Here is a 56,732-nt window from a genome sequence, read left to right on the forward strand (position 1 = left end):
TTTACCAATTCTCCTGACGGGAAAGTAAGGGAGAGCGCATATTCTCGCCGCTAACAATTGCGGGAGAAGCCTATGCGCCTGTTGCTGATCACCACCGTTCTCGGGCTTGCCGCCGGCAACGCGGCGGCGTCGTCGATCGAGTCGGTCGCTTCCGGTACGACCGACAATGCCAGTGTCGCCACGGTCTCTTGCGCCGCATGCCCGCCGCTGCAATCGAAGAAGAAGGTGACCTATGTCGTGCCGACGATCGCGGCGGGCGATGAAACGGTCGAGCTCAAGAAAATCAACGGCGAGATGAAGATGGTGCGCACCGAGGCCTGGCTCGGTGGCTCGCCCGTCGTCTTCGTCAGCAAGCCCTCGCAGGAGTTCATCAAGGCGGCGTCCGTCGAAGGCGATGCCTCCCCGACGGTCATCGTCTCGACGAACGCGAACGACCAGAACCCGGTGGCGGACGACGCGAAGATGATCGCGATCGACCAGACCGCAAAGACCGCTGCGGTCATGCCTGTCGGCGCCTCCATGGGCGGCACGGTTAAAAAGGCGGCAGCAGACGGCTCACAGCAATTTGATCCGTCCACCCTCGAACTTCGGCTAGACTGATCTCCTATCGGGAAAGTTCCCTGCCCCGCTCAGCTGTCCCCTGCATGCAAGGCTGACGGGCGTTTCGCTGCAAGAGCGAGAGATTGCGCCCCTGAGAGAAGCAGGGGCGCAATCTTTTATTCTGGGCTTTTATTCTGGGCTTTCCAATGCTTCGATCCGCGCGACGAGCGCCTCGATCTGCCTGTCCGAATAGACTTCGATACCCTGGCCGGCGAGCAATGCTGCCGTCACCCCCTCCCCGGCGTGGCGCATGCCGGTAAAGCTTCCGTCATAAACGAAGCCGGATCCGCAGGACGGACTGCCATCGATCAGCAGTGCGAAGCGACAGCCCGTTTCCCGCGCCAGCGAAAGCGCGTTTTCGGCAGCCCGCACGAAACCTTCGGTAACGTCGCGACCGTTGATCTCCAGCACCTTTGCATGGCCGGTCAGCACGTCCTTGCCGACGGCGCCGGCGGCGATCTCGGCCGGCGGACGCGGCACCGGCATGCCGGCAGACATTTCCGGACAGATGGTCACGAGACGGCCCTCGGCCCGCCAGCGATCGATCGCCGGATGTATGAGCGGCTTCGACTGGCCATCGTAGCGGACGGCATGGCCCATGAGGCAGGCGCTGACGAGGATCTTTTCGGGCATGTCTTCCTCTACCCCGACGCCCTGCCGATCAGCAAGCGCCTTCATGCCGTGCCGATCTCAAGCATCAGATCCAGCGGTCTTTTTCCGCCGTGCGATCTCCGCCCTCGTGGCCGGTGTTGAGGGTGCCGCGCGGCTCGATCAGCAGCATCTTCACCTCACGCTCCGCATAGGGCTTGTGCTCCACGCCCTTCGGCACGACGTACATCTCTCCCGGCCCGAGCGTCACCGACCCGTCGCGGAAATCGATGCGCAGCGTGCCTTCGAGCACGATGAAGGCTTCATCGGTATCCTTGTGATCGTGCCAGATGAAGTCGCCCTCGATGCGCACGATCTTGAACTGGTAGTCATTGAGTTCGGCAATGACGCGCGGTTGCCACTGATCGCTGAAGAGCGAGAGCTTTTCGGCGAAATTGATCGGCTTGTGGGTCTTCGTCGCGTTGTCCATCGGCTGTCTCCATCGGTTTGATAGAGACAGGATATAGGTCGCCCGGCGGCAGCCGGCTTGAACGTTTGTGCGAAGGCAATGGCTACTGCATGTCTCCTTCAATCGACCTCGATCTAAGGACAAAGACATGCAGCAAATCAAAGTGCTACAGCGACCTTTGCGCGTCTGATAAGACGCGCGGCGCTGTAATGCCGCCGGCGGAACCGGCGGCCGACCGTCTCGTCTTAGCCTGAGATCTTGGAGAAATCCGCAACGGTGCCGGTTGCCGAGCGGATCAGACCGAGCAGCGCCAGGCGGTTCGCGCGGATCGCGGCATCGTCGTCATTGACCAGTACGTCGTTGAAGAACTGGTCGACCGGTTCGCGCAGCCTTGCCAGCGCTTCCATCGCCGAGCGGAAGTCTTCCTTGGCAATCGCGTCGCGCGCTTCGCCCGAACCAACTTCAACGGCCCGGTGCAACGCCTTTTCGGCATCGAGCCGGAAGAGGTCGGCATCGACGGCATCGGCGACGGTCGTTCCCTTCTTCTCTTCGGCCGCCAGGATCTGCGTCGCACGCTTGGTGCCGGCCAAGAGGTTCCGGCCTTCCTCGTCGGTGATGAATGCCGTCAGCGCTTCGACACGGCGGGCGATCATCAGAAGGTCGTCCGAATCCGGCGTCAGGACGGCGTCGATCAGGTCGTAACGGGCGCCGAGATCGCGCAGATAGACCTTGAGGCGGTCGTGGAAGAAGGAAAGCAGATCGGTGGAAACGTCGTCCGCGAGTGCCGGCTTTTGTGCCCGCAGAGCGACGAGTGCGGCCTCGAAGGCCGGCAGCAACGGCAGGCGCGCCTTGCCCTCCAGGATCAGACGGATGACGCCCAGTGCTGCGCGGCGAAGCGCATAGGGATCCTTGGAGCCGGTCGGCTTTTCGTCGATCGCCCAGAAACCGACGAGCGTGTCGAGCTTGTCGGCAAGCGCCACTGTCACCGCCACCGGATCGGTCGGTACCCGGTCGGACGGGCCCTGCGGCTTGTAGTGATCTTCGAGCGCATCGGCGACCGACCGCTCTTCGCCCTGCAGCAGCGCGTATTTGTGGCCCATGATGCCCTGAAGCTCAGGGAACTCACCGACCGCCTCCGTGCGCAGGTCCGCCTTGGCGAGCACCGCGGCGCGGTCGACGAGTTTTGGGTCGGCGCCGGTCACCTTGGCGAGTTCGCCGGCCAGTGCCCGGATACGGGCAACGCGTTCGCCCTGCGTGCCGAGCTTGGCGTGGAAGGTGACGTTCAGCGCATCGAGCTTGGCCATGCGCTGGTCGAGCGGCTTATCGAGATCGAGAGCGAACTTCTTGGCGGAGGCCTCGAGCGTCTCGAGATCCGGCAGGTTGCCCTGGTCGCGGTGCCAGAAATGGGCCGCGTCCGAAAGGCGGGCGCGGACGACCTTGCCGTTGCCGTGCACGATCTCCTTGCCGCCGTCCTTCGCCTCGATGTTCGAAACGAGGATGAATTTGTTGGAGAGCGTGTCTGCGCCCGGAACGCGGGTGACGAAGCACTTCTGGTTGGTCTTGATTGTCAGCCGGATGATTTCCGAGGGGATTTCGAGATAGGCGTCCTCGAAGGTCCCCATCAGCACCTGCGGCCATTCGACGAGACCCGAAACCTCTTCCAACAGACCTTCGTCCTCGACAAGCTCAAGACCGTTGGCGAAGGCGGTGTTGCGCGCGTCGGCGACGATCATCTCCTTGCGGCGCTCGCCATCGAGAACGACCTTCGCCTTTTCGAGCTTTTCGGCGTAGTCGGCGAAGCGGCGAACCGTGATCGCCTCCGGCGCATGGAAGCGGTGGCCATAGGTGACGTTCGAGGCGACGATGCCGTCGACCTCGAACGGGATCACGTGCGTTTCCTCGGTCTCCGAACCGAAGGTGCAGACGATCGACTGCAGCGGGCGGACCCAGCGAAGCGCCCCGGGCTTTGCCGACGCCACGCCGGAGCGCATCGGCTTCGGCCAGGGGAAATTGCGGATGATACCCGGCATCGCCTCGGCGATGATCTCTTCGGCCGGTCGACCCGGCTTGACGATGTGGGCGACGTAAAAATCGCCCTTCTTCGGATCGCTATGGACATGCGCTTCGCTGATCGAAGAGAGACCGGCGCCGCGCAGGAAGCCTTCGATCGCCTTCTCGTTGGCGTCGGTGCGCGGGCCCTTGCGCTCTTCGCGGATATCGGCGGAGCGGGCGTTGAGGCCACGGATGTCGAGCGTCAGCCGACGCGGCGTCCAGTATTCGCGCGCACCCTCATAGGTCAGGCCCGCCTCGACCAGGGCATCGGTCAGCAGCTTCTTGAGGTCGCCGGCCGCCTTGCGCTGCAGGCGGGCAGGAATTTCCTCGGAGCGGAGTTCGATAAGAAGATCGGGCATGGGAGTAACTTTTTCTGTTCCTGACGGTTGCGGCGGACTTAGCAATCTCTGGCAAGAATGTCACCAAGCCCGTCGATGAATTTGGCTGTCCATGCGCGGGTGCACAGGCGGTTTCACCAGCCGCCGCCGCCGCCACCACCTCCACCGCCGCCGGAAAAGCCGCCGCCGGACGAAAAGCCGGATGATGACGACTTGGGTGGAGGCGGCAAGGACGACGTCATCGTCTCCGCCATCGAGCCGGCAAAGCCGCCAATGCGGTCGCCGAAGGTGCTGGAGCCGAAACTGTCGCCCTGATACCAGCTCGGCTGATAGGCGGCAGCCGCGGCCGCCCCTGCCGCGGCCGCGAGCAACCAGCGATCGAAGGTCTCGGTCCAGGGCTTTTCGACGCCGAGCGCCACCGCATAGGGGAGCAGCGTTTCGAAATGTCGGGGCGACATTTCAGGCGCGCCCTGCATGTTCATCCGGTCCTTCTCCGCGAGCGTCATATACTGCCTGAGCCCGTCGATGCCATCCATCATCCGTGTGCCGAGCGGCGTCGGCGCGCCCATCAGGAAGAAGAACAGCACATTGACGAGAACAATGGCGCCGATAACGAACAGCAGGGGCAACTCGTCCGTCTCGGCCGCGGAATAGAAGACGGCGGCGAGGATCGCCGAGAAGATCGTGAAGGCCACGAAGCCGATGAAGGCGACGACCACGATCGACATGATCCGGCTCATCAGGCTCTTCTCGCGGCGCAGCGACTTGCCGAAGGAGACGGCGAGGATCGATACGAAGAAGGCGATAAAAACCGGAACGATCACCAGCGGCAGGCTGTCTTCGCTGAGGTCGCCGAAGAAGAACACGGCCGCGACGGCCAGCACCGACAGGATGACGCCGGCAACCACGTAGCCGGTGTTTTCCAGATAATATTTGCCGCGGTGCTCGCGCTCCATGGCACTGCGGAAATCGGCTCCGGTCGCCTGCACCCGCGTGCCATGGGCGCGATCGATGGTGAGCTTGCCGCCCGCGCCGTTGACCGCCTTCATCACGGCCGCTTCGCCGGTCGGCAGCTTTTCGTCGCCCTTCTCGCCGGTCGCGGCGATCACGATGGCGTTCTTCAGGTCCTCGAGGACCACATGACCCTTGACCGCAAGGTTGAGCGCGGCCGCCGACAGCGCCGTCCAGCCCTCGCCGGAGAAGCCCTTGTTGTCGATATAATTGACGAGCGCCGGCGAGATGCCGTCCGGCGGATCCCAGCGCGGCACCATGACGCCGCGATCCGGGTCGCGCCCGACCCTCAGCCAGGCCTGGCCGTAATACAGCAGCACGACGACGAGCCCGGCACCGGCGATGACCAGCGCGAGGTGATCGCGCAGCCACCAGGCGTTCTCCTGGCTCGAGGAAGGCCTGTCGATGCTACCCTTCGGCATCTTGATCGCGATCGTCAGCCCTTCCCGCGGATCGAGGCGGCGGGTGGTGGCGAAGAAGATCTCGCTGCCATCCCGCCATGCGCGGGCGTCCTTGCCGGTCGCGCCGTAACCGCCGGTGAAGAAATCCAAGGCTTCGGCCCTGACGCCTTCCGGCAGGGTCACCGTCGCGCTTGCCTCGTCGATCGGAAAGTCCCACTCCGTGCCGGTCACGTTCCAGTAGAGTTCGTCATGATCGTCGAAGAAACGGATCTGCCGGCCGGTTTCGTAGGTGAACTGAAACGTGTGCTCGCCCGGCTCCAGAAACACCTCGGCCGAGCCGGTGTAGATGCGGATGCCGCCGCTGATCGATTCCGTGCGGTAGGGCTCCTCGTCGCCGTCGCGCTCGACCGACAGCAGCTTGAAGTCCACCTTGCTGCGCTTGCCCTTCGCATCGGTGAAGGTCAAAGGCAGGTCGCGGTAGATGCCGCGGCGGATCTTGTTGCCCTCGACGGTCGCCGTGATCGTCTCGGTGACGGTCATCGTGCCATCCTTGGCGACATCGATGACGGAACGATAGGCGGAGAAGACCTCCTCCGCCCGACCGATGCCCGCCGTTGCCAGCAAAAACACCAGAAAGGCAAAAGCGGCAGCAAGACGGGCCATGCGGATCAAGCTTTCTTCCGGTTGAAGTTCAAGTCACGCGGTCGATCTGATTGGTTAGAACGGGATGCGGGCGGAATCCGCATACACTTTTCCTCATCCCGCTCCGGCTCAGGGCCGGTCGCCGGTGAATTCGACGCCGAGGGATGCGAGCGCATCCCAATAGGCCGGATAGGTCTTCGCAACGCAGCCTGGATCCTGGATGGTGATGCCGTGGATCTTCAGGCCGGCAAGCGCGAAGCTCATGGCGATGCGGTGATCGGCGAAGGTGTCGATCGAGGCCGGCAAGGTCTGGCCGGCAAGCGCAGGGTCGGAAGAGACGATCAGGTCGTCGCCTTCCTCATGAGCCAGGCCCGGCCGGATTGCGGAGAGCCCCAGCGAAAGCGCTCGCACCCGATCGCACTCCTTGACGCGCAGGTTTGCGAGTCCGACGAAGCGCACCGGCGTGTTGTTGAAGGCGGCGAGCACGGCGATCGTCGGGATCGCGTCCTGCATCTGCGAGCCATCGATGACGGCAGGCAGGTTCGGGAAGCTGGCGATCACCGCATGGGCGCGCGCATCCGGCTGCGAGAAGGCCGTCGCCGGCACGCCGAGATCGATGGCACCACCGGTCAGGACTTCCGCCGCCCAGAGATAGGTGGCAGCCGAAGCGTCCGGCTCGATGACATAGTCGGCCGCCCGATATCCTGTCGGCGCAACCTGCCAGACGGACGGGCTCACCTGCTCGACTTCGGCACCGAAGGCCCGCATGGCGGCAACGGTCAGGTCGATATAGCCGCGCGCGCCGATCTCGTCGCCGGCAAGCTCGATGCTGACCGGCCCCCTGGCGCCAGGTGCTGCCATCAGCAAGGCCGAGACATATTGGCTGGAAAGGCCGGCATCGATGACGACGCGGCCGGCCGGGAACCCGCCCGTGCCCTTGACGATAACCGGCGGGCAGCCGGTTTCGGAGGCGATCTCGACGCCGAGGGTACCAAGCGCCTCGACCAGCGGCTTGATCGGCCGCTTGCGCATGTGCTGGTCGCCGTCAACGACGACGGTGCCGTCGACGAGCGCCGCGGCCGCCGTCAGGAAGCGGGTCGCCGTACCTGCATTGCCGAGGAACAGCGGTACGGCCGGCGGCTTGAGTTTGCCGGTGCTGGTCACAACGAAGGTGGTTTCATCCGGCTCGTCGACCTCGACACCCATCGCCCTCAGCGCATCCGCCATGTAGCGGGTGTCGTCGCTCTTCAAGGCACCGGTCAAGCGGCTCGTGCCTTTCGCAAGGCCTGCGAGCAGCAGCGCACGGTTGGTGATCGACTTCGAGCCCGGGGGGCGCACATGGCCGCGGAGCGGATGGTCGGTCGGCAGGATGGTCAGCTTCTTCATGGTATCGGTCGTCATCGAATGAGGTCTCTTGATGCGAATTGAGCCGCAGCGAGAGCCCGCGGCCGGAATGTTCATGGCGACCGGAGTCGCGGATGGAAGGGGTCAGAACTTGACCTGCGGCACCGCGCGATCGGCCTCGTTGGTGATCTCGAAATAGCCGGCTTTCACGAAGCGGAAAGCGTTGGCGATGAGGTTCGACGGGAAGCTTTCGACCTTGACGTTGAGGTCGCGGGCAGCACCGTTGTAATAGCGGCGCGACATCTGGATCTCGCCTTCGATCGTCTCCAGCGAGCGCTGCAGTTCGGCGAAATTCTCATTGGCCTTCAGGTCCGGATAGGCTTCCGCGAGCGCGAACAGCTTGCCGAGCGCCTGGGACAACGCGCCTTCGGCCTCAGCCCGCCCCTCGATGTCGCCGGCCGGCACCGCCTGCGCCCGGTTGCGCATGGCGATCACCTCTTCGAGCGTCGACTTCTCGTGCGCCGCGTAACCTTTCACCGTTTCGATCAGGTTCGGAATGAGATCGGCACGACGCTTCAACTGCACATCGATGCCCGACCAGGCCTCCTCGGCGATCTGCCGCGCCTTGACGAGACCGTTATAGACGAAAACCAGATACAGGATCACGACGACGGCGATTGCCAGACCGATCATAGGGCACCCTCCAAAGAATTCGCGCAGAGATTAGCATTCGTGTCTCAGCTTCATAGCGCTTTCTGCAGCATTCGGGCCGAGAAACCCACTCCTCCCCGATTGCCATCCGCAAGGTGAACGCACTGTTCACCGCAGCAACGCGCCCTCACGGCAAAACACCTCGGTTCCTGTTCCAACGGTAACGGCGACCAGGCGGGCGATCGGCGATAGTCGCCCTATCGAACAACCCGAAGCCGAAGTGAAGACCATGAAAACGCTCGCAACCTTCATCAACGTGATCGCCTTTACGGCGCTCTTCGTTGCCTATGCGAGCGTTGGTTCCGCCGAACGGCCGACCGGTGTTCGCCGCGCCCTGCAGACCTATTCCGGCCAAGTCTACACTGGCGCCTATCCGACGCTGAAGGCGTTCTGCAAGAACGACATCAACGCCACGCAGATCATCTGACCGCCGATGGATCAGCGATCTGGGCCGCGCGCAAACAGCGCCTCGGCCGGATTGATCAGCGTGTGATTGTCGGCGAGCGGCGCGCCCAGCCTCTCGGCCAAATGACGCGCGATCGTCAGCTTGCCGGTTTCGGGCCAGCCATTGATGTGAACGACGAGCCCGGGCGTTTGCGCGGTCAAGCGGCGTCCCGGTTGAAGTTCGCGCCGCCGGCGTCGGTCAAGAGGAAGGCTTCGCCGCAGGCCTTGGCCAGCGTGCGGACGCGCAGGATGTAGCTCTGGCGCTCCGTGACCGAAATGACGCCACGGGCATCGAGCAGGTTGAACACGTGGCTCGCCTTGATGCACTGGTCATAGGCGGGGAAGACACACTTGTGCAGTTGATTGTTGCTGTGATCGCCCGGCGCGCCGGCAGCCAGCAGCGCCTGGCATTCCGCTTCGGCATCGATGAAGTGCTGATGCAGCATCGCGGTGTTGGCGTACTCGAAATTGTAGCGCGAATATTCCTGCTCTGCCTGCAGGAAGACGTCGCCATAGCTGATCTTCTCTGCGCCCTCGCGGCCGTTGAAGTTCAGGTCGTAGACGTTGTCGACGCCCTGAACATACATGGCGAGACGCTCGAGACCGTAGGTCAATTCGCCGGAAACCGGCGAGCATTCGATGCCGCAGACCTGCTGGAAATAGGTGAACTGCGACACTTCCATGCCGTCGCACCAGCACTCCCAGCCAAGGCCCCAAGCACCGAGCGTCGGGCTTTCCCAGTCGTCCTCGACAAAGCGGATATCGTGCAGCAGCGGGTCGAGGCCGATGGCCTCCAGCGAGCCGAGATAGAGCTCCTGCAGGTTGGACGGGTTCGGCTTCAGAAGCACCTGGTACTGGTAGTAGTGCTGCAGGCGGTTCGGGTTTTCGCCGTAGCGGCCATCGGTCGGGCGGCGCGACGGCTGCACATAGGCGGCGCGCCACGGACGGGGCCCGAGCGCACGCAAGGTCGTTGCCGGATGGAAGGTGCCGGCGCCCACTTCCATGTCGTAGGGCTGCAGCACGGCGCAACCCTTGTCGGCCCAGTAGTTGTGCAAAGTCAGGATCAGGGCCTGAAACGAGCGCTTCGGGTTCATATGATCGGGCAGAGTGGTCATGGATCGCGTCCGGATTTCTTCTAAAAATGAGCCGGACTGGTGCCACGCCTGATGACAGGGGTCAAGCAACTACAACGCCGGCCCGCCAATTAGACGCGCCGGAGCCTCTGCGCCCTGCGATCCCATCTATTCGTCGTCGCGTTTCAGCCTGTACTCACCGGTCTCGGGATCCTGGACCAGCGTGCCTTGCGCGCCGGTCCGCTCCTCGCGGCGGGTCTGTTCACGTTGGCGCGTCAATTTCCGCGCATCGGCCACGAACTTGCGATAGCCGAGCCAGAAAATGAAACCTGCAATCAAGAGCAGGATGAGTTGCGGCATTTTTCCTCCAAGGGCGACGCGCGCGGGCTAGAGCCCGAACCGCGCCCACAATGCCCTTTCCTCGATCGCTTCGGCAAGACTCGCTGCCGCCGACGCTGCCAGGGGCTCGGCGATGGCGCCGGCAACGGCCGCGCCGGTCTGCCGGCGGCCGAAAAAGCTGCGCACCGGCTGGATGAGTTCGAGTCGCGCCTTTTCGCCGTAGCGCTTCTTCACCTCGCCGCGCAGGTCGCCGAGACCGTCGATGAGCCCCAGTTCCAGCCCACGTCGGCCGGTCCAGAAGAGCCCGGTAAAGATATCCGGATCATCAGCGAGCATCTGCCCGCGACGGGCCTTGACCATTTGGATGAAGGTATCATGGATATCGAACTGCAGGTGCTTCAGAAACGCGATGTCGCGTTCCTTTTCCGGCTGGAACGGATCGAGCATCACCTTGTTTTCGCCAGCGGTATAGACACGTCGCTCGACACCGATCTTCTTCAGCAGTTCCGGAAAGCCGAAACCGCCCGAGACGACACCGATCGAGCCGACGATCGAGGTCGGATCGGCGATGATCTCGTCACCGGCGAGCGCGATCATGTATCCGCCGGAGGCGGCAACGTCCTCGACAAAGATCAGGACGCGCTTCTTCTTTTCCTCGGCGAGGTCCCGGATGCGCTGGTAGACAAGGCGCGACTGCACCGGGGAGCCGCCGGGCGAATTGACGGAGATCGCGACAGCGGGGGCGTCCTTCACCGCGAAAGCCTTTTCCAGGAGCGGTGCCGCCGTCGCCAGGTTGAGCACGGGCCGGAACTGCCCGCCGCCGGCCATGATCGCTCCGTGAAGCCGGACGACGGGGACCGTCACGCCTTCGCTGCGAAACCGCCTCGGCAACAACCGTCTCAGGAACGCCTTCATTTCAACTCCTGCCTGCTAGGTCCGATGATTTGGCTCGGATCGGCCCAAAATCATAACCGTGACCGGTTCTCATAAGTTAGAGCGGAATGCGCGCGGAAACCGCATACATTTTCCTCATCGCACTCCGACGACCAAGTATTCTGGCCTGTCCATGCCATGTATGCACTGGCGCGGCAAACGCAATCCGCATACGGTAAATCAGCGGCGGCGATAGGCGGCTCGACCATTGTTGAGATCGTCGACATGATCGGCGAAGCGGTGCCCTTCTTCATGCATGACGAGAGGCGCGCGCAGTACCAGCCGCTTGCGGCTCTGCTTGATCGCCGTCACCAGGATCCGCACGGCGTTTTCGCCGACGCGCGGATGAAGCGCCGTGATCTCGATGCCGCCGAAACGGCGGCCGCAGGCGGCGATGATCTCCGCGATCGATTCCGGCCGGGCGATCAGCGACAACTGTCCGCCCGGCTTCATGATTGCCCCGGCGGTTTTCACCCAGACCTCGAAGAGCCCGTCGCTCATCGCATGCGCCTCCGCCTTGAGACTATCCGGCGTCTTGCGGTCGGAAGCATCATTGAACGGCGGGTTCATGATCACGTGATCGAAGCTGTCATCGGCGAGGCCCGCGGCGACACGCGCCCTGCCGGCAAGCGAGACATCGGCCTCCAGCACAGAGACCCGCGACGCAAAGCGGGCGTTTTCGGTGAGCTTCAGGCTGCGGCGGGCATAGTCCGCCATGATCGGCGAGCGCTCCACCAGGACCACCTCCGCGCCTTCGATCCGCGAGGCGACGGCCATGCCGGCAGCACCTGCACCGGCGCCGAGATCGGCGACGCGGCAGGGACGGTCCGCGGAAACGAGCGACGCCAGCAGCATCGCATCCATGCCGGACCGATGCCCCTGCCCCAGCGGCTGGACGACGTGGAACTTGCCGCGATGAAAGGCATCGACGGTTTCAGCCGCAGCAGACGTCATGATTCTTGCACCTGCAGCGTGACCGGTTTGCATGGCACCCTCACGGCCGCAACTCCGCCTCGAGCCCGGCGTCGATCAGGATCCGCCGCGCGGCTTGCGCGTCTTCATCCGCAACCAGGAAACGGCGGGGCAGCAGGCCGAGCGAGCCTTCCAGAATACTCATCCCCTGATCGGCAATGAGACATGCGATGCCGGCATCCTTCATCAGGCTCTCGGCAAAGGAGAGCACGACGGCATCGTTGGTACGGATCAATTCCTTCATCCGGCGGTTTTTCCTGTCCTATTTCAGCAAGCGGGACAATTCGCCTCTTGCCGCACGTGGCACCCCTTCCTATTGTCGAAAGCGACAATGAAAACAGGAGTCCCGGTGTGGGCGTAGTGATACCGCTGGAAGACAGCAAAAACAAACAGGCGTCCGTTAAGCCGCTCGTCGACCTGACTGCGCCGGACATGGAGCGCGTCAACCAGCTCATCCTGTCGAAGGCCGGCTCCGACGTTCAGATGATTCCCGAGGTCGCCAACCACCTGATTTCTTCCGGCGGCAAGCGGCTACGCCCGATGCTGACGCTCGCCTCCGCTTCGATGTTCGGCTACGAGGGCGACGCCCACGTCAAGCTCGCCACCAGCGTCGAGTTCATGCATACGGCGACGCTCCTGCACGACGACGTCGTCGATGAAAGCGATCTTCGCCGCGGCAGGTCCACCGCACGCACGATCTGGGGCAACCAGGCGAGCGTTCTCGTCGGCGACTTCCTGCTCGGCCAGGCGTTCCGCATGATGGTCGATGTCGGCTCGCTCGACGCGCTCGACGTGCTGTCGACCGCAGCCTCCGTCATCGCCGAAGGCGAAGTCCTCCAGCTTTCCGTTGCCAAGAACATGGAAACGACCGAGGACGACTATCTGCAGGTCATCCGCGCAAAAACCGCGGCACTCTTTGCCGCTGCCGCCGAAGTCGGGCCGATCGTCGCCCAGACCAGCAAATCCGATCGTAACGCGCTCAAGTCCTATGGCATGAACCTCGGCCTCGCTTTCCAACTCGTCGACGACGTGCTCGACTACGGCGGCTCGTCGAGCGACCTCGGCAAGAATGTCGGCGACGATTTCCGCGAAGGAAAGATCACGCTTCCGGTGATCCTGTCCTACCGTCGCGGAACGGCGGAAGACCGCGCCTTCTGGCGCGAGGCGATCGAAGGCGGCGACAGCAGCGATGCCAATCTCGACAAGGCGCTCGGCCTGATCAAGCGCTATGGCGGCTTGAGCGATACGATCGCGCGCGCCCAGCACTATGGCACGATCGCCCGCGATGCTTTGGCACCGCTGCCGGCCTCACCCTGGAAATCAGCTCTCACGGAAGTGATCGACTTCTGCATCGATCGGGTAAGCTGACGGGACCTCGGCCGTACCGGGACGAACGACAGGAATTTCTTGCCGCATTGCGCCAAAAAAGCCATTCTATTCCTCAAGAGTTGTGCTGGGCTATATGTGGCTGACTCCGACAACAACCCTTAGTGGTGCGCAAGGCCGAGCAATCGGCACGAAAGGTTTGACATGCGGCAAATGACGATCCTCCGCCTCCTCAGCGGCGCAGCACTGCTGGCTCTCGCCGCAGTCAGCGGCAGCCACCAGGCCTTCGCGGAAGACAAGGCTGCCGCCGTCGAGGAAAGCGAGCCCTTTGACATCAAATCGGTGAACACCTTCGCGGGCGCTTTCCTCGCTGCCCGTACGGCCGATACGGATCGCGATTTCGCATCCGCCACCGAGCTCTACAAGATCGCGCTGCAGTTCGAACCCAATAACAACGACGTCAAGCAGCGTCTGATGATCACCTTGCTGATGGCCGGCCAGTTCGACGAAGGCGCGAAGATTGCCGACCAGCTCAAGTCCGACCCGGCCGTCGAGCGCATCACCACCGTGATCCGCGCAATCGAAGCGATCCGCAAGCGCGAGTATCGCAATGCGCAGAAGCTCCTGAACTACCAAGGCCCCAACGACCTCGACCGGCTGATGAACGGCCTGCTTTCCGCCTGGGCGAAATTCGGCCAGGGCAAGCCGAAGGAAGCGCTGGCACAGATCAACGGGCTCGAAGGTCCCGACTGGTTCCGCGTGTTCAAGAACTATCACGCGGGGGCGATCGCGGTTGCCGCGGGCGACAAGCAGACAGCCCGGACCAGGCTCAACGATGCCATTCTGGACCGCGAAGGCGGGAGTGCGGCGCCTGACACGTTCATGCGGGCGGTCGAAGCGCTCGCTCGTTTCGAGGCGCGCGAAGGCAACAAGCAGAAGGCGCTCGACACCGTCGCCGTCGGCGAAAACATGGTCAACAACTATACGCCGCTGCAGGCGCTGAGGGCCGATATCGAGAACGGGGTTCCGCAGGAACAGCAGGTCAAGAACGCCAGCCAGGGTACTGCAGCGGTGCTCTTCTCCATTGGTGCTGCGCTCAATCGCGAGGGCGCCGAGGACATCGTTTCGCTCTACCTGCAGACCGCCCGCCGGCTCGACCCCGACAGTGCCGACATTCTGGTGATGCTCGGCGGTATTGCCGAGAACCTGAAGAAGCCGAACGAGGCGATCGAGCTCTACAAGGCAATACCGGAGACTTCTCCAATGCGGCGGGTCTCGGAACTGCAGCTCGGCTTGAGCCTCGCCAGCATCGGCAAGGTCGACGAGGCGAAGAAGCACCTGAAAGCGCTGATCGACGTCGATCCGAAGAACATCCGCAACTATCTCGCCTATGGCAGCGTGCTCTCCGATGCCAAGGACTACAAGGAGATGGGCGAGCTTTACGACAAGGCCGTCGAACAGATCGGGCCCGTACCGAAGCGCAGCGACTGGACCGTATTCTTCCAACGCGGCATCGCCTACGAGCGCCAGAAGCTCTGGGACAAGGCCGAGCCGAACTTCCGCAAGGCGCTGGAACTCAACCCGGACCAGCCGCAGGTGCTGAACTATCTCGGCTATTCCTGGGTCGACATGAACATCAACCTCGATGAAGGCCTCGAGATGATCCGCAAGGCGGTCGAACTGAAGCCCGACGACGGCTACATCGTCGATTCGCTCGGCTGGGCCTATTTCCGCATGAATCGCTTCGACGACGCGGTGGTGGAACTGGAGAAGGCGGCTGAACTGATGGCCGGCGACCCGACGATTAACGACCACCTTGGTGATGCCTACTGGCGTGTCGGCCGCAAGCTCGAAGCGGTGTTCCAATGGACGCAGACGCTGGAATTGAAGCCCGAGGAAGCCGAGATCCCGAAGATCAAGGCGAAGATCGAAAATGGCCTGCCGCCGCTGAAGGAAGAGGTTCCGGCCTCGGCCGACGCGAAGGAAACCGCGCCGAAGAAGGCGATCCCGGAAGCGCCGGCGCCGGACAAGAAGTCCTGATCGATCCATGACCGAGGACGGCATTGCGGGCTTCACGCTGACGCGCGCGGCGCCCGCAAAGATCAATCTGGCGCTTCACGTCGTCGGCCAGCGGGCCGACGGCCACCATCTTCTCGAAAGTCTCGTCACCTTTGCCGATCGCGGCGACCGGATCGGGTTTGCATCGGCAGACGCCGATCTTTTCACCGTGTCGGGGCCCTTTGCGGCCGAACTGCCGATGGATGCCAGCGCTGAGGGCGGAAATCTGGTTCTAAAAGCGCGAGACCTCCTGCGTGAAGAGCTGCGGTCCCGCAACCCCGCCGCTGCCGGCCCTGTCCATCTGCATCTCGAAAAGAACCTTCCCCTCGCTTCCGGCATCGGCGGCGGCTCCGCCGACGCGGCGGCAACGCTTCTTGGGCTGCTCGAGCTTTGGGGCGCGACGATCGAACCCTCCCGCCTCGATGCGATGGCATTGACGCTCGGCGCCGACGTACCGATGTGCCTCGCCGCCAAACCTCTCGTGGCGAAGGGCATCGGCGAGGACATCACGCCGCTTGCCGACCTTCCATCCCTGCCCCTCGTGCTGGTCAATCCGCTCGTCGGCGTCTCGACGCCTGTCGTCTTCCGGACGCTCGCGAACAAGACCAATCCGCCGCTCGTGCTGCCTCTGGACTTGAAGACGATGGACGACTGGCTGTCGGCCATGGCAACGATGCGCAACGACCTGCAGCCGCCGGCGCAACAATTGCAGCCCGTGATCAGCGACGTCTGCCAGGCGCTCACGGAAGCCGGAGCGATCCTGGTGCGGATGTCAGGCTCGGGCGCCACCTGCTTTGGCATTTTCGACGACGGTGAACGCGCGGCTGCGACAGCGCGCACTCTTTCGGCGGCGCAGCCCGGCTGGTACGTTCTCGCCTGCAACACGACAGGGAGAGACAGGTAGAATGGCCGGCATCGACGAAAAACGTCCCTTCATTCCCGTCGGAATCGCCATCCTTACGGTGTCCGACACACGCACACTCGCCGATGACAAATCAGGCGACACGCTGGAATCGCGCGTGCGAGACGCAGGCCACCGCCTGGAAGCACGCGCGATCGTGCCAGACGATCAGGCGAGGATCTACGAGCAAGTGAAGGCCTGGACGCTCGAGCCAGCGATCGACGTGGTGATCACGACGGGCGGCACGGGATTTACCGGCCGGGACGTGACGCCGGAGGCGCTGGAGCCACTCTTCGAAAAACGCATGGACGGCTTCTCCGAGATCTTCCATCGGATCTCCTACGAGAAGATCGGCACCTCGACCATCCAGTCGCGCGCGACCGGCGGCGTCGCCAATGCCACCTTCATCTTCGTTCTGCCGGGATCGCCGGGCGCCTGCCGCGACGCGTGGGACGGCATCTTGAAGCAACAGCTCGACTACCGGCACATGCCCTGCAACTTCGTCGAGATCATGCCGCGGCTCGACGAACACCTGAAACGCGGCTGAGCCGGAGCCGCTGCGGCCCCTCGCTCTTCGAGCCTGTTACCTTTGTAACAGACAGCCATTTTTCCCGTCATTAGCGTCCGATGTCAGCCCAGCGAGATCGGCCGCCGCACCTTTCTTCGGGCTGCAAGGACACCTCCCCGCCGCTATTCCCGGGCGGGGAGGACAAGGGGATACGACGTGCAGCCAGAATGCTGCCCGGCAAGAAATTTATCAGACACGGTCATTTGAGAGCCACCTTGAGGTGCCGTCCCGCGGGGACTGGCACCTTTCTCATGCGGCAATCAGCGAGGCCCCGGCGCCCGCCTGCTTTCGACGGCAACCCAGGCCGGAACGAGTTCCGTCGAGAGTTTGCGAACGGTCCGGACATTCGTCATGTCACCAAGGCATCGGTTGCCCTCGGCCACCGTCAGCGCATCGTGTTTGCTCATCAGGAAACCCGCTTCCAGCGGTTTCTTCCGCCGGACCAATCGTCGGAGGAACGGCCTGCGGTGCATTCTGGAATCGGAGAAGCGCGCAGGTGTCCTGTTGAGCGCGACATATTCGGCAAGCTCGTCGACCCACCGACCGATCGGGCGGGCACCGGGTTCCAGCAGCATCAGCCATTCGCCGCGTGCCGAACGCACGATTTCGCGGAGATTCCAGTCGACGCAAAAGCGGCAGCCGGCCGCTTCCGCCACACGCGATGAGCCGTCCTTGGAGCCGTGATCGAGGATGATCACATCACTGACCAGGCCCTCCACGGCGCCGGCGACGAGCACCGACAGCGTCTGAACCAGCTCGGCTTCGTTGTCTCGCGTTTCCATGATGATCGTCAGCATAGCTCGTCCTACCGCATCACCGCCACAATTGCTACATGCCCGGCCGGCGTTGGTCGCGAACCGGGAAGCGCGGATCCCCGACCAAACCGCCGCTGTTTTTTGTTCTTGAATTGTTCTCGTATTCACGATAGGAAAATAATCAGAACAAAACGGGATCAGATATCTGATTCCGGGGAGATTCCAATGAACGAGCTGTCTCAGATCAGGCAGGGCGCGCTTGCGCCCGCCAATACGGCGGACGTCGCCGAAGCGATGATGAGCGCAACGGGCCTGCGGATCGACATCGACCGCCGCCGCGGACGCGGCGCCGGGCTCAACATGTCAGGCCGCTTCGAGCCGCAGGCGCGGGAAAGCTTCGACGATGGCTGGGAAAGCCTGGAGGATCTGCCGCCCTTCAAGACCGAGGTCCAGGTCGAGAAGCCACGAACGGTGATCACCCGGAACGAATCCCCCGATATTTCCTTCGATCGTTCGATCAATCCCTACCGCGGCTGCGAGCACGGCTGCATCTATTGCTTCGCCCGGCCGACGCACGCCTTCATGGGTCTGTCGGCGGGCCTGGATTTCGAGGCGAAGCTCTTTGCCAAGCCGGACGCGGCGCGGCTGCTGGAGCGCGAATTGGCGCGGCCGGACTACAAGGTCAGGCCAATCGCCATCGGCACCAACACGGACCCCTATCAGCCGATCGAAAAGGAATGGCGCATCATGCGCCAGATCCTCGAAGTGCTGAGGGACGCCAACCATCCGGTCATGATCGTCACCAAGTCGGCGATGGTCACTCGCGACATCGACATTCTCGCGGCGATGGCCGAGAAGGGGCTGGTGCGCGTCGGTATTTCGGTCACGACGCTCGACCGAAAGCTGGCGCGAACGATGGAGCCGCGCGCTGCGACGCCGGCCAAGCGGCTGGAGGCGATTCGCGCCATGGCCGAGGCCGGTATCCCAGCCGGCGTTCTCGTCTCCCCGATCATCCCGGCACTCAACGACCATGAGATCGAAAGGATTCTCGAAGCGGCGAGGACGGCCGGGGCGACGGAGGCGAGCTATGTGCTCCTGCGGCTGCCGCTGGAGGTGAGCCCGCTGTTTCGCGACTGGTTGCTGCGCAACTATCCGGATCGCTACCGGCACGTCATGTCGCTCGTCCGCTCCATGCGTGGCGGCAAGGACTATGACGCCGAATTCGGCAAGCGCATGAAAGGCGCCGGTCCCTATGCCTGGCAGATCGGCCGCCGCTTCGATCTCGCCACCAAGCGCCTCGGCTTCAACCCGACGCGCCGGCAGTTGCGTGACGATCTGTTCGTGCCGCCGCTCGGAACGGGGGTGCAGCTCTCGCTTCTTTGAAGTTTTCCGGAATGGCCAGCGCGATGGCTATTCCGGCTTTGTGACCAACGATGCGCGCCGAGGATGCCGGGAAATGGGAGAGCTATCGCCCCCTTCAGGCAATCCGGTCTGAACGTTGGAAGGTCACAAAGCAGTTCCGATGCCCTGCCCCCGCCTGGGGCATCGGTTATCCCCCGTCCGCCGCCGCACTCGGACCTGGGGGCTTGAAGAGAATCGGTCGATCATGCGAATTAGACTCATGTCTCGCAGGTCGTCCGATTCTCCCCTTTTTCCCGATATCATCGAAGCGCCCGATTTCAGTTTTGAACTCTCGGCAAAGAGCGACGGTTTCTGGCCGGTCGCCGGCGCCGATGAGGCCGGCCGCGGTCCGCTCGCAGGGCCCGTCGTGGCAGCCGCAGTCATCCTGAATCCGGACGCCATTCCCGAAGGCCTCGATGACAGCAAGAAGCTTAGCGCGCAGGCGCGCGAGAAACTGTTCGACGAAATCCTCGCGACGTCGCACGTGTCGATCGCCTCAGCCTCCGCCGGCACGATCGATGCCACGGATATCCGCAAGGCAAGCCTGGAGGCGATGCGGCGCGCCGTGGCGGGCCTTCCCTCCCCCGCGCGCTTCGTGCTCGTCGACGGCTGCGACGTGCCGCCTGGGCTTCCTTGCCACGCCAAGGCTGTCGTGAAGGGCGACGCGCGATCGCTGTCGATCGCCGCCGCTTCGATCGTCGCCAAGGTCACACGCGATCGCATGATGGCCCGCGCTGATCTCGCCCACCCAGGTTATGGCTTCGCGCTCCATGCCGGCTATGCGACCGTGACCCACCGTCGCGCGATCGAGACCCATGGCCCCTGCGCCCTGCACCGTATGAGCTTCCGTCCGCTGCGGCAGGACTGAAAGCCGCGGAGCGCTTCCCGGGAGTGCCGGCGCCGGCCCGCCAGCTTGCAAGAAGGTCGAAGCGCCAGCACGTGCCCTGTGAGCCCAGACAAAGGTGCACTTCAAACAGATGTTTTTTCCGGGGCTCGCTGGTGCCGCGCCGGATGGCTCGCTGCGAACAGGAGGCCTGTGCGCCATATGGCCCCACTGGCCAGAGCCTGCAGCCGATCCCCGGCGCATGGCGCAAACAGAAAGCCCCGCACGGGGCGGGGCTCTCTTCAATCGGGAATGGGCCGAGGCTTAGTTCAGGCGTGCCTTGACTTCGCCGAGCGCCTTCTTGAACAGGTCGTTCTGTGCACCGGCGTCGGCCTTGGCGGCAACGACCTTCTCGGCAGCGGCGATTGCCAGATCGACGGCAGCGGAGCGGACGGCGTTGATCGCGTCGCTTTCGGCCTGCTTGATCTTCTGCTCCGAGAGAGCCGTGCGGCGGGCAACGTATTCCTCGGTCTTCTGCTTGGCTTCCGCCGTCAGCATTTCGGCCTCGCGCTGAGCGGCAGCGACGATACCGGCGGCTTCCGCCTCGGCATCCTTGCGCTTGCGCTGGTACTCGGCGACAAGGCTCTGTGCTTCTTCGCGCAGACGCTTCGCCTCGGTCAGTTCGTTGCCGATCTTTTCGGCGCGGGCGTCGAGCGCCTTGCCGACCATGCCCGGAACCTTGAGATAGGCGATCAGAGCGAAGAACAGGATCAGGCCAACGAAGGCATAGAAAGTTGCATCAAGATGCATAGCTCAGTGCTCCTCAGTTGCCAGCCGATGCCTTGACGGCAGCGGTGATCTCGGCCTTGGTGACGGTTCCACCGATCAGCTGCTTGACGACAGCGGTCGCGGTTTCCTCAGCGATGGCGCCGACGTCTGCCAGGGCCTTTGCCTTGATGTCGGCGATGCGGTCTTCCGCAGCCGAGATCTTCTTGGCGAGATCGGCTTCGACGGCCGTGCGGTCTGCCGTTGCCTTGGCCTTTGCGGATTCGCGGGCGTCGTCAGCGATCTTGTGACCCTTGGACTTGGCCGCCGCCAGGTCCTGCTCGTAGGAGGCGATGGCCGCGTCGGCTTCGCCCTTGAGGCGGGACGCTTCATCGAGATCCTGAGCGATCCGATCGTGACGGGTTTCGAGAATTCCGCCGATGCGCGGAATGATGACCTTCGACATCAGGAGATAGAAGAGGCCGAACGTGATCGCGAGCCAGAGCAGCTGCGATGCGAAATGAGTCGAATCGAAGGGCGGGAACACGCCGGAGCCAGCCTCGCCTTCGTGGGCCACACCCGTTTCGGTGTGCACCTCACCGGCCGCAGCGGCATCGTGTGCTTCGGCGCCTTCAGTGGTGGTTGACTGCTGGGCATAGGCCGCGGTCACAAACATGCTCACCTCCAGGTGCACTCAAGAATATGCGCGGCCGCGGCCTTTTCACGGGCCGCGGCCGAAACTCCAGCCGGTATTAGACGGCGAAGAGGAGGAGCAGGGCTACGAGCAGCGAGAAGATGCCCAGAGCTTCCGTAACGGCGAAGCCGAATACGAGGCGGCCGAACTGGCCGTCAGCAGCCGACGGGTTACGCAGCGCGCCGGACAGGTAGCTGCCGAAGATGTTGCCGAGGCCGAGAGCCGTGCCGGCCATGCCGAGGCAAGCGAGACCTGCGCCGATGAACTTTGCTGCTTCCGCTTCCATGTTTGAACTCCTTCGAATGGTGTTGCGGCTTAGGATTGCGCTTCCGGCGGAGGGCCGGCCGGAAGCAAGCGACTGTTATTCCTTAGTGGCTTCCGGGATGGACAGCGTCGTTGAGGTACATGCAGGTCAGTACCGCGAAGACATAGGCCTGGAGGAAGCAGACGAGGAATTCAAGACCGGTAATGGCGACGGTCATGATGAGCGGCAGGATGGCACCACCGATGCCGAGAGCGCCGAGTGCGCTCAGCGAGGTGACGAAGCCTGCGAAGACCTTCAGCGTGATGTGGCCGGCCAGCATGTTGGCGAAGAGACGGACCGAGAGGCTGATGGGGCGGGAAAGGAACGAGATGATTTCGATCGCGACGACGAGCGGCAAGAGCACGCCGGGGACGCCATGCGGCACGAAGAGCTTCAGGAAGCCGAGACCGTGCTTGTAGAAGCCATAGAGAATGACGGTGCCGATCACGAAGACGGCGAGCGCGAAGGTGACGATGATCTGGCTGGTGACCGTGAAGAAGTAGGGCATCATGCCGAGCAGGTTCGCCGTCAGGATGAACATGAACAGCGAGAACACCATCGGGAAGAACTTCATGCCGCCGCTGCCGGCGCCTTCGCGCAGCATCGAGGCGATGAATTCATAGGACATTTCGGAGACCGACTGCATGCGGGTCGGGATCAGACCGCGCTGCGACGTCGTCAGATAAAGGAAGCCAGCGGCAGCACCCACGGTCGCAACCATGAACAGCGACGCATTGGTGAAGGAAAAGTCAATTCCGCCAATCTCGATCGGGACAATCTTGTTGACCAGGAACTGGTGGGTCGGATCGTTTGACACCGCGCTTCTCTTTCGTTCTGCCCGCCCGAGAGCGGAAACCGTTTTCTTCGGGACAACGCCTCAGTGGGCGTCTCCGTCCTTCTTGTCATTCCCAGAGCCATCTCTTCCGGCTTCCGGTGTCGCCACCATACCGGCCGAGCGCAGCACATTCAGCACGCCGGCGCAGAAGCCAAGAAGCAGGAAGACGATCATGCCCCACGGCCCTGTACCCGCAAAGTGGTCCAAAAGATAGCCCAGAAACGCCCCGACAACGATACCGGCGATGAATTCGCTCGAGAGCTTCATCGCCGCCGCATAGCCCTTGCGGCTGTCGGCAGCACGGGCCTCTGCTGCATCAGGCGCATGAGGCTTCTTTGCCTCAATCTTCTCGCCGAGCTGCTTCAGCCGCGCTTCCAGACTTTCTTCAGGTTTCTCCGCCACGTGGCCACTCCCTTGCCGTCCTAATCGGGTCTCAGACCGCGATTTCGGTCATACAATAGGCCATCATTCAAGCCACGTTTCGGCCCCATTTGAAGTCGCGCGCAACATAGTTTTAGGCACCCGCATAGTCAAGGCATGCGGGCTGCTTGGGCGTGGACAATATTATTACGATAATTCAAATGGTTAGAGGCAAAAAGCTTGATCCGCGACAAGGTTGCCGCAGGATTCCTGCGCTCTGCCGGCCGGATTCTCCACTCTATGGCCAGACAGAAAAAGACGGCGGAATCGAGTCCGGCGCCGGTCAGCTCCAGCCGCCACCATAGGTCCGGTAGAAGACGTGCATGCCGATCTTGCCGACCCGCTTCATCGTCTTTGCCCACGGCGGATTGACGTAGGTCGCATGGTAATGGGTGGCCGACCCCACTTCCGGCAGCCAGATCTTGCCGGCCGTGACAGCCATCGCGACTTCCTTGGCCATCTTCCAGTGCGAGCGGGAATAGATCAGGTCGCGGATCATGTCGCAGGCGAAGGAAAACTGGCAGCGATTGCGCCAGGCCTTGTTCTGATAGACGACGCCGCAGATGGTCTTCGGGTAGGTCGGATTGCGGACACGGTTGAGAATCACCTGCGCGACGGCTGCCTGACCCTTGAGCGACTCGCTGCGCGCTTCGAAATAGATGCCTTCGGCAAGGCAGGTCTGCTCTTCCTTGCTGAAGACCGTCGGCGGCAGCACGGTTGCTGCCCAGGCATGATCGTCGGGTGAGATTTCGGGAATGAAGCGACCCGCGTTCTTGTCTTCGCGCAGGATCGAGTCGAAGGGCGATTCACGCGCATAGTCCGGCTCAGGCCGGACGTAGGCAGTCGCAAGAATGTCGGGCTTGTCGTTGGTCACGAGCTTGGCCAGCATGGGCGAAACGCCGGGATCCGCCTTTGGTGGCTTCTTCCTATAGAAGGCCGTGGCGATCTCGATCTCCTTGCCCTTGATGCGTGACTTGGCGAAGACCATCTTCTCGCCCTCCTCGAAGCGCGGCTCCGTCAGGGAACTCGTGCGCTGCAGGATGGAGCCGGCGGTGAAATCCTTCGGCGGCGTCACCGGCGTGACCGCGACGATGCGTCCCTTCTTGTCGCGACGATTGATGCGTTCCTCGTCGGGCGTGCCGGAGTGTTTGGTCTCGGAAGTGAGTGCGACGCGGCTGCCATCGGGCATGTCGATGCCGGCGCCGCCATCGAGCGCGCCCGTCGTGATCGGATCGGCGAAGACCATCTCGACTTCGTGGATCGAACCCGCCGGCGACGGCGTCATGTACATGCGCCAGCGTTCGCCGCCGCGATTGATGCCGGACAGGAAGGTCGCGAGGTCCGCATAGGCGGCGACGGAGGGGAAGCCGAGATAGAGCGTGAGGCCGATGATTGCAGGCGCCATCCACGTGGACACGTTCAGGCGAGACTTTTGACGCAGGTTCCGACTCTTACGCACCAACCGACTCCACGCGACGCTTGACTGACGGCACGGCTCCGCCCGCGCCGGCGAGAAGCCAGCGTCGGAGATTCCGCGCGGGAAGCTAAGACAATGAGGCGGCCGGACACCCCGCCGGAGCCGCTTCGTTCGAGCCTTGAAAATGAAGCATTAACCTTGATGTTTGGTTAATGCCGCTACGCCGAAGGACATGTGCTCAGAAAGCGAGTGGAGCCGCCCCGGGCGGGAACGGCTCCGCTTTATCGCTCTGCGCAGGCAAAGCCCCCCTGCCTGGTTCACCCGGGAGGGGCAAAAGGATCAGATGATGACGTGCGAGCCGAGTTCGACGACGCGGTTGGTCGGCAGGCGGAAATAATCGGACGGGTCGATTGCCGCGTTGGCAAGCGCGATGAACAACCGGTCCTGCCAATGCGGCATGCCGGATTCGGCATCGGGCACGAGCTTGCGGCGACCGAGATAGAAGGAGGTCGACATGATGTCGAACTTCAGACCCGATTTGCGGAAAAGACCAAGCGCCTGCGAGACGTTCTGCGTTTCCATGAAGCCGAAGCGCATCTCGAGCAGCGTGAAGCGGTCCGAAAGCGGCTGCATGCTCACCCGCTCGGATTTCGGAACTTTCGGCGTGTTGGCGGTTCGGATCGTCAGAATGAAGTTCTGATTGTGCAGCACGTGATTGTGCTTGATGTTGTGGAGCAGCGCGGCCGGGGTCGATTCCGGATCGCTCGTCAAGAACACGGCCGTTCCGGGGACGGCCACCGGCGCATGCTCGCTCTTGCGCTCGATCGACTTGATGAAGCTCGCCAATGGAATGTCGATATGGCGCGTCTTGGCGTGCAGGATTTCGGTTCCGCGCCGCCAAGTCCACATGATGATGATGAAGGTGGCGGCGATCATGATCGGCACGTAGCCGCCGTCGTGGACCTTTAGCATGTTGGCGCCGAGGAAGATGAACTCCAGCGCAAACAGCGGCAGCAGCACGGCAGCCGCCCAGACCGCCGACCAGTTCCAGCGCGTGCGCAGGAACTCGAAGGAAAGCACCGTCGTCACCACCATCGCACCGGTGACCGAAATGCCGTAGGCGGTGGCGAGCGATTCCGACGAACCGAAGACGAAGACGAGCGCCATGACGCCGAACATCAGCAGCGTGTTGACGTTCGGAAGATAGATCTGGCCCGTATGCGTCTCCGACGTGTGGAAGATCGCCATGCGCGGCAGGAAACCCAGGTGGATCGCCTGACGGGTCAGCGAAAAGGCGCCGGTTATCACCGCCTGGCTGGCGATAATGGTGGCCGCGGTCGCAAGAATCACCGCCGGCAGCAGCGCCCATTTCGGGAACATCAGGAAGAACGGGTCGGACATGCCTTCGGGGTTCTTGAGTACGAAGGCACCCTGGCCAAGGTAGTTGAGGGTCAGCGCCGGGAAGACGATGACGAACCACGCCCACTGGATCGGGCGGCGACCGAAATGCCCGAGGTCGGCGTAGAGCGCCTCGGCACCCGTCACCGTCAGGAACACGGCGCCCAGAACGATGATGCCGACATAGCCCTCGGTGAGCATGAAGCTCACGGCATAGTAGGGATTGAACGCCTTGAAGATCGACATGTCATCGGCGATGTGGAGCAGTCCGACAGCACCCATGGCCAGGAACCAGACGAGGGTGATCGGCCCGAAGAAGTTGGAGACCGCCGCAGTCCCCTTGGACTGCACGGCGAAGAGCAGCAGCAGGATGACCACCGCAATCGGAACCACGTATTCCGATAGCGCCGGCGTCACCAGCTTCAGACCTTCGACGGCCGAAAGAACCGACAGGGCCGGCGTGATCATCGCATCGCCGATGAAGAGCGCTGCGCCGGCAATTCCCATGAAGAAAAGGATCGACGCGTGGCCGCTGGCGGACTTCATCAGAAGGGCGAGCAGCGACAGCGTGCCGCCCTCGCCCTGGTTGTCGGCGCGCAGCAGGAACAGCACGTATTTGATCGTGACGATGATCGTCAGCGTCCAGATCATCAGCGAGATCAGGCCGATGATCTCCACGTCGGTCACGCCGTCGTGGGAAACCGGGCGCAGCGCTTCGCGAAAGGCATAGAGCGGGCTGGTGCCGATATCGCCATAGACGACACCGATCGAGCCAAGCCCGAGGATCAGCAAGCGACGCAGATCCTTCGGCTCGTGGGAGGGGGCATGCGGTTGGGTCATGCAAACCTACTGGCCATCAAAGCCAGCCTTTCCAGCGGAAAAAGAAGAAGGGGATCACAGCCGATACTACCATTGCTGCAAGCGCCCAGGGATAGCCGAGCTGCCACTCCAGTTCGGGCATGACACGGAAGTTCATGCCGTAGACCGAGGCGACCAGGGTCGGCGGCAAGAGGACGACCGATGCGATCGAGAAAATCTTGATGATGGCGTTCTGCTCGACGTTGATCAGGCCCAGCGACGCATCGAGCAGGAAGGTGATATTGCCGGAAATGAAACTTGCGTGTTCGGAAAGCGACTGGATATCGCGTGAGATCGACCGGCAGAGTTCGCGCGTGTCCTTGTCTTCCTGCACGACGGGAACGGTGTAGACGAAGGTCAGCAAGCGCGAGAGCGAGGCAAGGCTGTCGCGAGTCTTGGCGACAAGGCGATGATGGCCGGCGACATCGCGCAAGCGCGCTTCGAGATAATGCGGCGGCCGGCGCTTGCCTGCCGCCTTGTCGCTGAAGACGTCGATCGACAGGTCGTCGATCTTCGTGACCGCCTGCTCGAGAATCTCGGCGGTCCGGTCGGCGATCGTTTCCAGAAGCCGGGTCAAGACGACCGCACCGTCGCGGCAACCACCCGGGAAGCGATGCATCGATGTCTTGAAGAGGGTGAAGGACCGGGGCTCGGCGTAGCGGATGGTCACAAGCCGGCCACCGGACAGGATGAAGCCGACATCCGTCAGGCCAGGCACCTCCGTTTCCGAACGGAACACCAGCGACGCCGTCATGAACACGGCATCGTCTTCGACATAGAGGCGGCTCGAAGGTTCGATATCCTTCAGATCGTCGCGCGTCGGAATGGAAATGCCGAGAAGCTTCTCCATCATCAGGTCTTCTGCCTTGCTGGGCTCGAACAGATCTAGCCAGATGATATCGGGACGCAATTTCTCGGGGGGTTCTGCCGACGTCAGGACGACGGTAGTCCCATCGGCGCAATAGCCGGTGATCATGCGACCGTCCTCGTGATGCGAACCTGACAGCGCCGCCCGTCAGCCAACATGCTCAAACGTCGCCGTAGCACAGTGAGCGGCGTCAAATTTTCATCCTTGAATCCATTCCGATTTGAGGATTCATGCAGTGTGCCGAACCGCGAAAGCGAAAGGTCGTGCGCCACAAAATACCCACAATAGAGATCCATCGGATGGAGCGTTCCGCCAGTCAGGACAAAGTCTTCAACTCAGTCATCGCGCGAGGCCAAAATCTCCGGCGAGAGGGCGACAAGTTGGGCACCTTCGCAAGTGCGGCAAGGCATATGGCGCAACGCAAACGCAAAATCAATGCCCTCTTGCAATCCGGCACACGGGGCGTGTGCCGCCATATCGGCTCCACCCTACCGCATGTTTGCTTAAATCAAAATCGAATCAAGGGCAAAACGATTCGGCGCCCGGCGTGACGTCATGGCTGACATGCAAAGTCGCAGTGGCACCTTGAATTGCGGCCCGCGCCGGGCCCGAGAGAACCGCGGTCGGGAAGGACCGGCCGACCTCGCCGCAATCCGTCACTCGAAGACGATGGTCGGCGCTGCGCGGCTCTTGTCCTGCTGCGTGGCGGATATCTGGTCCCAGACCTTGGTCGCGATATCGCGATAGATGCGAGCGACTTCGCCGGTCGGGTCGGACGCGACGAGCGGCGTCCCGGCATCCGATGTTTCGCGAATTCCCATGGTCAGCGGCACTTCGCCAAGGAATGGGACGCCGATGCGCTCGGCTTCCTTGCGGGCACCGCCATGGCCGAAGATATCGTAGCGTTTGCCGGTGTCGGGCGCGATGAAATAGCTCATGTTCTCGACGATGCCGAGAACCGGAACCTCCACCTTGCGGAACATGGTAAGGCCCTTGCGGGCATCGACCAGCGCCAGGTCCTGCGGCGTCGAGACGATGACGGCGCCGGCGAGCGGCACCTGCTGCGCCATGGTGAGCTGGGCGTCCCCGGTGCCAGGCGGCATGTCGACGACCAGCACATCCAGATCGCCCCAGGCGACTTCGCGCAGCATCTGCAGCAGGGCCGACTGGATCATCGGCCCGCGCCAGATCATCGCCACTTCCTCGTCGACGAGGAAGCCCATCGACATGACCTTGAGGCCATAGTTCTCCATCGGACGGATGAGGCGTCCTTCGATCTGCTGCGGCCTTCCGGAAATCTTCAGGAGGCGCGGCATCGAGGGGCCATAGATGTCGGCGTCGAGCAGGCCAACCTTGAGGCCGTTCGCCTTCAGCGCCAGCGCCAGATTGACCGAGGTCGTCGACTTGCCGACGCCGCCCTTGCCGGAGGCAACCGCAATGATGGCGCCGACACCCGGGATGCCGGCCTTGGCCGGCGGGCCACCGGCGGGACGTTGCGCATGGGAATGGCCGGCATGAGGCGCTGCCGAGGGCTGCGGACGCTGCACCGGCGCACCGGCAGGCGCCGCCTTGCGGTCGGCGGTCAACGCCACCATTGCCGCCGTGATCCCCGGGATGTCGCGCACGACGCGTTCGGCTGCGGCCCGCATCGGCTCCAATTCCTTGGCGCGGTCGGCCGGCACGGTGATCGAGAAATAGGCCTTGCCATCGGAGATGAAGACATCAGACACGAGCCCGAGATCGACGATGTTGCCTTCCATGTCCGGGCCACGCACCGTGCGCAGCTTCTCAAGCACCACTTCTTTCGTGACTTCCGGCATCGCGCCCTCTCATTCTTTTGTTATCCCTTAGATAGTCGAGGCGGGGCGCTTCGCCAATGCGACATAACGGAAAAAGGAAGGGCCACCACCCGCCCCGGTGTCCGTACATCCGGGATCACCTTGAGGCGGGCAGTGGCCCTTTCGGTCGCGACCTTCGTGGGCGCTGTCTTCTTTTTAGTCCCCTCTGGACACGCCAATAGAAAAGCAGGATGCGTGCCAGATTCACATCAGACGAAAACAGCGATAAATTTCAAATAGATGAGCGAATTTCCGACGAAGGAGGCGGCCAGGGCATCTGCTCAGTTTCTGAGCAACCGGCTGCAGATCGTCCACGGATGAAGCAGGTCGGCGGCGATCGCAGAAGGCTTAGGGCGCATCGCGCTCTTTCCGATGCGCTCCTTGCACTTCAAGCTCTTGATGTTTTTCGCGCCGCTATCGCAAATCCGCTGCGCACTTCTGCGCAACAGGCTGCGGAATTTCAGCGGCTACGATGGACGATCCCCTTCGTGAACGCGGGACAGGGAGCGCACGAGAAAAGGAGCGGCCTTCGGCACCGGCAGGGTTAGCTGATATAGCCCTTCTTCATCGCCTTCACGACCGCCTGCGTGCGGTTCACGGCGTCGAGCTTCTTCGTCACGTGATTGAGATAGTGATTGACCGTGTGTTCGGAGAGCCCGAGGATGCCGGCGATCTCAGAGCTGGTCTTTCCGGCGGCGGTCCAACTCAGGCACTGGATCTCGCGCTCCGACAGCGCCGCGCCGCTGCTCTTCCACACAGAGCCGATCTCGGCGAGGCGATTGTAGACATGGATCGCAATCATCTGCAGTTCCATGGTCACCGTCATCGGCAATTCGACCAGCGGCCCCATCAGGATGACCGCGCCGCGGCCGCCCTCGGCGTCATGAACCGGGAAATAGCTCGCCTGGAAGATGCCGTTCTCGCGCAGCATCGTGATGTATTCGGACGCGGTTTCCGGTTTTCCGCTCTCGCCTTCCCAGGCTTCGAGCGTCACCTGGAACGGCGTCGTCGTCTCGCGCAGGCGACGCACGCCGGTGCTGAAGCGCAGCATCGACAGGCTGTCATATTTGTTCAGCAGTTCCGCCGGCATGTTGGAGATGACGGTGCTCGCGGCCAGGCGCTCCACATCGATCGAAGGAATCGAGCAGATCAGAAAGGTCTTGAAGCCGAAGACCTGCGTAATCCGCCGCATATAGCGGATGATATCGAACTGGGTCTCAAGCGTTGCGATCTCGGACGCGAAATCGCCGCCCCGGGGCAGATCTGCGTCAGTCATCCCGGCCGTCATCGTATCCTGCATTCGCGCGTTCCATGGCATTCATCAATTATCAAATAGACCGAGCGGCCCGCCAATGCCAACAGATGATCGAGAATCGCTGCCTCCCCGGCCCAAAAGTCTGTGTATTTCCTTCGCGAAGCGCAGACGGGCCGTCCGCTTCAGGGGCGGCCGGCACCGATCATCAATTGATGAGACCGGCGCGCATGGCCTTCGCGACGGTCTGGACGCGGTTGACCGAGTCCAGCTTGCGCGTCGCGCGGTTGAGGTAGTGGTTGACGGTATACTCGGACAGCGCCAGGATTTTCGCCATCTCGCTGGTGGTCTTGCCGGCGGCCGCCCAACGCAGGCACTCCACCTCGCGGCGCGAGAGGCTGCCCGCCCCGCGGCGATCGCGCTCACGAATTTCGATGTACTTGCTGTAGAGCACGCCGGCCCACAGATTGAGCTCCTGCAACTCGTCGTTCGAGACGACGGGGCGATCGCCGCCGAAGGCGATCGCCGCGCGATGACCGTTCGCGTCATGCACCGGCAGATAGAGGCCGCGCGGCATGTTCGCCTGCTCGAAAACGCAAATGGCGGCATCGCCCTTGCCATCTGAGCGGCGACGCGCCAGTTGATGCGCGTCATAGGTGAAGGGAATGGTGCTGCGGCGCAGGCGCTGGATCACCGGACTGCCATTGATCAGGCCGGCGCTGTCATAGCCCTGCAGAAACGCCGTCGGATAATTGGTCATAAGTGCGTTGGCCGACAGGCTGCTGGAGCCCGTGTCCGGGACCGCAAGCACCAGAAAGCCCCGGAAACCGTAAGCATCCGCGACCTGGGCGATCACTCGCCGAAAGTCCTCTTCGCAACAGATCGGCCCCCGGATGCTCCGCCCATCAGGAAGCGTCAACGACGACAAATTCGCGCTGAAATCGATCATCTTCCGCCCTTCTCCGCATCCGGCGGCCAGAAAGGGGCCGCTGACGCCGCATGAAGATTATGTCAAAAATTCTACAAGTACCAAAACCACACCAGACTAAGACCATCCACGAACCCGAGTCTGATATATTAAAGTTATCGAGCTTGACGCGTCGCGTCCAGTCGATGTTTCTAATTTACCGTAAAGTGAATTCAAGGTCCACTGCGCCCGGGTCCGAGCCGGATCGCAGCCTCTTCGGCGATCGCCCGAGCCGCTTCACGCACAGGTGTTGCCCAGGCCACCAGTTGCTCCATGCTGACCCGGTAGGCCGGCCCCGTCACCGAAATTCCGGCGGCGAGTTCACTACCGGGAATAGCGATGGGTGCAGCCACGCAACGAATCTCCGCTTCATGCTCTTCGCGATCGAAGGCATGCCCGTCGCGCCGGATTTCTTCGACTTCCGCGAGCAGTGTCGCCGCCGAACGATGCGTGTGCGAGGTGAAGGGGTGAAACTCGGTCCTCGCCAGCAAATGCTCCAGTTCCGGCTGCCCCAGCAAGGACAACGCCGCCTTGCCGATGCCGGTACAATAGGCCGGTGAGGCCTTGCCGATCTGCGAGCTCATGCGCACCGTCTGCCGGCTCTCGACCTTGTCGACATAGACGATCTCCGTTTCGCGCAGGATGCCGAGATGCACGGTCTCGCCGGTCAATTCGTGCAGGCGCTGCAGATGCGGTTCGGCGACGTCGCGAAAGCGGTTGGCAGACCAGGAACGATAGGCAAGCGTCAGCAGCCGAAGGCCGGGCTCGTAGGACAGATCGCGGCGCTGAATCAGCAGCCCTTCTTCGACGAGGTGGCTGAGCAGCCGATGCAATGTGCCACGCGGCTGGCCGGACCGGGCAAGAATATCGGTAAAGCGCTGCGGGCCGTCTGCGGTAACCACTGCTTCCAGCACCGCGATCGCCTTGCCGAGCGTGCCCGTGCCGGCCTCCCCACGCCCCTCAGGCGCTGCCATCGTCTCGTTTGTCATCGTCATTCGCTTGTCTCACGTGGCTGCCGCCGTCGCGCGCCTGATCTTGACAAGATAGACGCTTCGACACGATAATTCCATATACTAAAATCAAGTTCCGAATAATGGAACTACTATAATCGACCTTCACGGGGGAATGCGGGACATGCCGGCACCCAAGGTACAGTTTCACGACTTGCATGACCGCTGCGTGCTGGTAACCGGCGGCGGCTCGGGTATCGGCGCCGCCCTGGTCGAGGGTTTCGTGCGCCAGGGTGCGCAGGTCGCCTTCGTCGATATCGACGAGCGGGCAGGCGCCGATCTCTGCGAACGGCTCGACGATCAAACCGGCTACAAGCCGCATTTCATTCCCGGTGACCTGCGCGATATCGAAGCGGTGCGCCATACGGCGGAAGCGGCGGCAGAATCGCTCGGTGCAATCCATGTGCTCGTCAACAATGCGGCGCGCGATGATCGCCAGGCATTGGAAGCCGTAACCGAAGAGAGCTGGGACGAAAGCCAGGCGGTCAACCTCAGGCACTTCTTCTTCATGAGCCAGGCGGTGGCGCCGCACATGCGGCAAGCCGGCGGCGGCTCGATCGTCAATTTCTCGTCGATCGCGTTTCTGCTCAACATGGGCGAAATTCCAGCCTATGCGACGGCGAAGGCCGGCATCGTCGGCCTGACCAAATCGCTCGCCGGCAGGCTCGGGCCCGACAATATCCGCGTCAACGCAATCCTGCCCGGCATGATCGTCACCGAACGGCAGAAGCGGCTGTGGCTCAGCGACGTGGCAATCGCCAAGATGCAGGAAAGGCAGTGCCTGAAGCGCAGCCTGACCGCCGACGATCTCGTCGGGCCCTGCCTTTACCTCGCGTCGGACTGCTCCTCGGGCATGACCGCACAAACAATGATCATCGATGGAGGCGCACTTTGATGACGGCAGCCTATTATGCCGCAGTCGACTGGGGAACCACGAGTTTCCGGCTGTGGATCATCGGCGAGGACGGCTCTGTGCTTGCCGAACGCCGCAGCGGCGAAGGCATGACGACCGCCAACAAGAGCGGTTTCCACGCCGTCCTGGAACGGCACCTTGCTGCAGTCGACGCGCCCGGCCACCTGCCCGCGATCATCTGCGGCATGGCCGGCGCCAAACAGGGCTGGGTCGAGGCCGGCTATCTCGATACCCCGGCGGCCCTTGCCGACATCGCCGCCCATGCGGTGGCGGTGCCGGATCTCGATCGGGACATCCGCATCCTGCCGGGTCTCGCGCAACGCGACAGGCGGCACCCGGACATCATGCGCGGCGAGGAAACGCAATTGCTCGGCGCCGCCAGCGAACTCGGCCGCGGCCGGCACCTCGTCTGCATGCCGGGGACGCACAGCAAATGGGTTCGCCTCGAAGACGGCGCAGTTAGCGGCTTTTCCACCTTCATGACCGGCGAATTGTTCGACGTCATCTCGAAACATTCGATCCTCAGCCACTCGATCGCCGACGCGCATGCCTTTTCTGGCGATCATCCCGCTTTTGCGGCGGCAGTCGCGGAGGCCCGCACCAATCCGGCGCTTGCGACCAGCCTGATCTTCGGCGCGCGTGCCGGGCAATTGCTGCACGGCGCCAGTGCGACCGACGCCAAGGCGTTGCTGTCGGGCACGCTGATCGGCCTCGAGATCGCCGGCGCGCTGGCCTCAGCCGAGACGATCGACGGCATCTGCCTCGTCGCCTCCGGTTCACTCGGTACACTTTATCAAGCCGCGCTCGAAAGCCTCGACCGCCCGCTCAGGGTCGTCGATGCCGACACGGCGGTCCGCGCCGGCCTCTCGACCGCCGCCCAGGTGATCTGGCCCCTCTGAACGAAAGACAAGCTCATGAACCGCATTCCCTTTCCGCCGATGAAATATCCGCTGATCGCGATCCTGCGTGGCCTCAAGCCCGAGGAAACCGACGGCGTCGTCGGCGCGCTGATCGAAACCGGCTTCACCGCCATCGAGATCCCGCTGAACTCCCCCGATCCGTTCCGCTCGATCGAAACTGCGGTGAAAATGGCGCCGGAGAATTGCCTGATCGGCGCCGGCACGGTGCTGACGACGGCGCAGGTGGAGCAGCTTGCCGATGTCGGCGGGCGGCTGATGGTGAGCCCGAACGTCGAGCCGGCGGTCATTTCCCTTGCGGCAGAAAAGGGCATGGTGACCATGCCCGGCGTACTCACCCCGACCGAAGCGCTTTCGGCGGCGGCAGCCGGCGCGACCGGCCTCAAGTTCTTCCCGGCAAGCGTGCTCGGGCCATCGGGCATTACCGCGATCCGCGCGATCCTGCCGCCCGACCTCGAGATTGCCGCCGTCGGTGGCGTTTCCGACGCGAATTTCGGGGACTACGCCAAGGCCGGCATCCGCAGCTTCGGCCTCGGCTCCAGCCTTTACAAGCCGGGCATGAGCGCCGCCGACGTCCGCGAACGCGCCGTCGCAACCATCAAGGCCTATGACACCGTTTACGGAGCACGCTGATGAGCGATACCATTCCTTTTTCCGGTAGCATCCTTTGCGAGGCGACTTCGATCCTCGGCGAAGGCCCAACCTACGACCCGGCCACCGGAACCGCCTGGTGGTTCAACATCAAGGGCCAGGAACTGCACGAACTGCATCTCGAAACCGGCCGCAAGGCCGTGCACAACCTGCCATTCCTCGGCAGCGTGCTCGCCGTCATCGATCCGTCGCGGCAACTGATCGCCTCCGACCAGGGGCTGTTCCTCAGGGACACGCAGACGGGTGCCTTCAGCCTCGTGACCGCGCTCGAAGACAAGCCCGGCAATCGCTCGAACGACGGCCGCGTCCATGCCTCCGGTTCGCTGTGGATCGGCACCATGGGACGCAGCGCCGAGAAGGGCGCAGGCGCGATCTATCACGTGGCCGGTACGACGGTGACGAAGCTCTACGACCGGATCACCATTCCGAACAGCATCTGCTTTTCACCCGATGGAACCGTCGCCTATTTCGTCGACACCGACGTCAACCACCTGATGCGCGTCGATATCGACGCGGAGACCGGACTGCCGAAGGGGGAACCCAGCCTGCTTGTCGACAGCAGCGGCGAAGCCGGTGGCATTGACGGCTCCGTGTGCGATGCCGATGGCCTGATATGGAACGCCCGCTGGGGCAGCGGCACGGTCGACGTCTACCGGCCCGACGGTGCGCGGTTCGCGCGTTATGCGGTGCCGACGGCGCAGCCGAGCTGCACGGCCTTTATCGGGTCGAGGGCCGATCGCATGCTGGTGACATCCGCCTGGCAGGACATGGACGACGCTACGCGCGCCATCGACCCCCATGCCGGCAAGACCTTCGATCTCGGCATCAGCGTCAAGGGTCGGTTTGAACCGTCCTTCCGGTTCTGAACGGAACCTCTTGGCGAAGCGCCAATAAAAAGTCATACAATTCAGCCACGCGTTTCATCGCATGGTGAGGAGGGAGCTCGCATGAGCGACAAGAAGAAAGAACTGCGCAGCCGCCACTGGTACGGCGGCACCCACAAGGATGGCTTCATCCATCGTTCCTGGATGAAGAACCAGGGATTTCCGGACCATGTTTTCGACGGCCGCCCGATCATCGGCATCTGCAATACCTGGTCGGAACTGACGCCCTGCAACAGCCACCTGCGCATTTTGGCAGAGGGTGTGAAACGCGGCGTCTGGGAGGCCGGCGGCTTTCCGGTCGAGTTCCCGGTGTCCTCGCTCGGCGAGACGCAGATGCGGCCGACCGCGATGCTCTTCCGCAACCTGCTCGCCATGGACGTCGAAGAAGCGATCCGCGCCTACGGCATCGACGGCGTGGTGCTGCTCGGCGGCTGCGACAAGACCACGCCCGGCCAGCTGATGGGGGCAGCCTCCGTCGACCTGCCGACGATCGTCGTCTCCTCTGGTCCGATGCTGAACGGCAAGTGGAAGGGCAAGGACATCGGCTCCGGCACGGATGTGTGGAAATTCTCCGAGGCCGTACGCGCCGGTGAAATGAGCATGCAGGAATTCATGGCGGCCGAAAGCGGCATGTCGCGCTCGCCGGGCGTCTGCATGACCATGGGCACGGCCACCACCATGGCCTCGGTCGTCGAGGCGATGGGCCTGTCGTTGCCGACCAATGCGGCGCTGCCCGCCGTCGACGCCCGCCGCATGGCGCTGTCGCACATGACCGGCAAGCGCATCGTCGAGATGGTGCATGAGGATTTGCGCCTGTCGAAGGTGCTGACCAAGAAGAATTTCGAGAACGGCATCATTGCCAACGCCGCTGTCGGTGGATCGACCAATGCCGTCGTTCACATGCTGGCGATTGCCGGCCGTGCCGGCGTCGATCTCTGTCTCGAGGACTTCGACCGCGTCGGAAGCCAGGTGCCGTGCATCGTCAATTGTATGCCGTCGGGCAAGTATCTGATCGAGGATCTCGCCTATGCGGGCGGCCTGCCGGCAGTCATGAACCGCATCCAGCATCTGCTGCATGCCGATGCGCCGACGGTCTTCGGCGTTCCGATCAGCAAGTATTGGGAAGACGCCGAGGTCTATAACGACGACGTCATCCGTCCGCTCGACAATCCGCTCAGGGCCGCTGCCGGCATCCGCGTGCTCAAGGGTAACCTCGCGCCGAACGGTGCCGTCATCAAGCCATCGGCTGCGAGCGAGCATCTGCTCGTGCACGAGGGCCCTGCCTATGTCTTCGAGACCATTGAGGACCTGAAGGCAAAGATCGACGATCCGGATCTGCCGGTGACCGAGGACACTATCCTCGTGCTCAAGGGCTGCGGACCGAAAGGCTATCCGGGAATGGCCGAAGTCGGCAACATGCCGATCCCGCGGCGACTGGTGGAAAAAGGCGTGCGCGACATGGTGCGCGTTTCGGACGCTCGCATGTCCGGCACCGCCTTCGGCACCGTCGTCCTGCACGTCAGTCCGGAATCGAACGCGGGCGGGCCGCTCGCCATCGTCAAGACCGGCGACCGTATCCGCCTCGACGCAATGAAGGGCGAGCTCAACCTGATGATCAGCGACGAGGAGTTTGCGACGCGCATGGCCGCCTGGCAGGCGCCGCCGCAGAAGTGGACGCGCGGCTATTACAAGCTTTACCAGGACACGGTGCTGCAGGCTGACAAGGGCGCGGACCTGGATTTCCTCGTCGGTGGCAGCGGCAGCGAGGTCCTGCGCGAAAGCCACTGACCGAAATGCGTCAAAAGGACCATTGTTCAGATACCCCGCCGCTCCGGCGGGGTATTGTTATCCGGCAACCGGATGGGAGTTTCCTTGTATTCCGTCGGGTCCAGAGTCGAACGAGCTGCGAAGCCTGCAGGATAAACAGCTCCGGAAGGGCAACAATCAGAACGGCGCCAGCCGTCAGCACGACGAACGCGCCAAGGCCCGCCTTCAATGACCAGGACAGACAGGAGGGAGACCGAAAGAAAGCGCCGCGGCAGCAACATGGTGACTTTCGCCCAGAATCCCCAGCACGAAGCAGCTGCGCTCCCTATCCTGTCGTCCCCGAAGTATCCGCAAGAACAATCAAGAATCAACGAACGAACAGAAGATCATCATAAACTTCTAAAATACATTTATGCTGAGTATAGGATCCCCTTCCCTGCAAAAACATCCGGTATTCCCCCATCAAGCTCCAAGGGATATGGAAGATTGATCGCAAGTTCTGCCTTACCCGGTGGGACTTGGACTGTTTTTCCGGAACCGTTTGGGCACTTAGGCGTTGAAGTCGTATCACCGGTGCGGTGGAACTGGCGGCAGCGGCCAGGCCCGTGCCTTGATCGGAAACGTCAAGGAAAGGCAGTTTGACATGACTAAGAAACTCGTAACAACCGTCGCGGCTGGCGCGCTCTTCGCGGGTCTTGCTGTCGCCCCGGTAGCTTACACCCAGGATACGACACAGCCTCAACCCGACCAGACGCAGACCATGAAGCCCAAACAGCCGGCACCGACTACGGAAGCTCCGGCTAACGAGGCTCAGACGACGATGCCTCCGGCATCAGGTGAAAAACCTGCCGACGTCGCGAAGTCCGATACCACCTACCTGACGGAGCAGGCGAGCGACCAGATCGCAGCCAGCACCTATATCGGTCAGAGCGTTTACAACGCCGCTGACGAAAGCATCGGCGAGATCAACGACCTGATCATCAAGAAGGATGGTGGCGTTGAGGCAGCCGTCATCGGTGTCGGCGGCTTCCTGGGGCTCGGTGAAAAGGACGTAGCGGTTCCCTTCGATCGCATTGCGATTGCGGAACAGCCGAATACGGACGCCCTGAAGCTGACGACAACGGAAACCGCAGATACGTTGAAGGCGGCCCCGGAGTTCAAGAGCAAGGCGCAGAAGATCGCCGAGCAGAACGCCAACCAGCCGCTTGACACCTCGACGACCTCTTCGACGGGCACGACACCGGCTCAGCCGCAGCAGTAAAGAGTATCAGGCTGTTCGATGCGCCTATAGTAGAGGGGGCGGCGGTTAGCGCCGCCGCTCTGTCTGCAGTCAGACGAGCACCCCAGAGCGAAGGGCGTCATAGATGCCCGCGTGAATATTGCGACTGGAAACGGCGTCGCCGATCCGGAACATGTCGAAGCCGGCTTGCGGATTTCGCAGCGGGATCGGGTTCTCGCCGCGAAGCAACGCCTTGTAGTCGACCGCGCCCAGATTGCGCGAGAGCGGCTTCAGCTCGCGATAAAGTTCATCCATCGGCATTGTGCCGTGCTCGACCACGACCTGGGCCACGTGCCTTTCGACGGCTGCCCTCCCCGAGAAATCCGACCCAAGCGTCGCAATCAACCCGTTGCCATCGCGCCGGACGGACTTCAGCCGCGTGTTGATCGTCACCCGGACATTGTGCTCGGCGAAAGCCGCCGCATAGGGGACATGGTTCATGCCGCCGATCTCCGGCGCGAACATGCGTTCGGGCGAAACGATTTCGAGCTCGACACCGGCGCGCGCGATAAGTTCAGCGGCGGTCATGCCACTATGGGCGCCGTTGTCGTCATAAAGCAAAACCGGCCCTTCCGGCTTCACCACACCGGCAATGATATCCCAGCTCGACACGACGAGATCGTCGCCCGCGTCCAGCACGGGATTTTGCGCAATGCCGCCGGTCGCAACCACAACGAGATCAGGGCCACGCTGCTCTATATCGTCCACCCCGGCAAAGACGTTGTAGTGGATCGGAACGCCGAGCCGCTCCAATTCGGCCAGCCGCCAGTCGACGATGCCGATCAGTTCGCGGCGCCGCGGATTGCGCTGCGCCAGCAGTATCTGCCCGCCGGCTTCTCCCGTCGCCTCCAGCACCTCGACCTGATGGCCACGCTCGGCAAGCACCCGGGCGGCTTCAAGCCCGGCCGGACCGGCACCGACAACGACCGCCTTGCGCTTCGGTCCGTCGCTCTTCCTGATGACGTGCGGTACGATCGCCTCGCGACCCGTCGCGGCATTGTGGATGCAGAGCGCCCCGCCGCCCTCATAGATGCGATCGAGACAGTAGGTTGCACCGACGCAGGGACGGATCTCCGCCTCCCTGCCCTCTTCAATCTTCCTGACGATATGCGGATCCGCGATATGCGCACGGGTCATGCCGACCATGTCGAGTTTGCCTTCGGCGATCGCGTGGCGGGCGGTCGCGACGTCGGCGATCCGGGCAGCATGGAAAACCGGAAACTTCGTCGCGGCGCGAACTTCGCCGGCGAAATCGAGATGCGGCGAAGCGGCCATGCCCTGGATCGGGATGACCTTGGTCAGCGGCGCATCATGATCGATATGGCCGCGGATGATGTTGAGGAAATCAACCTTGCCGGAAGCCGCGAGCCGCCGGGCGATCTCCACGCCCTCCTCCTTCGAAAGCCCCTTCTCCCAATCCTCGTCCGCAACCATGCGGATGCCGACGATGAAATCCGCCCCGACAGAAGCGCGAATGGCGTCGAGCACCATGTCGGTGAAGCGCAGGCGGTTGTCGAGCGAACCGCCGAACTCATCCTCGCGGTGGTTCGTGGCTGGCGACCAGAAGCCGTCGATCAGGTGGCCATAGGCCTCGAGCTCGATGCCGTCGAGACCGGCGGCCTGCATGCGAGCGGCGGCGGTCGCATAGTCGCCGACGATGCGCTCGATATCCCAGTCCTCGATTTCCTTGGGAAAGGAACGATGCGCCGCCTCGCGTACCGGCGATGCGGAAAGCACCGGCAGCCAGTCACCCTTGTTCCAGCCGGTGCGGCGTCCAAGATGGGTGAGCTGGATCATCACGGCGCAATCATGCTCATGACATTCGTCGGCGATCTTCTTCAGCCACGGCACGATCTCATCCGAATAGGCATGGAGATTGCCGAAGGCCGGCGGGGAATCCTCCGAGACGATCGCCGAGCCCGCGGTCATCGTCAGCGCCAAGCCGCCCTTGGCCTTTTCCAGGTGATAAAGCCGGTAGCGGTCCTTTGGCATGCCATCTTCGGAATAGGCCGGCTCATGGGCCGTCGACATGATCCGGTTCTTGAGCGTCAGATGCTTGAGGCGATAGGGCTGCAGCAGCGGGTCTTTCGACGATATCATTTCCTGTTCCTTGAAGGGCGTCCGAGCATGCCGGCTGCATCAATACCAGGCATCCGCCATGCTCTGCTTGCGGCGCGTGACATAGTCGTTCAGCGCCTCGTCGAGCGCCACGTCCAGCGGCGGCGCTTCGTATTCGGCGAGCGTCTTCTTCCAGGCGCGGTTCGCGCGCGTCGCCATGTCCGTCTCGCCTTGCTCGACCCATTTCTCGAACGGTTCGTTGTCGGAGAGCGCCGAATCCCAGAAGGCGGTCTGGTAGTTGCGCATGGTGTGGTCGCAGCCGAGGAAGTGACTGCCGGGACCGACCTGCAGGAAGGCGTCCATGGCCAGCGTGTTATCGTCGACGACCACGCCTGCGAGATAGGAATGCAGCGCGCCGCAGAAGTCCGTGTCCATGACGAACTTCTCGTAGGACATCGCCAGCAGGCCATCGACGAAGCCAGCCGAATGCAGGATGAAGTTCGCGCCGCAATGCACCGCCGACAGCATCGACATCGCGCCTTCCTGCATCGCCTGCGCGTCGGGCAGCTTGGAGTTAGAGAAGTTGCCGGCGCATCGCAGCGGCAGGCCCAGCCGGCGTGCGAGCTGACCAACGACCATGCTGCCGATCGCCGGCTCTGGCGTGCCAAAGGTCGGCGAACCCGAGCGCAGCGACATCGATGACAGGAAATTGCCGAAAATGACGGGCGCGCCCTTGCGTTCGAGCTGGGTCAGCGCGCAGCCGGCGAGCGTCTCGGCATAGGACTGGGCGATGGCGCCGGCATTGGTGACGGGCCCCATGGCGCCGCCGAGAATAAAGGGCACGATGACCGCAGCCTGGTTTGCGCGCGCATAGGCGCGCAGCGACTTCGTCATCGTCCCATCCCAGACCAGCGGCGAATTGACGTTGACATTGCCGAGGATGACGCAGTTCCGGTCGACGAAATCACGGCCGAAGAGAATGCGCGCCATTTCGATCGAATCCTCGGCCCGCTCTTCCGCAGTGATCGAGCCCATGAAGGCGCGGTCGGAATATTTGATGTGGCTGTAGACCATGTCGAGATGGCGCTTGTTGACCGGCACATCGACCGGCTCGCAGATCGTGCCGCCGGAGTGGTGCAGCCAGGGGCTCGACTGCGCCAGCTTGATCAGGTTGCGGAAGTCCTCGATCGTGCCGTAGCGCCGGCCCTTGTCGAGATCCATGACGAAAGGCGACCCATAGGCCGGCGAGAAGACGACGTTGTTGCCGCCGATCTCGACATTGCGGGCGGGATTGCGGGCGTGCTGGATGAACTGCCTCGGTGCGGAGGCGACGATCTCCTTGAGCATGCCCGGCTCGAAGGTGACCCGCACGCCATCAACCGTTGCACCAGCCCGCTTCCAATGGACGAGTGCTTCAGGATCGTCGCGGAACTCGATGCCGACCTCGGCGAGGATGCGATCGGCGATCGCCTCGATCCTGACGAGGCTCTCTTCGCCAAGGATATCGTAGGTCGGAATATTCCGGACGATATAGGGAACGCCGAGGCTCCGGCCTGCGCCTTCGCGTCGTTGCGGCCTTGAACCCCGGTTCCGTCTCGGTGCCGCCTCGCCTGCTGCCGGTGCCGTATCCATTTTGCATCCTCCCATCACTTGATGTGATGCTATTGGCGAAAAATTCCATTGTAACGCTGGAAAAATTCGAGCCATGCGATAAGCATGATTTATGGAAAATTTGCGCCGCCTGCTTCCCTCCGCCGCCAGTCTCATCGTTTTCGAGGCGGCCGGCCGTCATCAGAACTTCACTCGTGCCGCAAACGAACTCGGCATGACCCAGGCCGCGGTGTCCTATGCCATTCGCGGCCTCGAGGAACAGTTGGGCGTGCCGCTCTTCCATCGTGTGCATCGGGCCGTAGAATTGACCGAAGCCGGCGAGAAGTTTCACGCTGATGTGTCCGTCGGCCTCTCGCGCATCCAGAAGTCGGCCGAGGATATCCGCGCCAAGGGCCGCGAAACCAACGTGACGCTTGCCGCTTCTACCGCCTTTGCCTCGATGTGGATGCTGCCGCGCCTCAACCGCATGCGCGAGGACCTGCCGGAGATCGACCTCAGAATCCAGACCAGCGTGCGCGATCTCGATCTCGAGGAAGAGCCGATCCCGCTCGGCATCCGCGGTGGCGACCCCGGCCACTGGCCGCGCTATCATGTCGCCCAGCTCGCCGAAGAGGTGGTCAACGCCGTCGCAACGCCCGCCTATATCGAAGAGCATGGGCTGCCGAAGACGGCAGCCGACCTGCAGCGGCACAACCTCATTCATCTCGAGGAGCCGGTGCGGCGCGCCTGCGACTGGACCGAATGGTTCGCGAGCGCCGGCCTCACCTATCCCAAGCAGGCACGCCGCCTGACGATCAACGACTATGTTCTGGTCATTCAGGCCGTGCTCGCCGGCGAAGGTGTGGCGCTCGGCTGGGAACACCTGATCAACCCGCAGATCCGTTCCGGCGCGCTGATGCCGGTCGCCGGACACGTGCTCAAGACCGGCCTCGCCTTCTATGTCGTCTGGCCGCGGTCGCGTGAGCTCAACGCTCAAGCGAAACGGGTCCGCGACTGGTTATTGGAAGAAGGGCGGCGGGACCGCGCGGCATCGGGAGCCGGTGAATAAATAGAGCGGTTCAGGCCTGGGCCGAAACGTCGCGATAACGATCGGAAAGGTACCGCATCGTCGCCACGGCATCGGCCGGTTTTCCATAAAAATAGCCCTGCCCGAGACCGCAACCGAGCGCCTTCAGCTTCAGTGCCTCGGAAAAGTCCTCGATGCCTTCGGCGACGACCTCCAGCTCCAGGCCCTCACACATCGCGACGATCGCCTTGATGATGTGCTCCGAGGCGCGGTCGGCGGAAATGCGCGAGACGAAGGCGCGATCGATCTTGACCTTGTCGAAGGAAAAATCGCGCAAGCGGCCCAGGCTCGATTGCCCGGTGCCGAAGTCGTCGAGCGAGACGCGCACGCCGGTGGCACGCAGTTCCGCAACGATCTTCTGGGCGATGTCGGCATCGGCCATGACAGCCGTCTCCGTGATCTCCAATTCAAGTCGCCGCGGGTCGAGGCCGATCTGATGGATGATCGAAAGCAATCGGTGACTGGTCGCCGGGTCCATGAGTTGCGCTGAGGAGAGATTGAAGGAAAGGAAGAGCTCCTTCGGCCAGGAGAGGGCCGCATGCGCCGCCTTGCGCAACAGCACTTCCGCCAGCGATTCGATAAAGCCGCGCTCCTCGGCCAACGGCACGAACACCGCCGGCGAAACATAGCCGAGGTCGGCATCGCACCAGCGCGCCAGCGCTTCGAACCCGACGACCGCGTCGTTGCGCAGATCGACGATCGGCTGGAAATGCACGTCGACCTCATTGGCGATGATGGCATTGCGCAGCGCCTGCTCGAGCTGCGTCGCGCGTTTCATCTCCTGGGCGATTTCCTGCGAATAGACGGTGATCTGGCCGCGGCCGCGACGCTTCGAACGATAGAGCGCAGTATCGGCGCTCTTCAACAGATCCTCGAACACTTCCCCGGCAAAGGGATAGACCGCAAAGCCGAAGGACGCGGAGAGACGCACGTGGCGGTCGCCGAGATCGAAGGGCGCCGACAGCACCTCCTTCAACATCTGCCCGACCTTCTCCGCCCCCTTGCGCTCGAAGACGAGCGGCAGGACGAAGGCGAATTCGTCGCTTTCCGAACGGGTGATCGTCGCCCCCTCGGGCGCGCAGGCTTTCAGCCGATAGGCCACCTGGCAGAGGATCTCGTCACCGGCCGCCGGTCCGAACAGATCGTTGATCGGCTTGAAGCCATCGATGTTGGCAAGACCAATGGTGAAGGGCGCGGGATCGCTGGCGCGCTCCCTGGCGAGATCAAGCACGGTCTGGCGCAGGCACCGGGCATTGCCGAGCCCCGTCAGCAGATCGACGTTGCCCGTCACGGCGGGCGTCTCGATACCGATGCGGTGATAGGGTGTCTCGACGGCCGTCATAACCGCGTCTCCGCAGCCCGATCGGCGGACTGCACCCGACCCTTCGCGATCCGCGAAACCTCATGCCACGGCGCGAACCGGCCATGTCGCTCCGACACGGTCCGGACATGTGCAACGGGATGGGCGCAATGCATTCGGGCGAGGCTCTACACTTTAACGGCAATTCCGCGTAGACGATCGCAATCGGCGGTTAACAATCCGATATCGCCCTGCTCCCAGATCTGCCATTAGCCTCCCCAATTCTAGCGAATTGACACGTCTTTCTTTCAACCTGCCGTTCGCATCGCCTTTGCCGGCATGAATTTTCTAAGCACCGCCTCGATCATGTCCGGGCTCACCGGCTTCATGATGTGGTCGTCCATGCCCGATACCTTGCATTGCTGCAGGTCGATATCCAGCGCCTGCGCAGTGACCCCGATGATCGGCGTTTTCTGCCCCCTGGTACTTTCAGCCGACCTTATCGCGACCGTGGCGTCGAAGCCGTTCATGACCGGCATCGAGACATCCATCAGCACCAGAGCGGGCTGCAGTTCGTGCCAGAGTTCGACGGCTTCGCGGCCGTTGGTGGCGATCCGATGCGAGACGCCGAGGCCCTCCAGGATCTGCGTGAATACGAACTGGTTGATCTGGTTGTCTTCGGCAACGAGCACGTCGACTTGCGGTGCCGGCGGGGGCGCGGCGATCCCCTCGCCCTCAAACGACAGCGACCAATCCGGCTGCGGCGTCGGAGAAACCGCCGTCCGCTCGGAGCAGACGCGGAAGATTTCCGCCAGCACCGCGGCACCGTCCTGCTCAGCCGAAAGCGGGAGGATCGGGCAGTGACGCCAGGCCGCAGCGATTTGCGGTTTCTCGGAAAATGCCAGGTCGAGCAGCAGGACATCGAGCTTGATGCCGGCGTCCTCGACCGCGCGGGCGAAGGCGCTGAGCTCATCGGCATCGCGAACGGCGCAAGCGTCGAGCCCCGAGCCGCGCAGGCGCGCGACGAGCCGGTCTTCCATTGCCCGATCGGCCGTGGCGACCAGGACACGAAGGCCGCGGGCGGGCAAGGTCTCGATCATCGACCCTGCTTCCACAAGCTGCTGGACGTTCAGCGCCCGGAAGGGATCATAGAAATTCTGTGCCGCTGCGAAGATGCTGTAGTCGCGGATCTGCAGGCCGACCTCGGCGCGGGGCTCATCGCTGCTCTGATGCAGGACGGCGATATCGGTCACGTCGTTCATGCAGGTGACGACGAAGTGGCGGCCGGGCATGCCGACACGGTACTTGCGCGTCAACACCCAGAGATCACTGCCATCGGCGCGCACGATGTGCTCGGCCTGCGAGTACGGCTTGCCGGTTTCGAGCACCATGCGGTCCGACTGTTCGAAACGTTCGGCAAGCTCGCTTTCGACCAGATCCCAGGCGGAACGGCCGAGGATGGCATCCTGCTGCAGATCATGGATCAGGCAGAAGGCTTTGTTGACGGCGATATAGTTGAGATTGCGGTCCTTGACGCAGATCGGATTGGGCTGGGCGTCGAGGATCTGTTCGGTCAGCTCGACGCGCTCCAAATCCGTCTGGAGCTGTTCGTCGCGCTTCTTCTGATCGGAGACGTCGCTGATCGACAGGATGCCGATGCCGCTCGACAGGCGGCGCTTGCGCATCGACACCCAGCGCGTCCGGCCGGCGCGCTCGACGCTCTCGTAGCGTTCGCGCCAGTGCAGCGCCATATGCTCGGCGATCCAGTCCTCGCGATTGGTGCGCCGACGGCTGCTTTCCGGAACGGTTCCGGGTCGGACGCCGGTATCGTAGACGGCACCGAGAAAATCTCGAAGGCGCGTGCCGGGCATCAGGATTTCCGCCGGCACCGGGAAATATTGCAGCATCGTGCGGCTGGCAAAGAGAATGGTGTCGTCCCGGCTGCAGACAAGCACGGCGATGCCGAGCGCGTCGCAACTCGACTCCAGAATGATCCGGTTGATGTCCGCGCCGTTCGACGCCCCATCGCTCATTGCGCTGTCCTCACTCGCCCACCGCACGCTTCAATCGCCTTCGATCTGAGGAAACATGCAGCCATTCACAGTGCTACAGCGACCTCGGCGCCCCCAAGGGGCGCGCGGCGCTGTAGCGGCGGTTTCATTTCGGGACATGCTGGGTGGCCTTGGCAGGCGTCTCTTCGCGCGGAGGGAGTACGGCGTCCAGCTACGCCGCAATGCTCGAAAGACAAAACCCGTGATCATTCAGGTTGTTGTGGAAAATCGCAGCAGAGTGTTAAGGGGCGATTAAACCCTCACTCATTTTTCCGGGGCGACGACCGCGTGCGTTCGGGGCCGGGGACGAGGTGCCATTCCCCCTTCCGTTTCCCGAGCGAATCCGGGAAAATGGGACATGGTCATCAAGCAGCTTTCAGAAACTCTCATCAACCAGATCGCCGCCGGCGAAGTGATCGAACGCCCAGCCAGCGCCGCCAAGGAGCTGATCGAGAACGCGCTCGACGCGGGCGCGACGCGCATCGAAATCGCGACTGCCGGCGGCGGCAAGACGCTGTTGCGCGTGACCGACAATGGCTCGGGCATGACGCCGAACGACCTCGAACTTGCGGTCCGCCGGCACTGCACGTCGAAGCTCGACGACAGCCTGTTCGACATCCGCACGCTCGGCTTTCGCGGCGAGGCCCTGCCTTCGATCGGCTCGGTCGCCCGCCTGTCGATCACGACGCGCACGGCCGGCGCCAGCGAAGGCGCGGTCATTGCCGTCACCGGCGGCAAGACCGACCCGGTTCGCCCTTCGCCGGCCAATACCGGCACGGTCGTGGAGGTCCGCGACCTCTTCTTCGCGACGCCGGCGCGACTGAAGTTCATGAAGTCCGAGAAGGCGGAAGCGGCCGCGATCTCCGAGATCGTACGCCGCATGGCGATCGCCTTCCCGGCGGTCCGCTTCGTGCTCTCGGGCAGCGACCGCTCGACGCTCGAATTCCCGGCGACCGGCGACGATCGCCTGGCGCGCATGGCCCAGGTGCTCGGCAAGGATTTCCGCGACAACGCAATCGAAATCGACGCCGAGCGCGAAGATGTCGGGCTCACCGGTTTTGCCGGCGTGCCGACCTACAATCGCGGCAACTCGCTGCAGCAATATGTCTTCGTCAATGGCCGCCCGGTGCAGGACAAGCTGCTGCTGTCGGCGATCCGCGCTGCCTATTCCGAGACGATCCCGAGCGGCCGCTACCCGGTTGCCGTGCTGTCGATCACGCTCGATCCGGCGCTGGTCGACGTCAACGTGCATCCGGCCAAATCCGATGTGCGCTTCCGCGACCCCGGCCTCATCCGCGGACTGATCATCGGCGCGATCCGCGAGGCACTGACGCGCGAAGGCGACCGCGCGGCAACCACCGGGGCGCGCGGCATGATGCAGGCTTTCCGCGCCGGGACCTATCGCCCGCAACCCTGGACCCCCGAGACGTCCCCGTTTCGGCCGGCACAATTCGATGCCATGCTGCGTGGCGTCGGCGAGGTACCGCAGGCGAGCTTCGCCGCCTTTGCGGCGCCATCGGCACGCACGGCCGTCCCAGCCGAGCATGAGGCGCCGGTATCGCAACAGGATGCACCGACACCGACGCCGCAATCCTTCCCGCTCGGCGCGGTACGGGCGCAGCTCCACGAAAACTACATCGTCGCCCAGACGAATGACGGTCTCGTCATCGTCGACCAGCATGCCGCCCATGAGCGGCTGGTGTTCGAGGCGATGCGAACCGCGCTGCATTCGCGGCCCGTCGCGGCACAGGCCCTGCTGATCCCGGAAATCATCGATCTGGCCGAAGACGATTGCGACCGGCTGATGGCCCATGCGGCGGAGTTTGCCCGCCTCGGCCTCGCCATCGAGCGCTTCGGCCCCGGGGCAATCGCCGTGCGCGAGACGCCGGCGATGCTCGGCGAAATGGACGCCGTCGGCCTGGTACGCCAGCTTGCCGACGAGCTTGCCGAATGGGACACTGCCAACGGGCTTACAAGCCGGCTCGAATATCTTGCGGCGACGATGGCCTGCCATGGATCGGTCCGCTCCGGCCGACGCATGCGTACCGAGGAAATGAACGCCTTGCTGCGGCAGATGGAGGCGACGCCCGGCTCCGGTCAATGCAACCATGGGCGGCCGACCTACATCGAGCTCAAGCTTTCCGATATTGAACGGCTGTTCGGCCGAAGCTGATCGCGCACGGCCGCGAAATGCGGCTGGCATTTTGCCTGATGGCGAGCTAGACCAGAGAACAGACCACAAGGACGTTACAGGCAACGAACATGATGAACCGGTTTGAAGGAAGCACGTCGCGCGAGGCGAAGATCCGTTATCTCGACGGCGACTTTCAGATCGTCCTCGCTGGCTCGCATGTGATCTGCGCGATGACCGGCAGAACCATTCCCGTCGACGAGTTGCGCTACTGGAGCGTCGCCCGGCAGGAAGCCTATGTCGATGCGGAAGCCTCCGTCGAGGCGGAAAAACGCGCCGGCGCATTGCCGAACCAGCGCCGCTAAGGCGACGTCGTCAGGTCTCTTCCCCGGATACGAATAGCCGTTACTTGACTGCGCCTTCGCGCAGCTTGCGGGCGCGCGCGGCGGAAAGCGCCGTCTCGATGATTTTTGACGGCGCCATGGGATCATCGAAACGCACGTCGATCTCGATCACCCGGCTGGCCGCGGCCAGCTCGGCGGCGCGGCCATGGCCGGGCTCGAGCCGAACCATGTCCTTGGCGGTGGTGACCAGCGTGCAGCCCAAAGCCGCCGCCCGATCGAGCAGATCGGCAATCTCGTCGTCGGAAAAATGATGGTGATCCGGAAAGCTGCGGGTTTCCTCGACGACGGCCCCGGTCTCACGCACCGTGCGATAGAATTTCTCCGGATCGGCGATACCGGCCCAGGCGAGGACCTTGACGCCCTTCAGCGACCCGTCGTCGAGCCTCACCACATCGGCCTCGTAGATCTGCTTGCCGGCGCGGGCTGCACGGCGGATCAGGGCATCGGCCTCCGTGCCGTCGCCGATTTTCAGGAGTGCCGTCGCATGGCGCAACTGGATGGGAAGCGGCGCCCGCACGGGGCCGGCCGGCACCAGATAGCCGTTGCCGATGCCGCGGCGCGAGTCGATCACCAGAAGCGCGAAGTCGAAAGCGAGACGCGCGCTCTGAAAACCGTCGTCCATGATGATGATGTCGGCACCTTCCTTCACCAGGCGGCGAGCCCCATCGACACGGCGGCGGCAGACGACGGTCAACGCCTCGCGCGCCAGAAGCAAGGGTTCATCGCCAACGTCGCGGGCGCGGTGATGCTCAATATCGACGATCGTGGTCACGTCGAGAGAGCCGCCGTAGCCGCGGCTCAAGAAGCCGGGCTTCAACCCTTTCTGACGGATGACGCGGGCAAGGGCGATCGCCGTCGGCGTCTTGCCGGCGCCGCCGACAGTGAAGTTGCCGATGCAGATGATCGGCACGGGAACCGATGCACGGCGCGCGCGGTCCATGCGCATGCCGGCAATCCGCCCGTAGAGCCATGAAAACGGCCACAAGGCGCGGGCACGCCAATCCGCCTTGGTCCACCAGAATGGCGGCGCTTCCGATACCATCTTCTTTCCGTGGCCCCCAGCCGGTGTCGTCCATCCGCTTTGGGAGGACGCATGTCTTCTTGCCGTCGCAAGCCGACGGATTGCCCCAAAAAACGTCAGAATGTGAAAAAACGCAAGCTATGGATGGGATGCAGCCGGCTTCAGCCGGCCCGCCTCATGCGTTTGCTGGCATTTCGGCTAGAGCACGGCCTCAAGCTCGGTGATGTCGGCGAGGCAATGGTCCGAGGCTGCGGCGAGCGATTGGCGTGAACCGGTTCCGGTCAGCACCGCGACCGTCATGCCGACGCCGGCACTGCGGCCCATGTGCATGTCGTGATTGTTGTCGCCGACGACAACGACCTGATGCGGCTCAAGGCCCGTTGCGGCGCAAAAACCGAGCACCATGCCGGGCTCCGGCTTGACGCCGTAGCCGCTGTCATAACCCGCCACATAATGCAGGTATCCATCAAAGCCGAAGCGCCTTGCGGTCTCGCGGATCGATTTTTCGTTGTCGCTGGAGGCGACTCCAAGACGATAGCCCTTGGCATGCAGACCGGCGAAGAAGGTGCCAAGATCAGTGACGGGGACGGCATATTCCGCCGAGCGCGCGAACAGGCTGTCGAACAGGGTTGTGAGATCCTCCACCGTGAAAGGCGCGCCCGCGCCCACGAAACCGGTCGCGATCTCGACCGTGTTGCCGGCCGCAAGCAGGCTGTCGGGCAGCACATGGCCGGTATCGGCATCCATGCCGCCCGCTTTCAGCAACGTGCGAGCCAGCGCCTCGTCACCCTTTGCCGCAATCCGCGCCAGCTCATAGTTCACCGGCACCCAGCTCTTGGCGTAGTCGAGCAGGGTTCCATCCTTGTCGAACAGGATACCGGCGATGGCTTTGGATGCGGTCATGATGAGAGGTCGCCTCCTGCTTGTGTCAGCTTTCGGTCGGGGGATTGAGCCGCGCCTTGACGATGAGCGGATTGATGTAGGGCTCTAGCCCCTTCATCGTCGCCGACAGGGCACCACGCATCTCTTGCACGGTTTCGAGGCCGGCATCGATCATCGAGCGACGCATGTCGTCGTTGGCGAGCAGATAGTTGACGCCCTTCGCCAGCATCTCGACGTCGCGCACGATCTTGGCGCTGCCGTTCTTCGCCAGCGTCTGATAGGTCTCGCGAAAATTCTGGACGTTGCCGCCGGACAGGATCGCACAGCCGAGCATCGCCGGCTCCAGCGGGTTCTGGCCGCCTTCGGCAAAGAGCGAGCGGCCGACAAAGGCGACTTCGGTCAGGCGAAGGTAGAGGCCCATTTCGCCGATGGTGTCACCGAGGAAGATGTCGACATCCGGCGTCAGCGGATCGCGCCGCGTGCGGCGGGCGACCTTCAGGCCCTTGGCCGTCAGCGCCGCCTCGATCGCATCGCTACGCTCGGGATGGCGCGGCACGACGATCGTCAGGAGGCCGGTCCGTTCCTTCAGCGCGCGATGCACGACGCCGGCAGCGTTCTCCTCGCCGTCGAAGGTCGAGATCGCGGCCCAGGTCTTGCGCGTGCCAATCTGCTGCTCGTATTCGCGGAGCGCCTGCGGATCATGCGGCGGGGCATCGGTGTCGACTTTCAGGTTGCCGGAGACCATGACCGGCAGGGCGCCGAGCGTGCGGAAGCGCTCCGCATCGACGTCGGATTGGGCGATCACCAGCGCCAGGTTTTCAAACAGCGCGTCAGCCAGCCCCGGCCGCCGCTTCCACCGGGTGAAGGTGCGATCGGACAGGCGACCGTTCACCAGAACCTGCGGAATGTGGCGCCGGCCCAGCTCCAGGATGGTCATCGGCCAGATTTCGGACTCGGCGATGATTGCGAGATCCGGCTCCCAATAGTTCAGGAAACGGCTGACCGCCGGCTTGAAATCGAGCGGCACATATTGGTGGATGACGCTCGTTCCCAGGCGCTGGGCGACGACACGTGCCGAGGTCATCGTTCCCGTCGTCAGTACGACGTTGATGCCGCGCCGACGGATTTCCTTGATCAGCGGGATGACCGCATTGGTCTCGCCGACGCTGGCGGCGTGAAACCAGACGAGCGGGCCCTGCGGTCGTGGTGCGCTGGCATGGCCGTAGCGCTCGCGACGGCGCGCCGGGTCCTCCTTGCCCTTCGCCGCGCGAATGGCAAGGTAGGACCAAACGAGGGGATAGATCGCCGAGCCGATCCAGCGGTAGCTGGAGAGCGCCAGGCGCGCGCGAAAGCTGCTCATGACGAGACACCTTCCTCAGCCGTCTCGGCCGGGAGAAACTCAGGGGCGACTGGCATGCAGGTTTGCGCCGCGCATCCCCACCTCATCGGCATCAGCCGTTTTCCGGGTCGAGCAGACGATGCATGTGGACGATGAAATAACGCATGTGAGCGTTGTCGACGGTCATCTGCGCCTTGGATTTCCAGGCGGCAAGCGCGCTTTCATAGTCCGGATAGATGCCGACGATATCGAGCTTGTCCAGGTCACGGAAGTGGACGTCCGTCAGCGTGGTGAGTTCACCGCCAAAGACGAGGTGCAGACGTTGTTTCTTCTCGGATTCGTGAGCCATCGGAATTCCATTTTTTCTTTTTGGGTGTGGGCGTTGATTTGAGGCATTCGGCCCCAAAGGTCAATGGGGCTCCATCGATCGCGATGCGGCGATCAGGCCCGGCAAGAGCGGCTTTGCCGCCGCGCAAAGCACCCCGTGAACGACGGTGGAGCGGTTGTAGGACAAGGGCTGGTCGTCGAGATCGACGAGCGCGCCGCCGGCCCGGGCAAGGATGAGATCGGCCGCAGCCAGATCCCAATCATGGGAATTCTTCTTCACCAGCGTACCGTCGATCCGACCGTCGGCAACCATGGCCAGCCGATAGGCAAGCGACGGCACATGCGGCACGCGCGCGACGGTCTTGCGGTAGAGGGGCGGAAGCTTGCCGACCGTGTCTTCGGCCGCCGCCAGATGCAGCATTTCCCCGGACTTTGCCTCACGCACCGAGATCGCGGCACCGTTCTTCAGCGCGCTACCGCCGGCGACAGCCTCGAAGAGTTCGTCAAGCGCCGGGGCATAGAGGACGCCGGCGACGGGCTGTCCCCGATGGACGACGGCGACACTGACGCACCAAAGCTCCTTGCCGGCGATGAAGGCACGCGTGCCGTCGATCGGATCGACGACGAAGACCGTTTCGCGGATCAGGCGGCTGGCGTCATCGTCGGTCTCTTCCGACAGCCAGCCATAGCCGGGTCTCGCCGCAAGCAGCCGCGTCTTCAGTACGTCGTTGGCCGCGAGATCCGCTTCGCTGACCGGCGAGCGGCCTTCATTCTTCCACCGGACATCGGGAGCTTTGCCAAAATAACCGAGTGCCGTTTCGCCGGCGACGACCGCGGCGGCGCGGATCAACTCGAGTTCCGGCTTCCAGTCCGCGCCCGATGGTGCTGTGTCAGACATTCAAAACCCCGTCAGCCCGCCTCTCCATACCATGAGGCGGGATCGGCGCGGAGCACCCGCACCGTTTTTTTCCTTCGGCTTCCAGATCAGTTCAGTGAACCAATGTGCTGATCCAGCCATTTGAAATGACGCAATCGCACGGCGCTCTAGAGACCCGCAAGCGTCATGCCCTCGATGGCAAGCGTCGGCGCCGCAACACCGAATTTGCGATCGATGTCGTCTGCGGGCGTCAACGCCATGAACATGTCCTTGAGATTGGACGCGATCGTGACCTCGGAGACGGCATACGAGAGTTCGCCGTTCTCGATCCAGAAGCCGGAGGCGCCGCGGCTGTATTCGCCGGTCACCATGTTCACGCCCTGGCCGATCAGTTCGGTGACGTAGAAGCCGGTGCCGACATCGCGGATCAGATCCTCACGCGAGATCGAACCCGGCTCGAGCGCCAGGTTGGTCGAGGCCGGATTGACCGTCGGGCCGCCGCGCACACCGCGGCCGTTGGTCTTGAGGCCGAGTTCGGCGGCGGCCGATGTCGACAGGAACCAGTGCTTCAGCACGCCATCTTCGACCATCGCGAGCTTCGAGCCGCTGACGCCCTCGCCGTCGAAGGGGCGCGAGGAGGCGCCGCGCACGATCAGCGGATCGTCGGTGACGGAAAGGCCCGCCTTCATGATCTGCTTGCCCATCCGGTCACGCAGGAAGCTCGTCTTGCGGGCGACCGATGCGCCGTTGATGGCGCCTGCCAGATGGCCGACGAAGCCCCGCGCCATGCGCGGATCGAAGACGACGGTGACATTCTTGGCCGTCGGCACTTGGCGCGGATTGAGGCGTGCCACCGCGCGCTCGCCGGCAAGGCGGCCAATCTCCTCGGCCGGCCGCAGATCGCCAACATAGAGGCGGCTGTCGAAATCGTAGTCGCGCTCCATCTTCGTGCCTTCGCCGGCAATCGCACTGACGGAGCAACCGAAACGCGTCGCCATGTAGGAACCGGAGAAACCATGCGAGGTGACGAGCACCAGACCGCCCATGCCGGCCGAGGCGCCGGCGCCGCTGGAATTGGTGACGCCCGAGACCGAAAGTGCCGCCTCTTCGGCGGCCAATGCCGCCTCCGTCAATGATTCCGTGGAAACCGCGGTCGGGTCGAAGAGATCGAGGTCCGGATAGGACTTTGCCAATTGGTCCGCATCGGCGAGCGAGGCGAAAGGATCCTCCGGCGAGGCCTTGGCCATGGCGACGGCGCGCTCGGCGAGCAGCTTCAGATCGAAGCCCGGATTGGCCGAGACGCTGGCGACGCGCCGCCCGACGAAAACGCGAAGGGAGAAATCATCGCTTTCGGAGGCTTCGGTCGCTTCGACCTTGCCGAGGCGTACGGAGACGGAGCGGGAGCGCCCGCGTACCACCACCGCATCCGCCGCATCCGCGCCGGCCTTGCGGGCGAGGTCCACGAGTTCCGAGGCGCGTTTTTCGAGGTCGGCAGAATCGATCGTGTCTGACATGATGTAGCCTTTCATTCCTGCCCCATTTATTGTGCAGTGACGCAGGCATCAAGGGCATCGGCCCGATTCCCGCCCATACACCGCAAATGACCGCTCTCGAAAGCTCCCCCGTCGGGGGCCGGGTGCTCCAATAGTGAAAGCCGCAGGCATGGCAACGACACCGATCATCTACTCTCAAGCGCTGATGCTGCTTGGCGGCGCAGTGTTGGCCGCACCAATCTTCAAGCGGCTCGGCCTCGGCACCATCCTCGGCTATCTCTGCGCCGGCGTGCTCATCGGTCCGGTCGCCCAGAGCATCACCGAGGGCGAGCAGATCCTGCATGTCTCGGAACTCGGCGTCGTGTTCCTGTTGTTCATCATCGGCCTCGAACTGAAACCGTCGCGCCTCTGGCAGATGCGGCGCGATATCTTCGGCCTCGGCACGGCGCAGGTGGTGCTGACCGGCATCGTGCTCTCGTCCATCATCTATGCCTTCGGGCTCCTCGGCCAGGGCGGCAGCATCATTGCCGGCTTCGGCCTGGCCCTGTCGTCGACCGCCTTTGCGATGCAGATCCTCGACGAAGGCAACGACCGCAACACGCGCTACGGTCAGCGATCATTCTCCATTCTTCTGCTGCAGGATCTGGCGATCGTGCCGCTGCTGGCGCTGATCCCGCTTCTGGCGGCGCAGGCGCCCGAGGATACGACGCCGCCGCTCGAGGATTTCGCAATCGCCACAACCGCGATCATCGTTCTCTTCGCTGCCGGCCGCTACCTCGTGAATCCCCTGTTCCAGATCATCGGCCGCACGGGCGCCCGCGACGTCATGATCGCGGCCGCCCTGCTCGTCGTCATGGGCGCGGCGACCATGATGCAGCTCGCCGGACTTTCGATGGCCATGGGAGCCTTCCTCGCGGGCGTGCTCTTGGCGGAATCCTCCTATCGCCATGAACTCGAAGCGGATATCGAACCGTTTCGCGGTATCCTGCAGGCACTCTTTTTCATGGCGGTCGGCCTGTCGCTGGAACTCGGCGTCATCGTCGAGCGCTACCAGTTGATCATCGCTGCGGTGCCGCTCTTGATGGCGTTGAAGAGCCTCGTGCTCTACTGGCTCTGCCGGCTCACCGGAGCGCACCACAACGACGCGGTGCGCATCAGCCTGCTCCTGCCGCAGGGCGGCGAATTCGGCTTCGTGCTGTTCACGGCAGCAGCCAGCGCCGGTGTCTTCTCCGATGGCGACGCCTCGCTGCTCGTCGCGATCGTGACGCTGTCGATGGCGCTGACGCCGCTGGCTTCGATGCTGGCGCCGAAGCTGATGCGCGAGCAGGACGAACTGGACGAGGAGATCGACGAAGACTTCGAGGGCGCCGGCGCCGACGTGTTGAT

At 63.2% G+C, this 56,732-nt stretch carries 53 protein-coding genes (1 of these 53 cut by a window edge); 18 read left to right on the top strand and 35 right to left on the bottom strand.

What is annotated here, in order from left to right; translation table 11 throughout:
- Positions 1–72: 72 nt before the first annotated feature.
- The gene (locus AC0C6X_RS01110) at positions 73–600 is read left to right on the top strand and encodes a plant virulence effector HPE1-like domain-containing protein (protein WP_472951437.1); all 528 of its coding nucleotides are present in this window, start codon (positions 73–75) and stop codon (positions 598–600) included.
- Between the two features lie 129 nt (positions 601–729).
- Here the strand turns inward: AC0C6X_RS01110 and AC0C6X_RS01115 are convergent, their stop codons facing one another.
- The 6 genes from AC0C6X_RS01115 to AC0C6X_RS01140 all read right to left on the bottom strand — a co-directional run bounded on the left by AC0C6X_RS01115 (position 730) and on the right by AC0C6X_RS01140 (position 8,138).
- On the bottom strand, positions 730–1,233 hold the full coding sequence (locus AC0C6X_RS01115) for a 2-thiouracil desulfurase family protein (protein ID WP_247958248.1): 504 nt from the start codon (positions 1,231–1,233) through the stop codon (positions 730–732).
- Positions 1,234–1,297: 64 nt separating this feature from the next.
- The gene (locus tag AC0C6X_RS01120; protein ID WP_472951439.1) at positions 1,298–1,678 is read right to left on the bottom strand and encodes a cupin domain-containing protein; all 381 of its coding nucleotides are present in this window, start codon (positions 1,676–1,678) and stop codon (positions 1,298–1,300) included.
- 224 nt (positions 1,679–1,902) lie between these two features.
- On the bottom strand, positions 1,903–4,068 hold the full coding sequence (gene glyS, locus AC0C6X_RS01125; RefSeq protein WP_247958004.1) for a glycine--tRNA ligase subunit beta: 2,166 nt from the start codon (positions 4,066–4,068) through the stop codon (positions 1,903–1,905).
- 113 nt (positions 4,069–4,181) lie between these two features.
- Complete coding sequence (locus AC0C6X_RS01130; RefSeq protein ID WP_472951833.1) at positions 4,182–6,122, bottom strand: DUF2207 domain-containing protein; 1,941 nt, start codon at positions 6,120–6,122, stop codon at positions 4,182–4,184.
- Positions 6,123–6,230: 108 nt separating this feature from the next.
- A complete protein-coding gene (gene aroA / locus AC0C6X_RS01135) occupies positions 6,231–7,502 on the bottom strand; it encodes a 3-phosphoshikimate 1-carboxyvinyltransferase (RefSeq protein ID WP_376741621.1) in 1,272 nt (423 codons plus the stop codon).
- An 87-nt stretch (positions 7,503–7,589) separates the two neighbouring features.
- Positions 7,590–8,138, bottom strand: coding sequence for a LemA family protein (locus tag AC0C6X_RS01140; protein WP_472951442.1), 549 nt, complete (start codon positions 8,136–8,138; stop codon positions 7,590–7,592).
- A gap of 247 nt (positions 8,139–8,385) precedes the next feature.
- Here AC0C6X_RS01140 and AC0C6X_RS01145 point away from each other — a divergent pair, with 247 nt between their 5' ends.
- Positions 8,386–8,583 carry a hypothetical protein gene (locus tag AC0C6X_RS01145; RefSeq protein WP_173515778.1) on the top strand — a complete coding sequence of 66 codons (198 nt, stop codon included), beginning with the start codon at positions 8,386–8,388 and terminating at the stop codon, positions 8,581–8,583.
- An 11-nt stretch (positions 8,584–8,594) separates the two neighbouring features.
- Here the strand turns inward: AC0C6X_RS01145 and AC0C6X_RS01150 are convergent, their stop codons facing one another.
- The 6 genes from AC0C6X_RS01150 to AC0C6X_RS01175 form a co-directional block, all read right to left on the bottom strand.
- Complete coding sequence (locus AC0C6X_RS01150) at positions 8,595–8,762, bottom strand: hypothetical protein (protein WP_247958006.1); 168 nt, start codon at positions 8,760–8,762, stop codon at positions 8,595–8,597.
- Positions 8,759–9,715, bottom strand: coding sequence for a glycine--tRNA ligase subunit alpha (locus tag AC0C6X_RS01155; RefSeq protein WP_058320416.1), 957 nt, complete (start codon positions 9,713–9,715; stop codon positions 8,759–8,761). Before AC0C6X_RS01155 ends, AC0C6X_RS01150 begins: the two co-directional genes overlap by 4 nt.
- Before the next feature lie 126 nt (positions 9,716–9,841).
- Positions 9,842–10,033 carry a hypothetical protein gene (locus tag AC0C6X_RS01160; protein ID WP_173515777.1) on the bottom strand — a complete coding sequence of 64 codons (192 nt, stop codon included), beginning with the start codon at positions 10,031–10,033 and terminating at the stop codon, positions 9,842–9,844.
- Between the two features lie 27 nt (positions 10,034–10,060).
- The gene (locus AC0C6X_RS01165) at positions 10,061–10,927 is read right to left on the bottom strand and encodes a S49 family peptidase (RefSeq protein WP_472951445.1); all 867 of its coding nucleotides are present in this window, start codon (positions 10,925–10,927) and stop codon (positions 10,061–10,063) included.
- Between the two features lie 198 nt (positions 10,928–11,125).
- The gene (locus tag AC0C6X_RS01170) at positions 11,126–11,899 is read right to left on the bottom strand and encodes a tRNA1(Val) (adenine(37)-N6)-methyltransferase (RefSeq protein WP_173515775.1); all 774 of its coding nucleotides are present in this window, start codon (positions 11,897–11,899) and stop codon (positions 11,126–11,128) included.
- 40 nt (positions 11,900–11,939) lie between these two features.
- Complete coding sequence (locus AC0C6X_RS01175) at positions 11,940–12,161, bottom strand: putative signal transducing protein (protein ID WP_173515774.1); 222 nt, start codon at positions 12,159–12,161, stop codon at positions 11,940–11,942.
- A 107-nt stretch (positions 12,162–12,268) separates the two neighbouring features.
- Between AC0C6X_RS01175 and AC0C6X_RS01180 the strand changes: the two genes are divergently transcribed.
- The 4 genes from AC0C6X_RS01180 (at position 12,269) to moaB (ending at position 16,749) form a co-directional block, all read left to right on the top strand.
- Complete coding sequence (locus AC0C6X_RS01180) at positions 12,269–13,285, top strand: polyprenyl synthetase family protein (protein ID WP_247958008.1); 1,017 nt, start codon at positions 12,269–12,271, stop codon at positions 13,283–13,285.
- Between the two features lie 162 nt (positions 13,286–13,447).
- The gene (locus AC0C6X_RS01185; RefSeq protein WP_247958009.1) at positions 13,448–15,283 is read left to right on the top strand and encodes a tetratricopeptide repeat protein; all 1,836 of its coding nucleotides are present in this window, start codon (positions 13,448–13,450) and stop codon (positions 15,281–15,283) included.
- 7 nt (positions 15,284–15,290) lie between these two features.
- Positions 15,291–16,205, top strand: a complete 915-nt coding sequence (locus AC0C6X_RS01190) for a 4-(cytidine 5'-diphospho)-2-C-methyl-D-erythritol kinase (protein WP_472951448.1) — start codon at positions 15,291–15,293, stop codon at positions 16,203–16,205.
- Between the two features lies 1 nt (position 16,206).
- A complete protein-coding gene (moaB, locus tag AC0C6X_RS01195) occupies positions 16,207–16,749 on the top strand; it encodes a molybdenum cofactor biosynthesis protein B (RefSeq protein ID WP_173515770.1) in 543 nt (180 codons plus the stop codon).
- Between the two features lie 281 nt (positions 16,750–17,030).
- Here moaB and AC0C6X_RS01200 read toward each other — a convergent pair whose 3' ends face one another.
- The gene (locus AC0C6X_RS01200; protein ID WP_472951450.1) at positions 17,031–17,567 is read right to left on the bottom strand and encodes a glycosyl transferase; all 537 of its coding nucleotides are present in this window, start codon (positions 17,565–17,567) and stop codon (positions 17,031–17,033) included.
- Between the two features lie 183 nt (positions 17,568–17,750).
- On the opposite strand from AC0C6X_RS01200, the gene AC0C6X_RS01205 reads away from it, so the two are divergent.
- Both AC0C6X_RS01205 and AC0C6X_RS01210 read left to right on the top strand, forming a co-directional pair.
- Positions 17,751–18,908: a PA0069 family radical SAM protein gene (locus AC0C6X_RS01205; protein WP_472951452.1), complete on the top strand. Its 1,158-nt coding sequence runs from the start codon at positions 17,751–17,753 to the stop codon at positions 18,906–18,908.
- A gap of 238 nt (positions 18,909–19,146) precedes the next feature.
- Positions 19,147–19,794 carry a ribonuclease HII gene (locus tag AC0C6X_RS01210; protein ID WP_472951454.1) on the top strand — a complete coding sequence of 216 codons (648 nt, stop codon included), beginning with the start codon at positions 19,147–19,149 and terminating at the stop codon, positions 19,792–19,794.
- A gap of 279 nt (positions 19,795–20,073) precedes the next feature.
- Here the strand turns inward: AC0C6X_RS01210 and AC0C6X_RS01215 are convergent, their stop codons facing one another.
- From AC0C6X_RS01215 to AC0C6X_RS01270, 12 genes are all read right to left on the bottom strand, one after another.
- Positions 20,074–20,559, bottom strand: coding sequence for a F0F1 ATP synthase subunit B (locus AC0C6X_RS01215; RefSeq protein WP_173515766.1), 486 nt, complete (start codon positions 20,557–20,559; stop codon positions 20,074–20,076).
- 13 nt (positions 20,560–20,572) lie between these two features.
- Positions 20,573–21,190 carry a F0F1 ATP synthase subunit B gene (locus tag AC0C6X_RS01220; RefSeq protein WP_173515765.1) on the bottom strand — a complete coding sequence of 206 codons (618 nt, stop codon included), beginning with the start codon at positions 21,188–21,190 and terminating at the stop codon, positions 20,573–20,575.
- A gap of 76 nt (positions 21,191–21,266) precedes the next feature.
- Positions 21,267–21,494 carry a F0F1 ATP synthase subunit C gene (locus tag AC0C6X_RS01225; RefSeq protein WP_012707029.1) on the bottom strand — a complete coding sequence of 76 codons (228 nt, stop codon included), beginning with the start codon at positions 21,492–21,494 and terminating at the stop codon, positions 21,267–21,269.
- 82 nt (positions 21,495–21,576) lie between these two features.
- The gene (locus tag AC0C6X_RS01230) at positions 21,577–22,329 is read right to left on the bottom strand and encodes a F0F1 ATP synthase subunit A (protein ID WP_173515764.1); all 753 of its coding nucleotides are present in this window, start codon (positions 22,327–22,329) and stop codon (positions 21,577–21,579) included.
- Between the two features lie 60 nt (positions 22,330–22,389).
- Positions 22,390–22,749: an AtpZ/AtpI family protein gene (locus AC0C6X_RS01235; RefSeq protein WP_173515763.1), complete on the bottom strand. Its 360-nt coding sequence runs from the start codon at positions 22,747–22,749 to the stop codon at positions 22,390–22,392.
- A gap of 301 nt (positions 22,750–23,050) precedes the next feature.
- Complete coding sequence (locus AC0C6X_RS01240; RefSeq protein WP_173515762.1) at positions 23,051–24,172, bottom strand: cell wall hydrolase; 1,122 nt, start codon at positions 24,170–24,172, stop codon at positions 23,051–23,053.
- Between the two features lie 351 nt (positions 24,173–24,523).
- Positions 24,524–26,422 (bottom strand): potassium transporter Kup, encoded by a 1,899-nt coding sequence (locus tag AC0C6X_RS01245; RefSeq protein WP_173515761.1) that lies wholly within the window; start codon positions 26,420–26,422, stop codon positions 24,524–24,526.
- Positions 26,423–26,438: 16 nt separating this feature from the next.
- A complete protein-coding gene (locus tag AC0C6X_RS01250; RefSeq protein ID WP_472951458.1) occupies positions 26,439–27,416 on the bottom strand; it encodes a magnesium transporter CorA family protein in 978 nt (325 codons plus the stop codon).
- Between the two features lie 548 nt (positions 27,417–27,964).
- On the bottom strand, positions 27,965–29,128 hold the full coding sequence (locus tag AC0C6X_RS01255; protein WP_173515759.1) for an Mrp/NBP35 family ATP-binding protein: 1,164 nt from the start codon (positions 29,126–29,128) through the stop codon (positions 27,965–27,967).
- A 562-nt stretch (positions 29,129–29,690) separates the two neighbouring features.
- Complete coding sequence (locus tag AC0C6X_RS01260) at positions 29,691–30,464, bottom strand: LuxR family transcriptional regulator (RefSeq protein WP_376741619.1); 774 nt, start codon at positions 30,462–30,464, stop codon at positions 29,691–29,693.
- 142 nt (positions 30,465–30,606) lie between these two features.
- A complete protein-coding gene (locus AC0C6X_RS01265) occupies positions 30,607–31,347 on the bottom strand; it encodes a LuxR family transcriptional regulator (RefSeq protein WP_173515756.1) in 741 nt (246 codons plus the stop codon).
- 191 nt (positions 31,348–31,538) lie between these two features.
- On the bottom strand, positions 31,539–32,354 hold the full coding sequence (locus tag AC0C6X_RS01270; protein ID WP_472951835.1) for an IclR family transcriptional regulator: 816 nt from the start codon (positions 32,352–32,354) through the stop codon (positions 31,539–31,541).
- Positions 32,355–32,499: 145 nt separating this feature from the next.
- Between AC0C6X_RS01270 and AC0C6X_RS01275 the strand changes: the two genes are divergently transcribed.
- From AC0C6X_RS01275 to AC0C6X_RS01300, 6 genes are all read left to right on the top strand, one after another.
- The gene (locus AC0C6X_RS01275; protein ID WP_472951461.1) at positions 32,500–33,270 is read left to right on the top strand and encodes an SDR family NAD(P)-dependent oxidoreductase; all 771 of its coding nucleotides are present in this window, start codon (positions 32,500–32,502) and stop codon (positions 33,268–33,270) included.
- Complete coding sequence (locus tag AC0C6X_RS01280) at positions 33,270–34,187, top strand: 2-dehydro-3-deoxygalactonokinase (protein WP_472951463.1); 918 nt, start codon at positions 33,270–33,272, stop codon at positions 34,185–34,187. The genes AC0C6X_RS01275 and AC0C6X_RS01280 overlap by 1 nt, the downstream gene beginning before the upstream one ends.
- Before the next feature lie 15 nt (positions 34,188–34,202).
- Entirely contained in the window at positions 34,203–34,838 is a 636-nt protein-coding gene (locus tag AC0C6X_RS01285; RefSeq protein WP_472951465.1) for a 2-dehydro-3-deoxy-6-phosphogalactonate aldolase, read from the top strand.
- Complete coding sequence (locus tag AC0C6X_RS01290; RefSeq protein WP_472951467.1) at positions 34,838–35,722, top strand: SMP-30/gluconolactonase/LRE family protein; 885 nt, start codon at positions 34,838–34,840, stop codon at positions 35,720–35,722. The genes AC0C6X_RS01285 and AC0C6X_RS01290 overlap by 1 nt, the downstream gene beginning before the upstream one ends.
- Before the next feature lie 81 nt (positions 35,723–35,803).
- A complete protein-coding gene (locus AC0C6X_RS01295) occupies positions 35,804–37,528 on the top strand; it encodes an IlvD/Edd family dehydratase (RefSeq protein WP_472951469.1) in 1,725 nt (574 codons plus the stop codon).
- A gap of 622 nt (positions 37,529–38,150) precedes the next feature.
- Positions 38,151–38,768, top strand: coding sequence for a PRC-barrel domain-containing protein (locus AC0C6X_RS01300; protein WP_173515750.1), 618 nt, complete (start codon positions 38,151–38,153; stop codon positions 38,766–38,768).
- Positions 38,769–38,837: 69 nt separating this feature from the next.
- Here AC0C6X_RS01300 and AC0C6X_RS01305 read toward each other — a convergent pair whose 3' ends face one another.
- Positions 38,838–40,883, bottom strand: coding sequence for an oxidoreductase (locus AC0C6X_RS01305; protein WP_472951837.1), 2,046 nt, complete (start codon positions 40,881–40,883; stop codon positions 38,838–38,840).
- Positions 40,884–40,925: 42 nt separating this feature from the next.
- Positions 40,926–42,476, bottom strand: coding sequence for a trimethylamine methyltransferase family protein (locus AC0C6X_RS01310; RefSeq protein WP_472951471.1), 1,551 nt, complete (start codon positions 42,474–42,476; stop codon positions 40,926–40,928).
- A 91-nt stretch (positions 42,477–42,567) separates the two neighbouring features.
- On the opposite strand from AC0C6X_RS01310, the gene AC0C6X_RS01315 reads away from it, so the two are divergent.
- Complete coding sequence (locus AC0C6X_RS01315) at positions 42,568–43,503, top strand: LysR substrate-binding domain-containing protein (protein ID WP_173515747.1); 936 nt, start codon at positions 42,568–42,570, stop codon at positions 43,501–43,503.
- Between the two features lie 10 nt (positions 43,504–43,513).
- Here AC0C6X_RS01315 and AC0C6X_RS01320 read toward each other — a convergent pair whose 3' ends face one another.
- Together AC0C6X_RS01320 and AC0C6X_RS01325 are read right to left on the bottom strand one after the other, a co-directional pair.
- Positions 43,514–44,863 (bottom strand): putative bifunctional diguanylate cyclase/phosphodiesterase, encoded by a 1,350-nt coding sequence (locus AC0C6X_RS01320; protein WP_472951473.1) that lies wholly within the window; start codon positions 44,861–44,863, stop codon positions 43,514–43,516.
- A 266-nt stretch (positions 44,864–45,129) separates the two neighbouring features.
- Positions 45,130–46,854: a response regulator gene (locus AC0C6X_RS01325; RefSeq protein ID WP_472951475.1), complete on the bottom strand. Its 1,725-nt coding sequence runs from the start codon at positions 46,852–46,854 to the stop codon at positions 45,130–45,132.
- 376 nt (positions 46,855–47,230) lie between these two features.
- Here AC0C6X_RS01325 and mutL point away from each other — a divergent pair, with 376 nt between their 5' ends.
- Positions 47,231–49,045 carry a DNA mismatch repair endonuclease MutL gene (gene mutL / locus AC0C6X_RS01330; protein WP_472951477.1) on the top strand — a complete coding sequence of 605 codons (1,815 nt, stop codon included), beginning with the start codon at positions 47,231–47,233 and terminating at the stop codon, positions 49,043–49,045.
- A gap of 89 nt (positions 49,046–49,134) precedes the next feature.
- The gene (locus tag AC0C6X_RS01335) at positions 49,135–49,368 is read left to right on the top strand and encodes a DUF2093 domain-containing protein (protein ID WP_173515743.1); all 234 of its coding nucleotides are present in this window, start codon (positions 49,135–49,137) and stop codon (positions 49,366–49,368) included.
- 40 nt (positions 49,369–49,408) lie between these two features.
- Here AC0C6X_RS01335 and lpxK read toward each other — a convergent pair whose 3' ends face one another.
- The 6 genes from lpxK to AC0C6X_RS01365 all read right to left on the bottom strand — a co-directional run bounded on the left by lpxK (position 49,409) and on the right by AC0C6X_RS01365 (position 55,367).
- Positions 49,409–50,449, bottom strand: a complete 1,041-nt coding sequence (gene lpxK / locus AC0C6X_RS01340; RefSeq protein WP_173515742.1) for a tetraacyldisaccharide 4'-kinase — start codon at positions 50,447–50,449, stop codon at positions 49,409–49,411.
- Between the two features lie 177 nt (positions 50,450–50,626).
- Positions 50,627–51,331: an HAD family hydrolase gene (locus AC0C6X_RS01345; RefSeq protein ID WP_247958023.1), complete on the bottom strand. Its 705-nt coding sequence runs from the start codon at positions 51,329–51,331 to the stop codon at positions 50,627–50,629.
- A gap of 25 nt (positions 51,332–51,356) precedes the next feature.
- Positions 51,357–52,670, bottom strand: coding sequence for a lipid IV(A) 3-deoxy-D-manno-octulosonic acid transferase (gene waaA, locus AC0C6X_RS01350; RefSeq protein WP_173515740.1), 1,314 nt, complete (start codon positions 52,668–52,670; stop codon positions 51,357–51,359).
- A gap of 91 nt (positions 52,671–52,761) precedes the next feature.
- Complete coding sequence (locus tag AC0C6X_RS01355) at positions 52,762–52,998, bottom strand: DUF4170 domain-containing protein (protein WP_173515739.1); 237 nt, start codon at positions 52,996–52,998, stop codon at positions 52,762–52,764.
- Between the two features lie 60 nt (positions 52,999–53,058).
- The gene (locus AC0C6X_RS01360) at positions 53,059–53,874 is read right to left on the bottom strand and encodes a 3'(2'),5'-bisphosphate nucleotidase CysQ (RefSeq protein WP_472951480.1); all 816 of its coding nucleotides are present in this window, start codon (positions 53,872–53,874) and stop codon (positions 53,059–53,061) included.
- 146 nt (positions 53,875–54,020) lie between these two features.
- Positions 54,021–55,367, bottom strand: coding sequence for a TldD/PmbA family protein (locus AC0C6X_RS01365; RefSeq protein ID WP_173515737.1), 1,347 nt, complete (start codon positions 55,365–55,367; stop codon positions 54,021–54,023).
- 148 nt (positions 55,368–55,515) lie between these two features.
- Here AC0C6X_RS01365 and AC0C6X_RS01370 point away from each other — a divergent pair, with 148 nt between their 5' ends.
- Positions 55,516–56,732, top strand: the 5' portion of a protein-coding gene (locus AC0C6X_RS01370) for a monovalent cation:proton antiporter-2 (CPA2) family protein (protein WP_247958026.1). 619 nt of this gene lie beyond the right edge of the window; only the first 1,217 of its 1,836 coding nucleotides appear in the window; its start codon is at positions 55,516–55,518; its stop codon lies beyond the right edge, outside the window.

The organism is Ensifer sp. VA4 (assembly GCF_055710065.1).

Bases quoted from the DNA above. Each gene is read 5' to 3' on its own strand.
- AC0C6X_RS01110 (WP_472951437.1), top strand. From the start codon at position 73: ATGCGCCTGTTGCTGATCACCACCGTTCTCGGGCTTGCCGCCGGCAAC.
- AC0C6X_RS01115 (WP_247958248.1), bottom strand. From the start codon at position 1,233: ATGCCCGAAAAGATCCTCGTCAGCGCCTGCCTCATGGGCCATGCCGTC.
- AC0C6X_RS01120 (WP_472951439.1), bottom strand. From the start codon at position 1,678: ATGGACAACGCGACGAAGACCCACAAGCCGATCAATTTCGCCGAAAAG.
- glyS (WP_247958004.1), bottom strand. From the start codon at position 4,068: ATGCCCGATCTTCTTATCGAACTCCGCTCCGAGGAAATTCCTGCCCGC.
- AC0C6X_RS01130 (WP_472951833.1), bottom strand. From the start codon at position 6,122: ATGGCCCGTCTTGCTGCCGCTTTTGCCTTTCTGGTGTTTTTGCTGGCA.
- aroA (WP_376741621.1), bottom strand. From the start codon at position 7,502: ATGACGACCGATACCATGAAGAAGCTGACCATCCTGCCGACCGACCAT.
- AC0C6X_RS01140 (WP_472951442.1), bottom strand. From the start codon at position 8,138: ATGATCGGTCTGGCAATCGCCGTCGTCGTGATCCTGTATCTGGTTTTC.
- AC0C6X_RS01145 (WP_173515778.1), top strand. From the start codon at position 8,386: ATGAAAACGCTCGCAACCTTCATCAACGTGATCGCCTTTACGGCGCTC.
- AC0C6X_RS01155 (WP_058320416.1), bottom strand. From the start codon at position 9,715: ATGACCACTCTGCCCGATCATATGAACCCGAAGCGCTCGTTTCAGGCC.
- AC0C6X_RS01160 (WP_173515777.1), bottom strand. From the start codon at position 10,033: ATGCCGCAACTCATCCTGCTCTTGATTGCAGGTTTCATTTTCTGGCTC.
- AC0C6X_RS01165 (WP_472951445.1), bottom strand. From the start codon at position 10,927: ATGAAGGCGTTCCTGAGACGGTTGTTGCCGAGGCGGTTTCGCAGCGAA.
- AC0C6X_RS01170 (WP_173515775.1), bottom strand. From the start codon at position 11,899: ATGACGTCTGCTGCGGCTGAAACCGTCGATGCCTTTCATCGCGGCAAG.
- AC0C6X_RS01175 (WP_173515774.1), bottom strand. From the start codon at position 12,161: ATGAAGGAATTGATCCGTACCAACGATGCCGTCGTGCTCTCCTTTGCC.
- AC0C6X_RS01185 (WP_247958009.1), top strand. From the start codon at position 13,448: ATGCGGCAAATGACGATCCTCCGCCTCCTCAGCGGCGCAGCACTGCTG.
- AC0C6X_RS01190 (WP_472951448.1), top strand. From the start codon at position 15,291: ATGACCGAGGACGGCATTGCGGGCTTCACGCTGACGCGCGCGGCGCCC.
- moaB (WP_173515770.1), top strand. From the start codon at position 16,207: ATGGCCGGCATCGACGAAAAACGTCCCTTCATTCCCGTCGGAATCGCC.
- AC0C6X_RS01200 (WP_472951450.1), bottom strand. From the start codon at position 17,567: ATGCTGACGATCATCATGGAAACGCGAGACAACGAAGCCGAGCTGGTT.
- AC0C6X_RS01205 (WP_472951452.1), top strand. From the start codon at position 17,751: ATGAACGAGCTGTCTCAGATCAGGCAGGGCGCGCTTGCGCCCGCCAAT.
- AC0C6X_RS01210 (WP_472951454.1), top strand. From the start codon at position 19,147: ATGTCTCGCAGGTCGTCCGATTCTCCCCTTTTTCCCGATATCATCGAA.
- AC0C6X_RS01215 (WP_173515766.1), bottom strand. From the start codon at position 20,559: ATGCATCTTGATGCAACTTTCTATGCCTTCGTTGGCCTGATCCTGTTC.
- AC0C6X_RS01220 (WP_173515765.1), bottom strand. From the start codon at position 21,190: ATGTTTGTGACCGCGGCCTATGCCCAGCAGTCAACCACCACTGAAGGC.
- AC0C6X_RS01225 (WP_012707029.1), bottom strand. From the start codon at position 21,494: ATGGAAGCGGAAGCAGCAAAGTTCATCGGCGCAGGTCTCGCTTGCCTC.
- AC0C6X_RS01240 (WP_173515762.1), bottom strand. From the start codon at position 24,172: ATGGCGCCTGCAATCATCGGCCTCACGCTCTATCTCGGCTTCCCCTCC.
- AC0C6X_RS01245 (WP_173515761.1), bottom strand. From the start codon at position 26,422: ATGACCCAACCGCATGCCCCCTCCCACGAGCCGAAGGATCTGCGTCGC.
- AC0C6X_RS01250 (WP_472951458.1), bottom strand. From the start codon at position 27,416: ATGATCACCGGCTATTGCGCCGATGGGACTACCGTCGTCCTGACGTCG.
- AC0C6X_RS01255 (WP_173515759.1), bottom strand. From the start codon at position 29,128: ATGCCGGAAGTCACGAAAGAAGTGGTGCTTGAGAAGCTGCGCACGGTG.
- AC0C6X_RS01260 (WP_376741619.1), bottom strand. From the start codon at position 30,464: ATGCCATGGAACGCGCGAATGCAGGATACGATGACGGCCGGGATGACT.
- AC0C6X_RS01265 (WP_173515756.1), bottom strand. From the start codon at position 31,347: ATGATCGATTTCAGCGCGAATTTGTCGTCGTTGACGCTTCCTGATGGG.
- AC0C6X_RS01270 (WP_472951835.1), bottom strand. From the start codon at position 32,354: ATGACAAACGAGACGATGGCAGCGCCTGAGGGGCGTGGGGAGGCCGGC.
- AC0C6X_RS01275 (WP_472951461.1), top strand. From the start codon at position 32,500: ATGCCGGCACCCAAGGTACAGTTTCACGACTTGCATGACCGCTGCGTG.
- AC0C6X_RS01280 (WP_472951463.1), top strand. From the start codon at position 33,270: ATGACGGCAGCCTATTATGCCGCAGTCGACTGGGGAACCACGAGTTTC.
- AC0C6X_RS01285 (WP_472951465.1), top strand. From the start codon at position 34,203: ATGAACCGCATTCCCTTTCCGCCGATGAAATATCCGCTGATCGCGATC.
- AC0C6X_RS01290 (WP_472951467.1), top strand. From the start codon at position 34,838: ATGAGCGATACCATTCCTTTTTCCGGTAGCATCCTTTGCGAGGCGACT.
- AC0C6X_RS01295 (WP_472951469.1), top strand. From the start codon at position 35,804: ATGAGCGACAAGAAGAAAGAACTGCGCAGCCGCCACTGGTACGGCGGC.
- AC0C6X_RS01300 (WP_173515750.1), top strand. From the start codon at position 38,151: ATGACTAAGAAACTCGTAACAACCGTCGCGGCTGGCGCGCTCTTCGCG.
- AC0C6X_RS01310 (WP_472951471.1), bottom strand. From the start codon at position 42,476: ATGGATACGGCACCGGCAGCAGGCGAGGCGGCACCGAGACGGAACCGG.
- AC0C6X_RS01315 (WP_173515747.1), top strand. From the start codon at position 42,568: ATGGAAAATTTGCGCCGCCTGCTTCCCTCCGCCGCCAGTCTCATCGTT.
- AC0C6X_RS01320 (WP_472951473.1), bottom strand. From the start codon at position 44,863: ATGACGGCCGTCGAGACACCCTATCACCGCATCGGTATCGAGACGCCC.
- AC0C6X_RS01325 (WP_472951475.1), bottom strand. From the start codon at position 46,854: ATGAGCGATGGGGCGTCGAACGGCGCGGACATCAACCGGATCATTCTG.
- mutL (WP_472951477.1), top strand. From the start codon at position 47,231: ATGGTCATCAAGCAGCTTTCAGAAACTCTCATCAACCAGATCGCCGCC.
- AC0C6X_RS01335 (WP_173515743.1), top strand. From the start codon at position 49,135: ATGATGAACCGGTTTGAAGGAAGCACGTCGCGCGAGGCGAAGATCCGT.
- lpxK (WP_173515742.1), bottom strand. From the start codon at position 50,449: ATGGTATCGGAAGCGCCGCCATTCTGGTGGACCAAGGCGGATTGGCGT.
- AC0C6X_RS01345 (WP_247958023.1), bottom strand. From the start codon at position 51,331: ATGACCGCATCCAAAGCCATCGCCGGTATCCTGTTCGACAAGGATGGA.
- waaA (WP_173515740.1), bottom strand. From the start codon at position 52,670: ATGAGCAGCTTTCGCGCGCGCCTGGCGCTCTCCAGCTACCGCTGGATC.
- AC0C6X_RS01355 (WP_173515739.1), bottom strand. From the start codon at position 52,998: ATGGCTCACGAATCCGAGAAGAAACAACGTCTGCACCTCGTCTTTGGC.
- AC0C6X_RS01360 (WP_472951480.1), bottom strand. From the start codon at position 53,874: ATGTCTGACACAGCACCATCGGGCGCGGACTGGAAGCCGGAACTCGAG.
- AC0C6X_RS01365 (WP_173515737.1), bottom strand. From the start codon at position 55,367: ATGTCAGACACGATCGATTCTGCCGACCTCGAAAAACGCGCCTCGGAA.